This window comes from Ruegeria sp. BB9 (assembly GCF_056539345.1).
In genome coordinates this window covers 1-53,554 of sequence record NZ_JBQFUU010000006.1, presented here as the reverse complement: position 1 = coordinate 53,554, position 53,554 = coordinate 1, and the positions used below count along the sequence as shown (strand labels likewise).

Sequence of the window (53,554 nt, the reverse complement as noted above, 5' to 3'; positions counted from 1 at the left end):
GCCTGCCGGACGATCTATTGCGGCAGTTTTTCCAAGACCCTGTCGCCCGGATTGCGGGTGGGTTGGGTCGTGGCGGCGCGGCCCGTCATCGCGCAGCTTGTGCTGATGAAACAGGCCGCTGACCTGCATTCGGCCACCATCAACCAGATGGCCGTGCACCAAGTGGCCCAAACCTGTTTCGACAGCCACATCCTGAAAGTGCGCGCAACCTACGGTGCGCGCCGCGACGCGATGCTGGCGGCGCTGGATCGGCACATGCCCGAAGGCGTGCAATGGACCCGGCCCGAGGGTGGCATGTTCATCTGGCTGACCCTGCCGCCCGGCTCGGATGGCGCGCAGCTGCTGGCCCGCGCGCTTGAGACGGTCAAGGTCGCCTTTGTGCCCGGCCAGGCCTTTCACCCCGATGGCAGCGGCGCCAACACGATCCGGCTGAGTTTCTCCAACTCGGACGAGGCCACGATTGCCGAGGGCATTGAACGGCTGGGCACGCTCCTGCGCGGCTGAGCGCGGGAAAGCTTTCGTTAACCATTTTGCCGCAAAGCTGCGGCATGATCCGGTTCCTCGCCTTGCTGTTGCTGGCCGGTTGCTCGGCCGGCACGCCCCATTTCCGCGACGTGCCAGCGACCCGCGTGGCCGTGAACGGCAGCGTGTTCGACGTGCGCCTGCGCGGTGACCTGGCCGAGGCGGTCCGCATCAACAGCCAATATGCCCCGCGGCTGGGGCCGGTCCGAGATCGGGCCGCCTTGGCCATGGCTCAGGTCGCGGGCTGTCCGGTCGCCGATGTGCTGGGCGACGCGGCGGTGACCGTGGGCATCCTCGCCTGCGACCGCAGGGCGTCGGACCGGCTGTTGCTGGCTGCGGTCACGCCGACCAACTATGAATGCATCGACTTCGGAACCTATGAAAGCGGGGCGGACACCGGATACCAGGTGTTCGAGTGTTCGCCTTATTGACTCCGCGCAATTCCGCCCAAATCAGCAAGATATTGTGGATAACTCGGCCCAATATCCCATATCCTGCGCAACTTCGTTGACTCGCGGGCATTCCCTTGTCCAGACTTTCAGGGAACGGGAATCATGGAAATCGGCCTTTGCGCTTCACCAAACTCAAACTCACCGGCTTCAAAAGCTTCGTCGATCCGACCGATCTGATCATCGCAGACGGGTTGACCGGTGTTGTGGGGCCCAACGGCTGCGGCAAGTCCAACCTGCTCGAGGCGCTGCGCTGGGTGATGGGCGAGAACCGTCCCAAATCGATGCGCGGCGGCGCGATGGAGGACGTGATCTTTGCCGGTGCTGCCACCCGTCCAGCGCGCAACTTCGCCGAGGTCGTCCTGACCATGGACAACTCGGAACGTCTGGCCCCGGCCGGGTTCAATGACAGCGACCAGATCGAGATCGTGCGCCGCATCACCCGCGACGTGGGCAGCGCCTACAAGGCCAACGGCAAGGACGTGCGTGCCCGCGACGTGCAGATGCTGTTCGCCGACGCCTCGACTGGCGCACATTCACCCGCGCTGGTGGGGCAGAACCGGATCGCCGAGCTGATCAACGCCAAACCCCGCGCCCGCCGCCGCATTCTGGAAGAGGCCGCCGGCATCTCGGGTCTGTACCAGCGCCGGCATGAGGCCGAACTGAAGCTCAAGGGCACCGAGGCCAACCTGACCCGCGTCGATGACGTGCTGGAACAGTTGGGCACGCAGTTGGCGCAGCTGGCGCGCCAGGCCCGTCAGGCCGCGCGGTATCGCGAAATCGGCGAGCAATTGCGCCAGGCCGAGGGCATGTTGCTGTATCGCCGCTGGAAAGAGGCCGACATGGCCCGCCAGCAGGCCGAAGAGCGTCTGCGCGACCGCACCACCGAAGCCGCGCGCGCCGAGGCCGAGGCCCGCGCCGCAAGCGCGAAACGCGCCGAGATCGAAGAAACCCTGCCGCCGCTACGCGAAGAAGAGGCCATCGCCGCCGCCGTCCTGCAGCGCCAGCAGGTGCAGCGCGATCAGCTGTCCGATCAGGAAACCCGCGCGCGCCAGACCATCGAAACCCTAACCGCCCGTATCCAGCAACTGGGCCGCGACATCGAGCGTGAAACCGGTTTGAACCGCGACGCCGGCGAGATGATCGAACGGCTGGAATGGGAGGCCCGCGAACTGGCCAAGGCCGCCGAGGGCCATGACGACAAGCTGGCCGAAGCCGCCGAAATCGCCCGCGAAGCCGCCGCGGTTCTGCAGGAGCGCGAGGATCTGCTGGCGCAGGAAACCGAGGACACCGCCCGCCTAGTCGCGCGTCACCAATCGGCGCAGCGCCTGGTCGAGGACAGCCGCAAGACGCTGGCACGCTCCGAGGCCGAAGAGGAAAAGGCCCGCGCGGCCGTTGCCGAGGCGCGCGCCGCGCTGACCCGCGCCGACGAAGCGTTCGAGGCCGCGCAAGCCGCCGAGGAAGAGGCGCGCGAGGCCGCCGAAGCCGCCGAAGAAGCGCTGGCCGCCGCCGACGAGCTGCGCGGTGAAACGCAGGCGCGCGAGGCCGAGGCCCGCGCCCAACGCTCCGAGGCTGAGGGCGAGTTGGGCGCGATCCGGGCCGAGACCACCGCGCTGGCCAAGCTGGTCGAGCGCGACACCGCCGAGGGCGGGCAGGTGCTGGACCTGCTGCGGGTCGAGCCGGGCTTTGAAAAGGCGCTGGGGGCCGCGCTGGCGGATGACCTCCGCGCCCCGCTGGTCGAGGGCGATGGCCCGTCGGGCTGGGTGCAGGTGCCGGGCTATGACGCCGATCAACCGTTGCCGGACGGGGCCGAGCCGCTGGCGCTGCACGTCTCGGGGCCGGACCGCCTCAGCCGTCGCATCGCGCAGATCGGCCTGATCGACGCGGATCAGGGTGCGCGGCTGCAACCCTTGCTGAAACCCGGCCAACGGTTGGTGTCGCGCTCGGGCGATCTGTGGCGCTGGGACGGGTTCCGCGCTTGGGCCGAGGATGCCCCCAGCGCCGCGGCGCTGCGGCTCGAGCAGCTCAACAAGCTTGAGGCGCTGAAACAGCAGCTGGCGCAGGTCGAGGCGCAGGCCGACGGCGCCCGCGCCGCGCATGAGGCTCTGTCGCGGCAACTGACCGAGGTGACCGAGGCCGACCGCCGCGCCCGCGAGGCCCGCCGCGCCGCCGACCAACGCATGGCCGAGGCCGCCCGCGCGCTCAGCCGGGCTGAGGCCGACCGCAACCTGGCGCAGGGCAAGCTGGAGAACCTGACGCTTGCGGTCGACCGTCACAAGCAGGATGCGATGGCGGCCCGCGCCCAGCTGCGCGAGGCTGAGGCCGCGGTGGCCGAGTTGGGCGATCTGGACACCGCCCGCGCCCGGGTCGAGGACATCAAGCAGACGGTCGAGGCCGCGCGGATCACCATGCTGACGCATCGCTCGACCCATGACGAGCTGCGCCGCGAGGGCGAGGCCCGCACCCGCCGCACGCAGGAGGTGGCCAAGGACCTGAGCGGCTGGAAACACCGTCTGGAAACCGCCGAGAAGCGCATCGCCGAGCTGGCCGAGCGCAAAGCCAGTTCCGAGGAAGAGCTGACCGAGGCGATGGCCGCGCCCGCCGAGATCGCCGAGGCGCGCGAAGAGCTGAACGAGATGATCGAGGCCGCCGAGGCCCGCCGCGCCGAGGCCGCCGACAAGCTAGCCCAGGCCGAAGCGCTGCAACGCGAGGCCGTGCTGGCCGAGCGCGGGGCCGAGCGCAAGGCCTCGGAGGCGCGCGAAGCCCGCGCCGCGGCCGAGGCGCGGTTCGAGGCGGCTAAGGAAAGTGTTGCCGCTGCTGCTGAGCGCATCGCCGAGGATCAGCAACTGACCCCGAACCAGCTGTTGAACCAGCTGGACGTGAACCCCGATGACATGCCCGCCGCCGATGCCCTGGAAGCTGAGGTGAACCGCCACAAGCGCCAGCGCGACGCGATGGGTGCGGTGAACCTGCGCGCCGAGGAGGACGCCAAGGAGGTTCAGGAGGAGTTCGACACGCTCAACAGCGAGAAATCCGATCTGGAAGAGGCGATCAAGGCGCTGCGCAGCGGCATCGCCAGCCTCAACCGTGAGGGCCGCGAGCGCCTGCTGACCGCTTTCGAACAGGTCAATGCGAACTTCGCCATGCTGTTCAAGCATCTGTTCGGCGGTGGCGAGGCCAACCTGGTGATGGTCGAGAGCGACGACCCGCTGGATGCGGGGCTCGAGATCATGTGCCAGCCGCCGGGCAAGAAGCTGTCGACCCTCAGTCTGTTGTCGGGCGGGGAGCAAACCCTGACTGCCACCGCGCTGATCTTCGGCGTGTTCCTGGCCAACCCCGCGCCGATCTGCGTGCTGGACGAGGTTGATGCGCCGCTGGACGATGCCAACGTGACCCGGTTCTGCGATCTGCTGGACGAGATGTGCCGCCAGACCGACACGCGGTTCCTGATCATCACCCACCACGCGGTGACCATGGCGCGGATGGACCGTCTGTTCGGCGTGACCATGCAGGAACAGGGCGTCAGCCAACTGGTCTCGGTCGATCTGAAGAAGGCCGAGCAGATGGTCGCCTGACCGCTCACTGCAACGTTATTCCGCGATCGGGCCGGGCCGGGCTAGGCTGGCTGCATGAAACACGTGTTGCTGATCGCCGCGGCCTGCGCCGCCTCGCCGCTCTGGGCTGCCGAATGGGCTGTACGCCCCGGTGATATCCCCCTGAGCCCCGCTGAACTGAACGCGCTGGCCGGGCGAACGCTGACTTTCTATGACGACGGGCAGTCGAAATACTCGGCCGGTGGGGCCTATTCCTATACTTATTCGACGGTCAATGGCGGCGGAACGGCCTTCGGAACCTACAGCATCGCCGCTGATGGCAGCATCTGTGTGCAGTACCGCAACGGGTTCGACCGCTGCGATCTGTACGTGCGCAACAATGGCCGGTTGATCCTGATCACCGAAAAAGGTGAACGTTACCCGGTGCGACCCGAGTGATCGGGGCCTCTCCTTCACCCGCCGTGCCCAACCAGGAATCGACCGATGACCCGACCCGCTCCGACCCTGCACATGCTTTGCGGCAAGATCGCCGCGGGAAAATCGACGCTTGCCGCCCAGCTCGTGAGGCAGCCCGGCACGGTTCTGATTTCCGAGGACGCCTGGCTGAAGCCGCTTTTTGCCGATCAGATGGTGACAGGTGCCGATTATCTGCGCTGTTCCACGCGTCTGCGCGCGGCGATGGGTCCGCATGTCACGACTCTGCTTGAGGCGGGCATGTCGGTTGTTCTGGATTTCCCGGCCAACACGGTCGAAACCCGTGCTTGGATGCGCGAAATTCTGGATCAGACCGATGCCGCGCATCAGATGCATGTGCTGACCACGCCCGACGCCGTTTGTCTGGCCCGACTGCAAGCACGAAACGCAGCGGGCGACCACGCCTTTGCCGCGACCGAAGAACAGTTCCGCCGGTTTTCCAGGCATTACGCCGAACCGACGCCTGAGGAGGGATTAACGCTGGTGTTCCACGACCCAACGGATTGAGCGGCTAGAGCCGGTTCAGCAAGTCAACCGTCGGCCATGCGTCCGCAGGCAGTCCCAGCCGGGCCTGTTCAGCCTGTACTGCAGCGCGCGTTCCGGCCCCCAAGATGCCGTCGATCTTGCCCACGTCGTGGCCGCGCGCCTGCAGTTTCGCCTGCAGCTGTTTCATCTGGGCACCGGTCAGGCCTGGATCGGGGTTGCCCGCAGAATAGACTTGTGCGCCTTCGAGACGCGTTCCGAAATAGGCAGCGGTCAGGACATAGACAAAGCTTTGGTTCCACTCGAAATAGACATCGAAATTCGGATAGGCCAGAAAGGCTGGCCCCTTGCGCCCCTGCGGCAGGATCAGCGAAGCCGGCAGGTTGGCCAATGTCCCGCTGCGCGCCTGCACGCCCATCGCCTGCCAGTCTGACACCGGGCGCGGTTTGCCCGGCCCGCTCAGCGACCAGTCCATCTGTGCGGGCACGGTGACCTCCTGCAGCCAGGGCTGACCGGGCTGCCAGCCCAGATGAGACAGCATCTTGCCACCCGACATCAGCGCATCGGGGGGCGAGGTTTTCAGCCGCACATGCCCGTCGCCATCACCGTCCACGCCGTTTTCCAGAATGTCGCGGGGCAGCATCTGCACCATGCCGATCTCGCCCGCCCATGCGCCCGTGGTGCGGTTCGGGTCGAAATCGCCGTTCCGGAACAGCTCGATCGCGGCGAAGATCTGCGGCCGGAACAGCTCGGGGCGGCGGCAATCATGGGCCAGCGTCACTAACGCATTGCGGGTGTTGAAATCGCCCTGGAACGCGCCGTAATCCGTCTCGAACGCCCAGAAGGCCAACAGGACCCCGCGCGACACGCCGTATTCGGCCTCGATCCGGTCGAACACGGCGTCGTATTTCTGTGCCATCGCCTGGCCGCGCCTGATCCGATCCTGCGAGATCAGGCGACGCGAGAATTCGATGAACGGTTTCTGGAATACGCCCTGCGCGCGGTCGGCCTTCAGCACCTTGGGGTCCTGCTGCACACCGTTGAAGAACGCATCGACCGTGGCCGTGTCGAACCCCTGCTGTGCCGCTTCGGTCTTCAGTCCGCGAACGAAGGCGTTGAAGCCGCCGCCGCATTGGGCAAGGGCCGGGGCGGCGAACAGGCAAGCGGCCACAAGGCCCGAGACAAAGCGCATGACGAAAACCATCCTCAGAAAACCGTGTTCAGAACAACCCACACCGTCAGCCCGGCCAACGCAAGCCCCCAAACCTGCCAAAGGATCCCGCATGCGCGGAAAACCTCCGTTGCGCCGATCGTGCGCCGGGCCTCGCCGTTGACCCAGGCCAGATCGCGCATCTGCCCATCATAGCTGCGCGGCCCGGCCAGTGCCACGTCCAGCGCGTGGGCCATGGCGGCCTCGGGCCAGCCGGCATTGGGCGAAATGTGGCGCTGCGCGTCCGCGAAGATGGCCCGCCATTGGCGCCACTGTCCCGACAGGGCCACGATCATCAGGCAAGTCAGCCGCGCCGGGATCAGGTTCAGCAGATCGTCCAGCCGGGCGGCGGCCCAGCCGAAGTCTCGGTACGTGTCATTGCGGTAGCCGATCATGCTGTCGGCGGTGTTCACCGCCTTGTAGACCAGCAGCCCCGGCAGGCCGCCCAGCAGGAACCAGAAAGCCGGGGCGATCACCCCGTCGCTGAGGTTCTCGGCGGCGCTCTCGATGGCCGAGCGCGCCACCTGTGCCTCGGTCATCTGCGAGGTGTCGCGCGACACGATCATCGCCACCGCCGCGCGTCCCTCGGGCAGGGACCGCCGCAGCGCGACGCCCACGGCGCGGACATGCGCCACCAGAGAGTTCTGTGCCAACAGGATCGCGCAGACCACGACCTCGACCGCCCAGCCAAGCCACGCAAGCGCGGCACCGACCACCCAGCCGCCCAGGACCAGCAGAATGGCGACGAGCACGCCCTTGGCCCGTCGATGCGTGCCGTGGTTCAGGCGGCGGTCCAGCCAGCCGATGGCGTTGCCCATCAGCACCGCCGGGTGGCGCAGACGCGACCACAGCCAGTCGGGCTCGCCCAATGCGGCGTCCAGCAGCATCGCCAGGGTCAGCGTCAGGGCGGTGCTCACAGCGCCGCCTCGAGGCGTGCCCAGCCATGCTCGGGCGGTAGGCCCAGCCGCAGGAACCGGTCGGAATAGGGGAAGATGCGGCTCCAGATATGGGCCTGTGCCAGCCGGTCCTGCCAGGCGGCGGCATCGTCCACGTCATACAGGCGGAACAGCGTGGTTCCGCCGACCAAATGCGCGCCCTTGCCGGTCATCAGCGTATCCAGCCGTTCCGTATCACGGGCCAGTCGGGCGCGTGTGGCCTCGGCCCAGGCCGTGTCATTCAGGGCCTGCGCGCCGATGCGCAAGGCCGGCCCGGACACCGCCCAGGGGCCGGTCAGATCGTTCAGTCGCGCGATCAGGTCGGGATGCCCGATGGCAAAGCCCAGCCGCAGACCTGCAAGTCCCCAGAACTTGCCAAAGCTTTTCAGAACGATCACGCCGGAGCGCTCGGACAGGCGGATCAATGATGCTTGGGGCGTCACGTCGCAAAAGCTTTCGTCGATCACGGTCAGCGGCGCATCGGCGTCCTCGGCCTGCCAGATCCGGCCGTCGGGATTGTTGGGATGCACGATCACCCGCGCCTGCGTCGGGCCGCCGGGCTGCACCGTCCAGCCCTGCGCGGCAAAGGCGGCGGCATGTTCGTTGTAGGTGGGCGTGGTGATCTGGACCGCACCAACGGGGGCCAGCGCCGGGATCCGCGCGATCAGGGCCGAAGCGCCCGGCGCGGGAAGAATCGCCGCGCCGTCCGGCACACCCCAGAACCGGCGGGCCGCATCGCTCAGCCGGGCAAAGGCCCCGTGGTCGGGCAGGGCGGTCCAGTCTTCGGACGTGAGGTCCGCCACCGGGTAGGGGTGCGGGTTGATCCCGGTCGACAGGTCGATCCATTCCGCTCGCGCGCCGCGGTGGCGGGCAATGGCGTCGTCCAACCCACCGCCGTGGTCACGCTTGCCGCGTGGGTTCAAGTCGTCAGTGCGGTCAGTCATGCCGGAATCGTCCAAAACGCCGAATTTACCCCGCTTCAAGCGGATTTACGCCGTTTTTACAAGCAAATCCGGTTCATAGAGGAGGGCTGGAGCGACCGTTAACCCTTTGTTAACGAAATAACGTGATCACAGCTTATGGGGGTCGGCACCACTCACCTTATCAAGTGCCGAGGTTGTTGCAAATGAAAGTTCTGATTGTTGAGAGTAACCCCGACCTGGGTCGGGTCTGGCAGCGGCACCTGGAACGGCAGGGGGCTGAGGTTTCTCTGGTCGAAAGCCAGGAGGCAGCGATCCTTGCACTTTACGGCACGCCCTTCGACATCATAATCCTGGACTTGGTTCTGGATTCAGGCAGCGCGTTGGCGGTCGCGGATTTCGCCAGCTATCGCCGCCCGGATGCCCGGGTGATCTTCGTCACCAACACAACGTTCTTTTCCGACGGATCGATCTTTGCGCACAGCCCCAACGCCTGCGCCTATGTCCAGAGCGGAACGCCGCCCGAGGATCTGGCGGCGATGGTCGAACACTACGCCGCGGGGCGTTGATCGCGTCCGTGCGGCTCCCAATAGTCCAGGGTGGGGTTGATCGGGATGATCCGGTGCGGATTGATGCTGTCGTGACTGTAGTGATAGTGCCGCACGATATGGTGCATGTTTACCGTGCCCGCCACGCCCGGCCATTGATACAGTTCGCGCGTGTAGGCCCACAGGTTGGGATAGTCGATCAGCCGCCTGCGGTTGCACTTGAAATGCAGGTGATAGACCGGGTCGAACCGGATCAGGGTCGTGAATAGGCGCCAGTCGGCCTCGGTCAGGCGATCCCCCATCAGGTATCGGTGCGTGGACAGCCGATCTTCCAGCCAATCCAGCGTGTCGAACAGGGGGTGCACGGCCGCGTCATAGGCCTCCTGCGAGGTGGCAAAGCCGGATTTGTAGACGCCGTTGTTCACGTTTGAGTAGACCCTCGCATTGACCTCTTCGATCGCGTCGCGCATCTCGGCGGGCCAGTAGTCGTCGGTGTTGCCAGTGATTTGGTCGAAGGCCGAATTGAACATGCGGATGATTTCCGAGCTTTCATTCGACACGATGGTCTCTTGCACCTTGTCCCACAGGATCGGCACCGTCACCCGGCCCGAGTAGTTCGGGTCGGCGCGTGTGTAGACCTGATAGGCATAGTCCAGCCCATACAAAGCATCGCCGGTGGCGCCGTGATCGTCGGTCTGGAAAGTCCATCCGCGGTCCAGCATGTCCGGATGAACCACCGATACGGTGATCAGGTCCTGAAGTTCCTTGAGTTGGCGGAAGATCAACGTCCGGTGCGCCCATGGACAGGCCAGGCTGACATACAGGTGATATCGCCCGGCTTCAGCCTTGAAACCATCCTTGCCCGAGGGACCCGCACTGCCATCGGTCGTTATCCAGTTTCGAAACTGGGCAGCCGAACGTTTGAACGCTCCGCCGGTGGATTTCGTGTCATACCAGGTGTCGTGCCAGGTGCCGTCGACCAACAGGCCCATCTTGGATCCTCCGTTTCCGTCTCCGGACAAAGCTTAGTGCGACAGCGCCGCAGTTCACATCGCCGAAGGCGCGCAGCATCTCTGCGCAGTCGCACAGTGCCACCCGGGATGTCTGTGCAACAAATCGCCCACAGATCCGCGTCAACGGTCGGGCTTCACTGGATTTTTACGAAGATACCCCCACAATAGATGGCATAGCTTGGGGGGAATTTTGATGAGTACTTATGTTTCCAAGGAAATTAGCGCCGAATTGGATGCGGCCCGAATCGCATCGCTCAAGAAGTCCAGCCGTCTGCGGGTGGAAATGGGCGACAATACCTACAGAATCCTCAAATTGTGGAAGGATGGTTTCGCCGTCGAGGCCGAGACAACACCGCGTCTACGTGGACTGGTCGATATTTTTGACGGCGCCAACCACCTGTATCAATGCCTGATCGTCGCTGACGAGGAAGACGGCGGCCAGATGCGATATGAGTTCAAGCGCAGCACCGTCGCGGCGGACAAGGCGCCACTGGATTTCTATCGCGCGCCGGATGCCCCAATCGCCCTTCTCGGCAAAGACGACTAGGGCAGACCGTTCGCGCGGCCTTATTGAAGGTCGGAAAAAGCAAGTTTCAAACGGGCGCACGCGTCCTCGACCCGCGCCCGCTGAGTGGCGAGATTGAACCGTTCGAAGGTCTCGCCTCCCGTTCCAAACCCCGGACCGGATGACGTTGCGATCCGCGCATCATCGCGCAGACGGCGCACGAATTCGGCGTGGTCCATTCCGGTGCCCGAGAAATCGACCCAGGCCAAGTAGGTCGCCTGCAGGGGCATCGACCACAGGCCGGGGATCTCGGAAATCGCGGCATCGAACAGCGCGCGATTGCCGTTCAGGTGGTCGATCTGGGCATCCACCCATTCGGCGCCCTCGGGTGAGTAGGCTGCGGTGATCATCGCCACGCCCAATGCGCTGGGGTCGTAGTCCAGCGTGTTCAGCCGGTGGCGCATTTGCGCCCGCAGCTTGTCGTCGGGAATGATCATGTTGCCCGTGCGCTGGCCGGCGATGTTGAAGGTCTTGGACGGTGCGGTCAGCGTCACCGTCCAGGGCCGTGCATCCGGCGCGGCAACGTCCATCGGCACGAATGTATGCCCGGGATAGACCAGATCGTGATGCACTTCGTCCGAGATCAGGATCAACCCATTGCGTTCGGCAAAAGCCGCCACCGCGCGCAGCTCGTCCGGTGTCCAGACCCGCCCGGACGGGTTCTGTGGTGAGCACCACAGCAACAGCTTTTCCGACCCGTCCAGCCGCGACTGAGCGTCATCCAGGTCGATCTCATAGGTGTCGCCGGCCCGCACAAGCGGGCATTCCACCACCCGGCGGCCGGTCTTGTTCACCTTGTGCGCAAACTCGTGATAGACCGGCGTGAAGATCACAACCCCGTCACCCGGTTCGCTCCACACATCGAGGCTCAGCGCGATGGCGTTGCCCAGACCCTGTGTGGTCAGAACCCAATCGGTGTCGATCGCCCAGTCGTGGCGGTTCTGCATCCACCACTGCACCGCCTGCAGATAGGCCGGGTGCTGCCAGGAATAGCCGAACACCCCGTGATCCGCCGCGCGGCGCACCGCCTCAATCACGCAGGGCGCGGTGGCATAGTCGGAATCGGCGGTCCACATGGCGAGCCCGTCCTCGGGCGAGACACCATAGAGTTTCTCCATCTTGTCCCATTTCGAGCTGAAGGTGCCCCGGCGGTCGATCAGGTCGTTGAAAGTCATGTCTGCTCCATTCGTTGGCCCGAAAGCTATCGGGAAATTCGCCCGGCGCAAGGGGGGCGTTGCGGCCACGCGCGCGATGACCTAAATCAGCCCCATGAAACGCAACATCCTGATCCATCCTGATCCCCGCCTGAAAAAGGTCTGTGCGCCCGTGGACGACCTGTCAGACGAGCTGCGCACGCTGGCCGACGACATGCTGGAAACCATGTATGACGCGCCGGGCATCGGGCTGGCCGCGCCCCAGATCGGCGTGCTGGAACGGCTGATCGTGCTGGATTGCGTCAAAGAGGAAGGCGCCACCCCCCGCCCGTTGGTGATGTTCAACCCCGAGATCATCTCGGCCTCGGACGAAACCAGCGTCTACGAGGAAGGCTGCCTGTCGATCCCCGATCAGTTCGCCGAGGTCACCCGCCCGGCCGAGGTCGAGGTCGTCTGGATGGACCAGAACGGCAAGGCGCAGCGCGAAACCTTCGACGGGCTCTGGGCCACTTGTGTGCAGCACGAGATCGACCACCTGAACGGCAAGCTGTTCATCGACTATCTCAAGCCGCTGAAACGCCAGATGATCACGCGCAAGATGGTCAAGCTCAAGCGCGAGCTTGCCCGCGCATGACCGTCCGTCCCTGCCTGCCATGGCCCGACAAGCGCCTGCGCACCAAGGCCGAGCCGGTGACCGAGATCACCGATGAGATCCGCGCCATCTGGGACGACATGATCGACACGATGGAGGCGATGCCCGGCGTCGGCCTGGCCGCGCCCCAGATCGGAGTGATGCTGCGGCTGGCGGTCGTGGACGGCTCGGCTGAGCGCGGCCGCGCGGTGCGCCTGGCCAACCCCGAAATCCTGCACAGCTCGATCGAGCTGCGCGAGCATGACGAGGCCAGCCCGAACCTGCCGGGCGTGTCGGCCAAGATCAAACGTCCGCGTGCGGTGACGGTCAGATTCCTCAATGAAAAAGGCGAGATCGACCGACGCGATTTCGTCGGCATCGAAGCCACCAGCGTACAGCACCAGATCGACCATCTGAACGGCCGGATGTATTTTGACCGTCTCAGCAAGGTCAAACGCGACATGCTGCTGCGCAAGGCGAAAAAGGCGGGGTAGGGCGGCATGCGCGTCATCTTCATGGGAACGCCTGAGTTTTCGGTGCCGGTGCTGGACGCGCTGGTGCAGGCCGGGCATGAGATCGCCGCCGTCTATTGCCAGCCGCCGCGTCCTGCCGGTCGCGGCAAGAAGGACCGGCCCACGCCGGTGCAAGCCCGCGCCGAGGAGCTGGGCCTGCCGGTGCGCCATCCCACCTCGCTGAAATCGCCCGAGGAACAGGCCGCCTTTGCTGCGCTGAAGGCCGATGTGGCCGTGGTCGTGGCCTATGGGCTGATCCTGCCGCAGCCGATCCTGGACGCGCCCCGGCATGGCTGCCTGAACATCCACGCCAGCCTGCTGCCGCGCTGGCGCGGGGCCGCGCCGATCCACCGGGCGATCATGGCGGGCGATGCCGAGACCGGCGTCTGTATCATGCAGATGGAGGCCGGTCTGGACACTGGCCCCGTCCTGCTGCGTCAGGCCACCCCGATCGGAGCCGAGGAAACCACCGCCCAGCTTCATGACCGCCTGTCGGCGATGGGCGCCGATCTGATCGTGCAGGCTCTGGACCGCCTGCCGGACCTGTCCCCCGAACCGCAGCCCGAGGTCGGCGTGACCTATGCCGCCAAGATCGACAAGGCCGAGGCCCGCGTGGACTGGTCGCGCCCCGCCGTCGAGGTCGATCGCCAGATCCGCGGCCTGTCGCCATTTCCCGGCGCCTGGAGTCAGATCGAGGGCGAGCGCGTCAAGCTGCTCGCCTCGCGCCTGTCGGACGGGCAGGGCGTGCCGGGCGAGGTGCTGGACGACGCGCTGCGCGTGGCCTGCGGCACCGGCGCGGTCGAGCTGCTGCGCTTGCAACGGGCGGGCAAGGCGGCGCAGGATAGGGAAACCTTCCTGCGGGGCTGGCCGATCCCGGCCGGAACCCGCCTCGGCTCGGAGACGTCCTGATGTTCATGGTGATGATGGGTACCGTCGTGATTGCCGGCATCGTCGGCTATCTGTCCGAGGTGACGGGATTTACCCACAACGGGTATCTGCAATCCATCATCATCTGCGTGGGCGGGGCGTTCCTGTTCTATTTCATCCGCATCATGTTCGGCATCAGCTTTGGACCGCCTGGGCTGGATGCGGTGATCTCGTCGGTGGGGGCCTTGATCATCGTGCCCACGCACTGGAGGAAATGAGATGCCCGTCCTTGCCCTGATCGTCATCGGCGCCGCAGCCGGATTTCTGGCCACCCGCCTGATGCGGATCGAGGCGGACATCCCCACCACCCTGCTGATCGGCATCGCCGGGGCCGTCGTGGGCGGGCTGATCATGCGCGCCTTGCTGACGGTCATGGGCTGGATGCCCGGATTCGTCGGCGCGGTGCTGGGCGCGCTGCTGCTGATCTGGATCTGGAAGACCTATTTCCGGCGTTGATGCGGCAGGTCGAAGCCGCGCTAGACAGTGCTTTGGCAATCAACTAGGCATCGGCAATGAAAAACTATTTCTTGCCACAAGCTTATAACAACGCATGGGCCAACCACCGAATTCTGGAGGCTTGCGCGCAATTGCCCCCCGAGGAACTGGCGAAGCACCGTACTGGTTTCTTCCCGTCCATCATCGAGACTCTCAATCACATTTATACGGTTGATCTTTTCTACGTCACCGCTCTGGAAGGCCGGCCAATGGGATTGGACGCCTTCGACCCGGAAACTCCCTATCCCGACTTGCCCGAGCTTTCGGCGCACCAACGCGCCATCGACCAACGTTTCGTGGATGTTTGCCGCGATGAGAAGGTTTTGGATGAAACTGCGCGCGTCAGGATTCCACGTGGGGACGTAGTGCAAGTCGAGCGGTACGACCGCACGATCCTGCACTTGCTGCAGCACCAGATTCACCATCGGGGACAAGTGCATTCGATGCTTTCGGACACGATGATCGCTCCGCCGCAACTGGATGAATTCTTCATGGAGTGGGAGGCTGACAGATCGCTGCGGGCCGAAGATTTCACATCTCTGAACCTGACCGAGGAAGAGGTCTGGCGCGGCCTCTAGCTCCGCGGCGGGCGTGCCTTGTAGACCGGCAACTGCCAGCCGAACAGCAGCGATCCGGCCCTCAGCGCCCAGCAGGACAGCGCGCACAGGCCCAGCGCCAGAAGCGTCTCCAGCCCCAGACGGGTGGCCACCACGGCCACCAGCGCACCGGTGAAAGCGCACGAGACATAAAGCTCGCCCTGTTTGAGCACCAGCGGCACCTCGTTGCAGACCACGTCGCGCATCAGCCCGCCAAGGCAGCCGGTGGTCACACCCATCAACACCACGATCACGCCCGACTGACCCAGCGCCAGCGCCGCGCCCGTTCCCGCGGCCACGGCGATCGACAGCGCGAAACTGTCCAGCCAGACCAACCAGTTGTAGCGGCTTTCGACTAGATGCGCGGTGAAGAACACGACCACCGCCGCCGCCACTGCGATCAGGATATAGTCAGGTTGGCCCACCCAGAAGACGGGGTGCCGATCCAGCAGCAGATCACGTACCGTGCCACCGCCCACCGCCGTCAGGCAGGCGATGAAGGCAAACCCCACAAGATCCAGCTGTGCCCGGCTGGCCACCAGCGCCCCGGTCAGCGCAAAGACCAGAACCGAGGCATAGTCCAGCAGGGCCAGACCGCTCATGTACGGGCCTTTTTCGGCTTGAACGGGGCCATGCCCGCGCGTGCCAGTTCGTCGGCGCGTTCGTTTTCGGGGTGGCCGGCATGGCCCTTGACCCATTCCCAGGTCACGTCATGGCGCTGTTGGGCTTCGTCCAGCCGTTGCCACAGGTCCACGTTCTTGACGGGCTTCTTGCTTGCGGTCTTCCAGCCGTTGCGCTTCCACCCGTGAATCCAGCCGGTCACCCCGTTTTTCACGTAGGCGCTATCGGTCACAATGGTAATTTTCGAGGGCCGCTCCAGTGTCTCGAGCGCGCTGATCGCGGCCAGCAGCTCCATCCGGTTGTTGGTGGTCTCGGCCTCGCCGCCGTTCAGTTCGCGCTCTTTCAGGACGGTTTCTCCATCCATCGCCCGCAGCAGCACGCCCCAGCCTCCGGGGCCGGGATTGCCGGAACAGGCACCATCGGTATAGGCAAACAGATCAGGCATGGGCCAGCACCAGAATGAAACCGTCATAAGAACCGGCCAGCCCCTTTCCCATACCGGTGGTGACACGGTCTATGACGAACCCGGCCTCGATCAACGCGGTCTCGATCTCGGGGCGCGTGAAATAGGTGTAATAGCGGTCCAGTTCGTCGCGATGCTCTCCGGTGCCCAGTTTGAGGCCCAGAAAGAACACGCCGCCCGGCTTCAGGGCCTGGTGGATGGCGGCCAGGTGTCGAGGGAATTCGGCGCGCGGGGCGTGCAGCAGGGAAAAGCTGGCATAGACCCCATCGTATTCGGCCGTTTCGGTCACGTCGTCGAACGTGCCCAGATGCGCGTCCACGCCATTTGCGCGGGCGTGTTCGACAAAGGCCGGTGTGGCGTCCAGCGCCCGAACCCGCAGCCCCTGGCGCAGAAAGAAACCGCTGTCCGAACCCGGACCCGACCCCAGATCCAGCACCAGCCCGTCGCCGACCGCCTGCGCGAATGCTGCGCGCGCCTCGATCTGTTCGGGCGGCAGCGGCACTTTCAGATAGTCGTCCACACGGGTTGTGTAGGCGTCGATGGTTCGTTTGTCGCTCACAGGAATACTCCAACGGCCAGGCAGGCCAGTACGACGGCGCTCAGCAGCAGCCGCAGTTTCATCCACCAGCGCGGGGTCAGGCCCCAGGACCAGAACAGCGCGTCCAGCACCAGCAGCCCGGCGAAGCCGATCATCAGGTTGGTGCCCGCGTCGACCGGCCCGCCGCCGGTGGTGAAGAACGCCCACAGCGCCGGCAGGACCGACAGCCCATAGCACAGCGCCGCCCGACTGCCCGATGTCTTTGTGGCAAAACCCCATAGAACGCCGGACATAAAGCTGAGGATCACCGCACCATAGAACAGCTGCACATAGGGCCCCACGAACCGGGGACCCAGCGCGCGGCTGCCCCAGTCGTTCAGGTCTCCGCTCAGGTAGGTCAGCGCGCCCCAGACAAAGGGGATCAGACCGGCCAGGCCCAGAACCAATGGTGCGCGGGGGATGCCGCTCATGCGGGCACGCGCAGAATGCGGGGCACCTTGAACTCGACATTCTCGGTGGCGGTCTCGACGGTTTCGACGGTCACGTCATAGCGGTCGCGGAAGGCGTCGATCACCTCGTTCACCAGGACCTCGGGCGCCGAAGCCCCGGCGGTGAGGGCGATGCTGGAAATCCCGTCGAGCGCGCGCCAGTCGATGTCGGAGGCCCGCTGCACCAGCTGGGCATAGGTGCAGCCCGCCTTGGACGCCACCTCGACCAGGCGGCGCGAATTCGAGGAGTTGGGCGCGCCCACCACCAGCAGCGCATCTGACTTGGGTGCGACGGTTTTCACCGCCTCCTGGCGGTTGGTGGTGGCATAGCAGATGTCTTCCTTGTGCGGGCCGACGATGGCCGGGAACCGGTCCTGCAGCGCAGCCACGATGTCGCGCGTGTCGTCCACCGACAGCGTGGTCTGGGTGACGAAGGCCAGTTTTTCAGGGTCGCGGACCTGCACCGCGGCCACATCGTCAACCGTCTCCACCAGCAGAACTTCGCCCTCGGGCAGCTGGCCCATGGTGCCGACGGTTTCAGGGTGGCCCTTGTGCCCGATCATGATCATCTGCAACCCGGCCTCGGCGTGGCGCTGGGCCTCGATATGGACCTTGGACACCAGCGGGCAGGTGGCGTCGACATAGATCATCTCGCGCGCGGCTGCGGCGGCGGGCACCGATTTGGGCACGCCGTGGGCGGAAAAGATCACCGGCCGGTCATCGGGGCATTCGTCCAGCTCTTCGACAAAGACGGCACCCTTGGCGCGCAGCCCGTCCACGACGAACTTGTTGTGCACGATCTCGTGCCGGACATAGACCGGGGCGCCCCATTTCTGCAGGGCCATTTCCACGATCTTGATCGCGCGGTCCACGCCGGCGCAAAACCCGCGCGGGGCGGCCAGATACAGGGTCAGGGGGGGCTTAGTCATGCGTCTGTCTCCTTGAAAGGGACAGGTAAGGCTTTTCCACCTGTTGGTCCAGTCAGGACAGCCTTGTCATCATGCTGACATGAAGTCCTGTTAGCCAATACCCGTTTGAGCACGGGTTCTTGATTAAAGAAGCGCGGCCAGGACAAAAAGTCCTGACCGCGCGATTGCTCCACATGTGTGAGTGGTGGATGGCGGAGTTCTTATTTTCCTGCGACGGCTACCGTACGCGGTTCATCGGACACGTCCCGCGGAGGGCGTCCGATCACGTCGCGCAGGTCGTCAAGCTCGATGAAATTGTCGGCCTGACGACGCAGCTCGTCCGAAATCATCGGCGGCTGGCTGCGGATGGTCGAGACGACCGAAACGCGCACGCCCTGACGTTGCAGGCTGGCAATCAGCGGGCGGAAATCCCCATCACCCGAAAACAGCACGATATGATCCACGCGCGGCGCAAGCTCCATGGCATCGACAGTCAGTTCGATGTCCATGTTCCCCTTGACCTTACGGCGCCCCATGCTGTCGGTGTATTCCTTGGCCGGCTTGGTCACCATGGTGAAGCCGTTGTAGTGCAGCCAATCGACAAGCGGACGGATCGGTGAGTATTCGTCGTTTTCTAGCAGCGCTGTGTAGTAGAAGGCTCTGAGAAGCTTGCCTCGACGCATGAATTCCTGGCGAAGCAACTTGTAATCGATGTCAAACCCCAGTGCTTTTGCGGCGGCGTACAGATTCGAGCCGTCGATGAACAGCGCAAGCCGTTCGTCCTTGTAAAACATTAATTTGTCCTTCCGGTATCGCTCAACGCGCGGAGGTGTCTGTGAGTGAAAAAAATAAATTCGCGCATTGATGCCTTTAAAATAGGCTATTTGACCTGTATCGCAAGTATTCTCTGAACGGAATACGGGGATAAAAGTGGTCAAATCCATGTCAAAAGTGGTCGTGGCGTTGGGGGCAAATCTCACCTTGAGAGGAAACGGGCCCAAGGTGACACTCGCGCAGGCTCTCGAGGTCATGGAGGCCAAGGGGCTGGTGATTCGGGCCAAAAGCCGGCTGTTTTCGACCCCCTGCTTCCCTGCGGGCGCCGGCCCGGACTACGTGAACGCAGCCGCTGTGATCGAGACGGAACTGGATCCGCGCGGTGTTCTGGACCTGCTGCACGAGGTCGAGGCCGAGTTCGGCCGCGCCAGGGTTCAGCGTTGGGGTATGCGCACACTTGATCTTGATCTTGTCTGCTGGGACGACCGCGTTCTGCCGGACCTGGACGGATACCGCCGCTGGTTGGATTTGCCGATGGACCAGCAGGTGCGATCCGCGCCCGAACAACTGATAGTGCCGCACCCGCGCCTGCAGGACCGGGCATTCGTGCTGGTTCCGATGGCTGATGTCGCGCCCGATTGGCGCCATCCGGTGCTGGATTTGACCGTCCGGGAAATGATCGGACAGCTGCCTGCGGACGAGGTTGCCGCCGTAACCCCTCTCTGAGCCGCCAATGCTGGGCATTTCCCGCTTGTCAAGGCAGAGAATCGCGCTTAGATAAACCCCTTCCTGACACGGATTCATTTGTGGAGAGCGCCTCATGGCCCGCGTGACGGTCGAAGACTGCGTAGACAAGGTACCGAACCGGTTCGAACTGGTGATGCTTGCCGCCCATCGTGCGCGCGAGATTTCCACTGGCGGATCGATCACCGTTGACCGCGACAACGACAAGAACCCCGTCGTGTCTCTGCGCGAGATTGCAGAAGAAACCCAGACGGCGGACGAGCTGCGTGAACGTCTGATCGAGGCCAACCAGACCCAGATCGAGGTCGACGAGCCCGAAGAAGATCAGATGGCGCTGTTGATGGGTGCAGAGTCGGACAAGCCGGCAGATGACGACATGTCCGAAGAGAAACTCCTGCGTGCCCTGATGGAGGCCCAGGGGCAGGGGTAAGCCCTGCAAGCGAAGGTGCGGACCGGATGATTTCTGTTGACGACCTGATTGCGCTGGTCCGCAACTACAACCCCAAGACAAATGCAGATCGCATCGCCCGGGCCTATGAGTTCGGACTGCAGATGCATGAAGGGCAGTTCCGGCATTCGGGCGAGCCCTATTTTTCGCATCCCGTCGCAGTCGCCGCCATTCTGACCGAGCAGCGTCTGGACGATGCCACGATCATCACCGCACTGCTGCACGACACGATCGAGGACACCAAGGCCAGCTACTCGAAGATCGCCGAGCTGTTCGGCGACGAGGTGGCGATGCTTGTGGACGGCGTCACCAAGCTGACCAACCTGCAGCTCTCCAGTCGCGAAACCAAGCAGGCGGAAAACTTCCGCAAACTGTTCATGGCCATGTCCAAGGACTTGCGGGTGATCCTGGTCAAGCTGGCCGACCGGCTGCACAACATGCGCACGATCAAGGCGATGCGCCCCGAAAAGCAGGTGCAGAAAGCGCGCGAAACGATGGACATCTACGCGCCGCTGGCCGGCCGGATGGGCATGCAGTGGATGCGCGAAGAGCTTGAGGACCTGGCGTTCCGCGTCCTCAATCCCGAAGGCCGCCAGTCGATCATCCGCCGCTTCATCACGCTGCAGCGCGAAACCGGTGACGTGATTCACCGGATCACCGGCGACATGCGGCACGAGCTTGAGAAAGCGGGGATCGAGGCCGAAGTCTTTGGTCGCGCCAAGAAACCCTATTCGATCTGGCGCAAGATGCAGGAAAAGGATCAGGGCTTCTCTCGCTTGTCCGACATCTATGGCTTCCGCATCATCACCCAGACCGAAGAAGACTGCTATCGCACCCTTGGGGCCATCCACCAGCGCTGGCGCGCGGTGCCGGGACGGTTCAAGGACTATATCAGCCAGCCGAAATCGAACGGCTACCGGTCGATCCATACGACGGTCTCGGGCCGTGACGGCAAGCGGGTCGAGGTGCAGATCCGTACCCGTCAGATGCATGACGTCGCCGAGACCGGTGTTGCCGCGCACTGGTCCTATCGTGACGGTGTGCGGACGGAAAACCCCTTTGCGGTCGATCCGGCGAAGTGGATCGCCAACCTGACCGAGCAGTTCGATACCGAGGAAGACCACGAAGATTTCCTCGAGGCGGTCAAGCTCGAGATGTATTCGGACCAGGTCTTCTGCTTCACCCCCAAAGGCGATGTGGTGAAACTGCCGCGTGGTGCGACCCCGATCGATTTCGCCTACGCGATCCATACGCGCATCGGCCATGCCTGTGTCGGGGCCAAGGTGGACGGTATTCGCGTGCCGCTGTGGACGCGGCTCAAGAATGGCCAATCGGTCGACATCATCACCGCCGACGGCCAGACACCGCAGGTTACGTGGCTCGAGATTGCGGTGACTGGCAAGGCCCGCACCGCCATCCGCCGCGCCCTGCGCGAGGTTGACCGTGAACGGTTCATCAAACTGGGGCGCGAACTGGTCCGCGCGGGGTTCGAGCATGTCGGCCGCAAGGCGACCGACAAGGCATTGGAAACCGCCGCCAAACACCTGCGCATCAAGAACAGCGATGAGTTGCTGGCCCGCGTCGGCAGTGCCGAACTGACCGCCCATGATGTGGTGGCCGCGGTCTATCCCGACCTGACCCGCGACGAGGGCGAAGCAATCCCCTTGCGTCGCGCCGTGATCGGGCTTGAGCCGGGGCAGGGGTTTGAACGCGCGCCGTGCTGCCAGCCTTTGCCGGGCGAACGCATCGTGGGTATCACGTCTCGGGGCAAGGGCGTGGTGGTGCATTCCATCGATTGCGATCGCCTTGCCGAATTCGAGGATCAGCCGCAACGGTGGGTGAATCTTCACTGGCATACCGGCACGCATCCGGCCGCTTACGGCGCCACGTTGGAACTGACCATCGGTAATGACGCCGGCGTGCTGGGACGTATTTGCACATTGATCGGCGAGAAAAAGGCCAATATCTCGAACCTGGAATTCGTGGACCGGAAGCCCGATTTCTATCGTCTGCTGATCAGTATCGAGGTGCGGGATCTTGAACAGCTGCATTCGCTGATGCTGATGCTCGAGGCGGAAAGTGACGTGGCTGCGGTCGAACGGTACCGGGACATGACAAGCGCTGCGGTCGCAGCTGGCTGAGAAGGGGTGATCAGGAGTGGTTTTCAAGCGCCGTGATCGCCGCTCGGTACTCCAGGTCCTGTCCGAGTTGGTGTATCCTCGCGGCGGTTGGACCCGCGCCTTCCACTATGTCAAACACCGTGTCCGTCGTCTCCCGGATTCGCCCGAGCGCATTGCCCGTGGGGTCGGGGCCGGGGTGTTCGCGTCCTTCACTCCTTTCTACGGCCTTCATTTTCTGGTTGCCGCGGTCTTGGCCCGGCTGCTGAACGGCAACATCCTTGCCGCGTTGAGCGGCACGTTCTTCGGCAACCCGCTGACCTACGTTCCGATCGGCGTGGTCTGCCTGCAAACTGGGCATTTCCTGCTGGGCACCGAATACGAAGAGGGTGACACCAAGGGACTGATGGGCAAATTTGCCAGCGCGATGGGGGACCTCAAGGATAACTTCCTGGCGATGTTTTCCGATCGGGTCGCTGATTGGCACGGGCTGTCCCAATTTTATGACCACGTGTTCTTTCCCTACATGATTGGCGGCATCATTCCCGGCATCGTGGCCGGCGTGATCTGCACCTATATCAGCCTGCCGGTGATCCGAACCTATCAGATGCGGCGCCGCGCAAAGATCAAGGCGAAGTTCGAAGAAATCAAACGCTTGGCCGAAGCAAGCTCTGCCGTTCCCCGACCAAACCCGATAGGCTCGGGCGACGCGAGAAAAAAGGATTCGAAGGATGTCTGACACCCCTCTGCGCCTGGGCGTGAATATCGACCATGTCGCCACCGTGCGCAACGCCCGTGGCGGCGCCTATCCCGACCCGCTTCGCGCCGCAAAGCTTGCCGAAGAGGCCGGGGCCGACGGCATCACCGCGCACCTGCGCGAAGACAGGCGGCATATCTCGGATGCCGATATCGACGGGCTGATGGAGGTTCTGTCGGTTCCGCTGAACTTTGAAATGGCGGCTACGGATGAGATGCAGAAGATCGCTCTGTGCCACAAGCCGCACGCGGTCTGCATCGTCCCCGAAAAGCGCGAGGAACGTACCACCGAAGGTGGCCTGGAAGTCGCGCGCGAGGAAAACCGTCTGGCGCATTTCATCGCGCCCCTTCGTGACGTCGGTTGCCGGGTGTCGATCTTCATCGCCGCAGACCCCAAGCAGATCGAGGCCGCCCACCGCATCGGCGCCGAAGTGATCGAGCTGCACACTGGTGCCTATTGCGACGCCCATGCCGAGGGTCGGGTGGACGACGCGCAACGCGAACTGGAGGCGCTGCGCAAGATGTCGGCCTTTGCCCATTCGCTGGGCCTCGAAGTGCATGCCGGCCATGGCCTGTCCTATGACACGGTCCAGCCCGTTGCCGCCTTCCCCGAAGTGCGCGAGTTGAACATTGGTCATTTCCTGATCGGCGAGTCCATCTTCCGGGGTCTCACCCCAGCGATTCAGGAAATGCGCCGCCTGATGGATGAGGCGCGCCAATGATCCGCTGCCTTGAAGCCTCCTTCTTCTGGATCTCCCGATGCGCTTGAACATTCCCAGGTTTCTTGTCGTCTTCGTAATCACATCGATTGCGGTCCCGGCTGTTTTGTTTGGCGTTTCGGCGGTGTTCGGAATCGACTTGTCCAGCAGTTTCCTGCCGTTCATCCCCTTTTTGGCCGCTGCGACATTCGAAGGACACCGACAGGTTCAGACGCACAAGACCATGCCGGGCAGCGGCGACATGTGGAGCGCCGCACTATGGATGGGCATCGTCGGCATGTTGACCAACCTTGTCATGGCTGGGCTGTTCTTTCTTGTCGTTCCGGGCATGTCCGAGGGATTGGCCGGTATCCCGGTGAACTTTTTGGTGATCGGTTTCACGATCACCTTTGTCGTGGCGTTTCTCATTTCGCGGCTATTCCTGTGGGTGGGCGCCCGGTCGGCGTTCAAGGCTCTTGAACGGGCAAAGAAAGAGTCGAACTCATGATACTCGGCATCGGTACGGATCTTGCGAATATCGAGCGCATTCAGGGCACGCTCGATCGGTTCGGTGACCGGTTCCGCAACCGTGTCTTCACCGAGACCGAGCAGCGCAAGGCCGAGCGCCGGCGGGATACGGCCGGAACCTACGCCAAGCGCTGGGCCGCGAAAGAGGCGTGCTCCAAGGCGCTGGGCACGGGGCTGCGCATGGGCATCGCTTGGAAGGACATGGCTGTCACCAATCTGCGCACCGGTCAGCCCGTCATGCATGTGACCGGCTGGGCCGCGGAACGGTTGAAGGAAATGACGCCCGAAGGACACGAGGCGATCATCCACGTCACCTTGACCGACGATCATCCATGGGCGCAGGCCTTCGTGGTGATCGAAGCGCGCCCGCTTGGTGATCCCGACGCAGCGGCCTTGACACCCCCGCGACCGCGCCGCATGTAACCCCCCGAGCCGAGCAAGGACTGGAGAGCAGTATGGCCGAGCAAGCCAAATCCGGAAACGCCATCTGGGAGACGATCAAGACAATCGTCTATGCCCTGCTGATCGCGGGCGTTTTCCGCACTCTGTTCTTTCAGCCGTTCTGGATTCCGTCGGGGTCGATGAAACCCACGCTGCTGATCGGTGATTTCCTGTTCGTCAACAAGATGGCCTACGGCTATTCCTACGCGTCCTGCCCCAGCCTGATCATCCCCAGCGTCGGGCTCGATGTCGATGCCGAGGACATCTGCGGCTGGATGGGGGGCGACAATACCCGACTGCTGGGCGGCGAGCCTGAGCGTGGCGACGTCATCGTGTTCCGCCATCCGGTTTCGGGGCGCGACTACATCAAGCGCCTGATCGGCCTGCCCGGAGACAAAATTCAGATCAAGGATGGCGTGGTCTACATCAACGGCACCGAAGCCAAGCAGACCCCGGATGGCACTTTTACCGAAATCGCCGAGCCTCAAGGGCCTCAGCGCCTTCGGCCGCGCTGTGAAAATGGCCCGGTCGGCGTCGGCGGTACCTGTGAAAAGACCCGGATGATCGAAACGCTGCCGGGCGGCGTGTCGCATGAAATCCTGAATATCGGCAATCAGAGTACCGACAACACGGGTGTCTACACCGTGCCGGAAGGGCACTACTTCTTCATGGGCGACAACCGTGACAATTCCAGTGACAGCCGCGTGCCACAGGTCGCAGGCGGCGTCGGCTACGTTCCTTATGAAAACCTGATCGGTCGAGCCGACCGCATCATGTTCTCGTCCGCCGGGCGTTCGATGCTGTTCTTCTGGACCTGGCGCGGTGACCGGTTCTTCAAGGCGGTCAATTGAAGCTTTCGGCCGACATGAAGGCGTTCGAAAAACGTCTTGGACACAGGTTCTCCAACCCTGAACTACTGGTTCGGGCACTGACCCATGGTTCGGTCTCGTCTTCGACACGTCCAGACAACCAGCGGCTCGAGTTTCTGGGTGACCGTGTGCTGGGTCTTGTGATGGCCACCGCATTGCTCGAAGCGGACCAGAAGGCCACTGAAGGCCAACTGGCCCCCCGTTTCAACGCATTGGTGCGCAAGGAAACCTGTGCCGACGTTGCCCGCCAGATCGATATCGGCGCGGTTCTGAAGCTGGGTAGGTCAGAGATGCTGTCGGGCGGGCGCCGCAAGCAGGCGCTGTTGGGCGACGCGATGGAGGCAGTTATCGCCGCGGTCTATCGCGATGCCGGTTTTGAGGCCGCGCAGAAAGTGATCCTGTCGCTGTGGGGTGACCGGATCCACACGGTCGAAGCGGATGCGCGCGATGCCAAGACATCGCTTCAGGAATGGGCGCAGGCGCGCGGGCAGAAACCGCCCGCCTATGTCGAGATTTCACGAAGCGGTCCGGATCACGCCCCCGTTTTCACTATCGCGGCCCGGCTGCAGGACGGATCCGAGGCCCAAGCAACCGCCGGCTCCAAACGTCAGGCGGAACAGGCGGCCGCGCAAGCTCTGCTGGATCGTCTGACAAGCTGATCTCTTCGATCGCGGCGTTGCCTGCTCTTCATCTGTCCGGGAATGTCCGCAATGGCTGGCCACCTATCACGAACCGCGTCAGCAACCGCTAGACCTTGCGACTCAAACGACCCGCAGGAACCCGGTCAGCCCGGTCTTCTGATGTTCGATCACATGGCAGTGAAAGGCCCAGTCGCCCGGATTGTCTGCGACCAGCCCGATTTCAACGACCTCGTCCTTCAACAACAGCATGGTGTCGGTCACCAGCGGCGGCAACTCTCGCAGGTTTGATCGCAACGGCACAAAGACCAGCCCGTGCAGATGGATCGGATGCAGGTTCGGAGATTCATTGCGCAGCCTCAAGACATAGCTTTTGCCCAGTTCCAGCGTCGCCAATGGCGCGACATCCGAGGAAGCATCTCCGGACCAGGGAACCCGGTTGATGGACCAGAAATTGTATCCAAGAGACCCGCAGAACCCATTGTCCGGCAGTTCACCTTCTGGCGTCCATCCGAAGACGAATTCGTGCACCTGAGCTTTGCCGAGATCGGGCAGGGCGACCGGGTTCTTCGGCAAAGGCTTCAGTTCTCTCAGGTCTCGACTCGCGGATTGCCCGACCGATCGCAGGCTGGCCATCGTCCTCAAGGGCTGACCGAGCAGTTTGGCCACAAGATCGACCTGTGCCCCTTCGCCGTCTGGCATCGCAACGGCAAAATCCACACGCTGACCGGGGCCCAACAGCAGGGGATCGTCGGCACTCGGCATCGGTAGTTCGGCGGTGACCGGGTGACCGTCCCACGCGATGACCTGCGCGTTTCCGTCCGTCAGGTGCAACTTGTAGATCCGGGTCGTATCCGAATTGAGCAGTCGCAGCCGCACGAGGCTGCCGGCGGCGTGGTCATAGACTGGATGCTGGTGCCAGTTCGCGGTCTGCACATTGCCGAAAGTTCCGGCTCTGGCCGCGCCCCGCTGGGTGTAGGCTGGCAGAAATGCCCCCGTCTCGTCCAGGCGAAAGTCCCGCAGGTTGATCACTTGCTCGCTGTCGAACCCGACGTCTTCAGGCTCGGCGATAACCATCACTCCGGTCAGGCCGTGCGCCATCTGCTCCATCGTCATGCAGTGCGGGTGATACCAGTAGGTTCCGGCGTCTGGGGGCGTGAACTCGTAGGTGAAGCTTTCGTTCTGTCCCAGGGGCATCTGGGTCAGATAAGGCACACCATCCATATCATTGCGGATGCGCATCCCGTGCCAGTGCATCGAGGTATAGTCGGACAGAGTGTTTTTGACCGTCAGTCTCATCGCTTCACCCTGACGTCCAAAAAGGACGGGCGGAGGAGCGTCGGGGCTCAGGCTGACCATTCCTTGCGTAGGCTGGTCCCGAAACATGTAGCTGGCGCTTTGAACCACCAGTTCCTGATCGGAGCTATTGGACGCGAATGCAAGTCCACCCAAGCCTGCGGCCCCCATTGCGGCGCCGCCCGATAAAAGAAACTCCCGTCGTCTCATGCCTGATCCTCAAGATGCGGGTCTGCGGCCTGGCTGGGATCGGCTTGGCCTGTGCGCCTGTCCTGCCATTCCCGTACCGGCCCGGCAATGCGACAAATGCCTCTGGCCCGCTGTGCCTTTCTGCGATAGGGATGCGCACTTGAAAACAGGATCACCACACAATGACGACACGCGCCGGATTCATCGCCCTGATCGGAGAGCCCAACGCAGGCAAATCCACCCTTCTGAACCGCATGGTCGGGGCCAAGGTCTCGATCGTGACGCACAAGGTGCAGACAACGCGTGCCCGGATCCGCGGCGTCGCGATGGAGGGTGATGCGCAACTGGTCTTCGTCGATACGCCGGGTCTGTTCAAACCCCGCCGCCGGCTTGACCGCGCGATGGTCGCGGCGGCCTGGGGCGGGGCGGCCGATGCCGACATCATCGTACTGATGGTCGAGGCGCATCGCGGTATCACCGAAGGCGTCGAGCGCATCCTGGATGGCCTGTCCGAGATCGCGCAGGGCCGCAAGGTGGCGCTGGCGATCAACAAGATCGACCGTGTCGAGGCCCCCGCGCTGCTGTCTCTGACCCGCGACCTGAATGACCGCTTCCCCTTTGCCGAAACCTTCATGATCTCGGCCGAAAAGGGCCACGGCGTCGAAGACTTGCGTGCCTGGCTGGCACAGCATCTACCCGAAGGCCCCTGGCTTTATCCCGAAGACCAGATCGCCGATCTGCCGCTGCGCATGATCGCGGCCGAGATCACGCGCGAAAAGCTGACCCTGCGCCTGCATCAGGAACTGCCCTATCAGCTGACGGTCGAGACCGAGAACTGGGAGGAGCGCAAGGATGGTTCGGCCAAGATCGACCAGGTCATCTATGTCATGCGCGACGGCCACAAGGGCATCGTGCTGGGCAAGCGCGGCGAGACAATCAAGGCCGTCAGCCAGGCCGCTCGGGCCGAGTTGGAGGAATTCCTTGATCGCAAGGTCCACCTTTTCCTGCAGGTGAAGGTCCGGCCCAACTGGCTGGAAGAGGCCGAGCGCTACTCGGAAATGGGGCTGGACTTCAAAGACGGCAACGCATGACCCGCCTGACTGCCGAGTTCTGGGTCCACGCCTACCTAGCCCGGCTGCGCCTGCACGAGATCCCCGCCTTTGTCGTATCCCATGGCGACGACACTGCCGGCGCGGTTCTGGTCAAGCTCAACACGCTCGACGGCAATGCCACCGCCTTTCAGCGCAGCTTCGACCTGCTCAGCGGCGCACGCAAATGGATCGAGCTCGCCACAGGTCCCGAAGCCGAGGTGGACGAGGCCATCGCCCGTCAGCGCAGCTTTGACTCCGATCTCTGGGTGATCGAGGTCGAAGACCGGCAAGGCCGGCATCTGTTGAACGAGGAAGGGCTGGACTGAGACCTGGACCTTTCAGGTCTGCCGATACAGCGCATTACGTCCGAATTTTCCGCGCAATTCATAGCCGTTTTGCTCCAGTTTGCCCGCAATATCGACCGACCAGAACCGTTCGTGCTGGAGTTCGAAAAAAATCGCCTTGGGTTTCTGGGTGGCCGAGGCTTCGGTGATCAGCGGGGCAAGCACCCGGTCTTCCTGGCCCTCGACATCCACCTTGACCAGATCGATCGGCGTATCCGGGTCGGATGGCAGAAACTCGGTCAGCGTCCGCACCTGAACCGATATACCGTTGGCGCCGCGCATCGGTTCGCCCAGTCTGGCCAACCCCAGGTTTCCCTGCGCTGGCACGAACAGCTCCATCTCGCCGCTATTGTCCGAAACCGCGCAATCATGGACCCGGATACAGTCAAATGCGTTCAGGCGGATGTTTTCTTCCAACCGCGCCCGCATGACAGGGTTGGGTTCGAATGCGTGGATCACCGATCCAGGCGCCGCGACGGCTGCCAGGCGAAGGGTGTGAGCCCCGGCATTGGCGCCAACGTCATAGGCAACGATCGGGCGGTCTTTGGGCAGGTCTTTCAGAATATGCCGCAAAGCACGTTCTTCTTGGGTGCGCCCCATGCGCCAGATCTGAAATTCCGTGTTGTTGTCGGCGGGATGAATACGCATCCGGCACCCGCGATAATCGACCTCGGTGGGTTTCAATTCGCGGCGGATGCGTTTCCTGATCTTGTTGGGGGTGTCCGGGTCATTGAAGATGTCGCGCAGAAGGTAATTCGGCCAGTCCATGGCATTGGATCCCGTTTTTGTTCCCCGTTCCGAGTGCTTTCTATCAGTCGGATCTGCATTGAAAAACACTTATTCCTATTTCCTGATCGGGCCGTTCCGCGTCTGTCAGGATGCTCCGGGCACCCACAAAGGCGACAGCGCCAGCCAGACGCCCGCGAACATGGCGATCCCGCCCAGGTTCACCCAGATGTGCCAGATCGCATAGCGGTAGGGCAGCGTCTTGCGGGCGTAGAACGCGGTTCCGATCACATAGCAACCCGACCCGGCCAGAATGCACCACAACGTCGCCACCGGTAGGCCCCGCAGATCGGGCAGGGCCAACAGCCCCAGCGCGCCCAACCCTAGGTAGGATGCCGTCGACCAGCGCGATTTCACTGTCTCGTTGGTGATCTTGTTCCAAACCGCCACCGCCGTCAGCGCCCAACACACTACCAGCAGGCCCAGGGTCCAAGGCGTTCCAGCCAGTACGAAGAATGGCGTGAAGGTGCCCGTAATGCTGGGATAGATCGCCGCGTGGTCGATGCGCCGCAGCAGTGTGCGCCGCTCGTGCAGCGGCAGAAAGTGATAGGCCCAGGACGCCAGGTTCGACGCTAGCGCACACAAGACGTAAACCACGACGGCGGCCACCAACGCGGCTTGCAGATGGGTTGCCGCCTTAGCTACCAGCAAGCCGCCCGCAATCAAGATCAACGCCAGGCCCACTGCATGCACCGTCATGTCCGCGCGGCGGAAGGCGGGAGAAATGCTGGGAAAGGTCGCGTCGGTCATGTCTGGTCTCGTGGCTGCCTGTTCTGGGTAATGCCGCCCTGGGTCCAGGTCCACAATTCCGGCACGTCAGCCGGCGTCTTCCGATTGAATTTGCTTCTTTCCGCGCCGCGCTCTACCGTCGCGGTCCGACGCGACCTCAAGGCAACCCAAGGGCCCCGCATGGACTGGCGCGACCATGGCATTCTTCTGACCGCCCGCCGCCACGGCGAAACCGCGGCCATCATTGAGGTGTTCACCGAAACCCATGGCCGCCATGCGGGCGTGGTGCGCGGGGGTGCCAGCCGCAAGATCGCTCCCATTCTGCAACCTGGCGCGCAGTTGGACGTGCTGTGGCGGGCGCGGCTGCAGGAACATATCGGCACCTTCCAGGTCGAGCCGTTGCGCTCGCGCGCGGCGGCGGCGTTTTCGGGGCGGCTGGCCCTGTCGGGGCTGAACGCGGTCGTGGCGCTGCTGTCCTTCTGCTTGCCCGAACGCGAACCGCACCCCGGCATCTATCGACAGACGGAACAGCTGATGGATCTGCTGGGCCAGGACGAGATCTGGCCGCTGGCTTACCTGCGCTGGGAACTGGCCCTGCTTGAAGAGCTGGGTTTTGGGCTGGACCTGACCCGCTGCGCCGTGACCGGCACGACCGAGGGGCTGGCCTATGTCTCGCCCAAGACCGGCCGGGCGGTCAGTGCCGAAGGGGCCGGGGATTGGGCCGACCGCCTGCTGCCTCTGCCGCCGGTGCTGCGCGGGCAGGGGGCCGCCCCGGATGACGAGATCGCCGCCGGGCTGCGCACGACCGGCTATTTCCTGGCGTATCGCGTGGCGCCATCGCTGGGTCACACGCCGCTGCCCGAGGCTCGTGCCCGTTTTGTCGATCAGTTCACTCGGCGGCTTTGAACACCATCTCGTGCCCGTCCTCGTTGCGCAGGATCAGCACGTCGCCCGACACCTCGGACTGCGTCATCGCCAGCAGCGCGGCGAAATAGAATCCTTCGGCCTCAAGCCCGGCGCAGGCGGCGCGGGTGGCGGTCAGGTCGGTGATTTCGAACCACGGATAGGGCGCGTTCAATGTGCCCGAGTAGCTGTTGCAGGGCGCGTTGCCTGCAATCTTGCCGTCTTCGGGAAAGCGCAGCAGGGCGCTGGCCTCATAGGGCTGGCCGTTTACTTCCTGCAGCACCCAGGTGCGGTCGGCCGCGCCATAGGCGGCAACGCTTTCGTCGCGGTCACATTGCAACAGGGCAAGGGCGGGCAGGATCAGGCTCAGACGCAGCATGAGGGCTTTCTATCGCGACTTTGGCGTCATTGCGCCAGCAGTTCGGCGCGCACCTCCATCCGAGGGCGCCAGTTGTAGCGCGTGTCCTCGCGCACCGGCGCCCAGAACAGATCACCCCCGTTGCGCCAGCCGTCCAGCACGATCGCGTCATAGGGCCCGTCACCCTTGGCACTGATCGCGGCGGAGTGGTGGATGATGCGGAACGGGGTCGGCGGCGAAGTGATCCAGTGCAGGTCCAGCGTGCGGAAGTTCTCTTGCCGCAGCCGCTTCAGGATGTCCTCGGCCCAATCATTGCACAGCCCGCGTTCGCGAAAACCGTTGATGACCTTGGCGTTGTGGATGATCGCCGGATCGGTGACCCGGTACTCGGCCCTCAGCTGCAGCGCATAGTCATGGGCGATCTGCGCCGCGCGGGCGGCTTCCTGCGGATCGACATCGGGGCCGAGGTTCTGAATGGCGCGGGTCAGACCGGCAACATCGCCCGAGGTCGTGCCGGACGGCGTGCTGCATCCCGCGATCAACAGGCCAAGAACAAGGATCAGAAAGCGCGCCATGGTTTCTCCGCAAGGCTTGTTCGGGCATCTGCATTGCGGCGGCGCAGCATGATGCGGTTCGCAGGCTACTTAGCCGAAACCGGTGCCTGAACCCAAGGCATATTTTGTTCTCCGCCGGAGCGTACGGTCCAGATCAGGGATGTACAATCCGGAAGATCGGGGCCCGAGAACCTGTTTGATTTGTACAAAAGAAAAGACCCGGCGCTGGGCCGGGTCAAGTTGGGGAAACCGCGACGGCCGGGCGCTTAGGCCAGCAGACGCCGCGCGATGACTTGCGCCTGAATCTCGGCAGCACCTTCAAAGATGTTCAGGATGCGGGCGTCGCACAGCACCCGGCTGATCTTGTATTCGAGGGCAAAGCCGTTGCCGCCGTGAATCTGCAACCCGTTGTCGGCCGCCGCCCAGGCGACGCGCGCGCCCAGCAGCTTGGCCATCCCGGCCTCGAGATCGCAGCGGTGGCCGTTGTCCTTTTCCCAGGCGCTGAAATAGGTCAGCTGACGGGCGATCATGATTTCGACCGCCATCATGGCCAGCTTGCCGGACACGCGCGGGAAGTTGATCAGGGCCTTGCCGAACTGCTTGCGCTCCTGCGCGTATTGCATGGCGATGTCCAGCGCGCTTTGGGCCACGCCGATGGCGCGGGCGGCGGTCTGGATACGCGCGGATTCGAAGGTTTCCATGAGCTGCTTGAAGCCCTTGCCTTCCTCGCCGCCCAGCAGGTTCTCGCCCTTGACGTGGAAGCCGTCGAAGGCCAGCTCGTATTCCTTCATGCCGCGATAGCCCAGCACCTCGATCTCGCCGCCGGTCATGCCGGGGGTCGGGAAGGGGTCGTCGTCGGTGCCGGGCGTTTTTTCAGCCAAGAACATCGACAAGCCCCGGTGATCGGTGGTTTCGGGATCGGTGCGCGCCAGCAGCGTCATCACATGGGTGCGCGCGGCATGGGTGATCCAGGTCTTGTTGCCGGTGATCTTGTAGTCACCGTTTTCGTCCTTGACCGCGCGGGTGCGCAAGCTGCCGAGGTCCGAGCCGGTGTTGGGTTCGGTGAACACGGCCGTCGGCAGGATCTCGGCGCTGGCGATCTTGGGCAGCCATTGGGCCTTTTGGTCGTCGGTGCCGCCCGCGATGATCAACTCGGCCGCGATCTCGGACCGGGTGCCAAGGCTGCCGACGCCGATATACCCGCGCGACAGTTCTTCGGAGACCACGCACATCGACGCCTTGGACAGGCCGAACCCGCCGTATTCCTCGGGGATGGTCAGGCCGAATACGCCCATCTCGGCCAGTTCCTCGATGATTTCCATCGGGATCAGCTCGTCCTTGAGGTGCCATTCATGGGCGTTTGGCTCGACACGATCCAGCGCATAGCGGCGGAACTGCTCGCGGATCATCTCAAGCTCTTCATCCAGGCCCGAGGCGCCGAACATGGTGGCCCCGGATTGGTCTTGCATCAGCTGAACCAGACGGCTGCGCGCGGCCTGGCTGTTGGCCTGTGCCATCAGAGTCTGTACCTCGGCGCATTGGAAGCCCGACAGCGCATCCCAGCCCAGCCCCAGATCCTGCAGGCGCACGACCTCGCCCTGGTTCATCGGGATGCCGCCGGCGACCTGGTGCAGATATTCGCCAAAGGCGATCTGGTGCAGCAACTGCTCCATCTCGCCGAACTTGCCCTGGGCGTCCAGCGCCTCGGCCCATTTCTGCATCTGCTGCAGCGACTGGTTGTAGGTCGCCAACCAGGCCAGCCCATGCGCGGCGGTCTGGTTCGCCTCGACCAAAGCGCCCGAGACGCGACCCTCGGCCGAGACCATCGCGCGCACGGCATCGCGCGCCCGGTCAAAGACGGACTGAACCGCCGGCAGCGCGGCCCCCGTCAGGGTCAGAAGATCAGGCAGAACCGGCTGAGAAGTCATGTTCGTCATATCTTGTCCGTCATGGGCCATGAATCACGTCCTTTGCTGGGTTATCTGGTCATATCATGCTGCAACTGCAGCGCAACAAAAATTCACAAAATGCGTCGAAAAGGTCCAAAAATTACGTAACGAATTTTGCGGTGCAGAGAAAATCTGCGGTGGTATGTAGGGGCAATGGATCTGTTTTCTTTGATGTCCCTGCCCGAACTCTACCTTGCGTTCGCGGTCGCCTTTCTGGCCGGAGCGGTGAAAGGCATGGTCGGTTTCGCCATGCCGATGGTCCTGATTTCGGGGCTCAGCATGATGCTGCCGCCTCAGCTTGCGCTGGCCGGGCTGATCCTGCCAACGGTTGTGACGAACGGGATCCAGGCCTTGAGAGAAGGACGCGCGGCAGCGATGTCTTCGATCCGGCAGTTCCGGGTCTTTCTTTCCGTCGGGCTGGTTTTTTTGTTGGCGAGCGCTCAGCTGATCAGCCTGGTTCCATCGCAGGCTTTCCTTCTGATGATCGGAATTCCCGTCACGTTCTTTGCCACGATCCAACTGCTGGGCGTGAAACTGAGCCTGTCTGAACAATCGCCGAAGATCGAGGCCGCAGTCGGTGCGGTTACCGGGTTCATTGGCGGCATATCAGGCGTTTGGGGACCTCCGACCGTTGCCTATCTGACTGCGCTGAATACCCCCAAATCCGAACAATTGCGCATTCAGGGCGTAATCTATGGCTTGGGAGCCTTGGCTCTGGTCGTGGCGCATATTGGATCAGGCGTGTTGCGGGCTGAAACCGTGCCGTTCTCGGCTGCGCTGACCCTTCCGGCTTTGGCCGGCATGTGGCTGGGATTGCAGATGCATGATCGGATTGATCAGGCCACGTTCCGCAAGGCGACTTTGTTGGTTCTGATGATCGCAGGTGCGAACTTGCTGCGCAGGGGGGTGTTCGGTTGAACGCTCAACCCTTACGTTCAAAATAGAGGAAGGCAAAAAACAGTCCGAACATCAGGAACAGCAGTCCCGAAAGATCGCCGATCAAAAAGGCAAAATACTCGGCCGTCGCGCTGCCAAAAGCCAGGTTGGTCAGGCCGGACACCAGGATTGACGTGATGACTCCGACCCCCATGATGCAGGCCCAGCAGGGCGCCCGATCAGCGGCGGGAAACAGATCCCATCCTAGCCATTTCAACAAATAGAATACGGCCGGCGCCGTCGTGACCGCAATCAAGATGGCCAGCAGGCGGCTGGTCAGAAAAACGTCCGAGCCACCGAGTGTCGCGAAAACCAGAAAGACACCGGGCAGCATGGCAAGTATCGCACGCCACCCCAAGAGCCACGCCGCAAGGACCCGCACGCCGTGCGGAAGAAATAACAGGCTGGCGCGGCTTGGGTACTCTGGAAAGAACACGTTCTGCATGGGCATCAGAACCCAAAAGGTCAGAAACGAGGCGCCGATATAGGCCAACGAAGCAAAAAACGTGTCAGAGGCCCACGATCGCATAATGCAATGCTTCTTTTAGGTCTGCTCAGCGGTCAACGCGGGGCGTTGACGACATACCGTCCCCGATTGGCGTTTCCGCTTTGAGACAAGTAGCCCTTCTGAACCAGCGACTTGAGGGCGCGGAAGAAGGTCGGGCGCGAAACGCTTTGCACCAAAGTGTGCTCGATCAGGCCATAGGTCCGGACTTCGCGCGTGTCTTTCGACAGCTCTTCGGCCGCGTAATAAATGTCACGCTCTACCGGAGAAAGCTCTTCGAGCCCCAACGTGCGTTCCATGCTCTGCATCAACTTGCGCAGTTCCGCCAGTTTCGAGATCTCGGTCATTTCCATTCCTGATTTTACCAGTGCCACGAATTGATATCCGCTTGGTCAAATGACCCATGATAGTCGCCTATCACGCGGCATATCTCATGTTGACACTCATCCCCTTGATAATACACTACCGCCTTGATTAGGCTGCTCATCTTGCGAGTGTGAGTGTCCGCGCGCGAGCTGCCCAAAGGTTTTTTCAGTCTTGGCCCGGTGCAATTTGCGCCGGGCTATTTCCTTGTAATGGGTCCTTGACTTACTGCATGATTTTTAGGCGGGCAACGAATTTGTTCATGCCAATGTCACATTGCAACTGCAGGAAGAACAAATAACTGCAAGGACCCGTTATTGTGCGCGCAGGGGCCCGCAACCGCGCCCCTGCATGTCGGTTCAGCCGATTGCGACGGCTTTGATGTCTTCGTCGATGAACGGCAAATACTGTTCAAAGTTCTCGGCGAACATCTGCACCAGCTTTTCGGCTTGCCGGTCGAATGCGGCCTGATCGTCCCATGTGCGGCGCGGATCCAGCAGAACTTCGGGCACACCAGGGACCGTCACCGGAACGTCGAAGCCGAAATTGGCGTCCTTGCGATACTCGGCATCGGCCAGCGACCCGTCCAATGCGGCCGTCAGCAGGGCACGCGTGGCTTTGATCGGCATCCGGCTGCCAACGCCGTATGCGCCGCCGGTCCAGCCGGTATTGACCAGCCAGCAGGTTGCGCCGTGCTGGGCGATCTTGTCGCGCAGCAGCTTGCCGTATTCCTCGGGGCGGCGCGGCATGAACGGGGCGCCGAAGCAGGTCGAGAAGGTGGGCTGCGGCTCGGTCACGCCGCGTTCGGTTCCGGCAACCTTCGAGGTGAAGCCCGACAGGAAATGGTACATCGCCTGCGCCGGGGTCAGCCGTGCGATCGGCGGCAGGACGCCAAAGGCATCACAGGTCAGCATGATGATGTTTTTCGGGTGCCCGCCCAGAGCCGTCTTGGAGGCGTTCGAAATGTATTCCAGCGGGTAGGCGCACCGCATGTTCGCGGTCAGGCTGTCATCGTTGAAATCCAGTTTCAGGGTTTCGGGATCGAAGACCATGTTCTCGATCACCGTGCCGAACTTCGACGTGGTCGCGTAGATCTCGGGTTCCGCTTCGGCGCTCAGATTGATTGTCTTGGCATAGCATCCGCCTTCGAAGTTGAAGGTCCCGCGATCCGACCAGCCGTGCTCGTCGTCGCCGATCAGAACACGTGCCGGATCAGCCGAAAGCGTGGTCTTGCCGGTGCCGGACAGGCCGAAGAAAACGGCGGTGTCGACGGGGTTGCCCACAGCATGGTTGGCCGAACAGTGCATCGGCATCACGCCTTTTTCGGGCAGCAGGTAGTTCAGAAGCGTAAACACGGACTTCTTGTTCTCGCCCGCGTATTCGGTGCCGCCGATGAGAATCAGTTTGCGGTCAAAGTTCAGCGCGATCACCGTTTCGCTGCGGCAATCGTGCTTTTTCGGGTCCGCCTGGAAGCTGGGGCAGTTGATGATGGTGTAATCTGCGATGAATTCGTCCAGGTCCTCGCGGTCCGGGCGACGCAGCAGGTGCCGGATGAACAGGTTGTGCCAGGCCAGTTCCGTAACCATGCGCACATTGATCGCATAGGCAGGATCAGCGCCGCCAACCAGATCCTGAACGAAGTAGTCCTTGCCTTTCATATGGGCCAGCATGTCGGCGTACAGCGCGTCAAAGCCAGCGGGGCTCATTTCCGCGTTGTTTTCCCACCAGATGCTGTCCGCCACGCTTTCGGTCCGGACGACGTGCTTGTCCTTGGGTGACCGGCCCGTGAACTTGCCGGTGGACACCAGAAACGCTCCGCCATTGCCCAGCGTGCCTTCATTCCGCTTGAGCGCCTTCTGAATCAGCGCCGGCTCCATCAAGTTGTAATAGACATTGCCCAGCCCCTCGATGCCTTGATCTTCGAGGCGGAACTGCGGGTTTACCCGTCCAAATGTCATTCGTGTCTTCTCCTGTGGCGGCGCTGCGGCGGTTGGGGCCGTCTGCGCTCATGAGGCGTAGTGCCGGTTAGTCCGGCGGATAAGGGCCTCATATCACGGCCGTTTAGGGCATGAACAGGACGGTTTGGCACAGTTAGCGCAACCAAGGCCGGGTTTAGCGCAACCAAGATTTTCCGGTCGGAAAACCCGGGCACTTTCGGAAGCGCAGGACGACCTTTTTGTCGCAGGATCGTGAACAATGTGGCGCGATTCGTACATCCGGATTGATTCGCGGCCTTAAAAAAGCCAAGAATGCCCTACAAAAAGCAAAAATACATCGTGAGTGAGCAGGTAAAGGGGCAGCCCTATGTCTAAGATTGCACTGGTGGATGACGATCGGAACATTCTGACGTCCGTATCCATGACGCTCGAGGCCGAAGGGTTCGAGGTCGAAACCTACAATGACGGGCAGGCAGCCCTTGATGCGTTCAACAAGAAACTGCCGGACATGGCGGTTCTGGACATCAAGATGCCCCGCATGGACGGCATGGATTTGCTGCAGCGGCTGCGGCAGAAAACCCAGATGCCGGTGATTTTCCTCACGTCCAAAGACGATGAGATCGACGAGGTTCTGGGCCTGCGGATGGGCGCGGATGACTACGTGAAAAAGCCATTCTCTCAACGCCTTCTGGTCGAGCGCATCCGTGCACTGCTGCGCCGTCAGGAAGCGACCGACGGGGATGCGTCGGCTGCAACCACCGGGGACGCAAAGGTGATGGAGCGCGGCGATCTGCGCATGGACCCCCTGCGTCACGCGGTCAGCTGGAAGGGGACCGATGTTTCGCTGACGGTCACGGAATTCCTGCTGCTGCAGGCCTTGGCGCAACGCCCCGGCTTCGTCAAAAGCCGCGATCAGCTGATGGATGTCGCATATGACGATCAGGTCTATGTCGACGACCGGACCATCGACAGCCACATCAAGCGTCTGCGCAAGAAGATGCGTGCGGCTGATCCCGAGTTTTCGGCTATCGAAACGCTGTACGGTATCGGGTACCGTTACAACGAGGAATAAGCCGGGCCGGCTTTCTGCAAAGGTGAATTTGTTTCGTGCGTGACACCGAGCAATCCAGCGAGTTGCGCGACGGTGACGTCGTTCTGGGCGATGATTGGGTCATCCCGCAAGACCCCGAGTCGGCCGAGCTGCGCGCGCGGCGATCGCGGCGTACTCTGTTCACGCTGCGCAACTCGCCGCTGGCGCGCAAGATCATCACGTTCAACCTGATTGCTTTGGTGATCCTGGTCGCGGGGCTATTGTACCTGGACGACACCCGAAAAGAGAGGGTCCAGCAAACGGCGCGGGACCTGATCGGAGACGCGCAACTGGTCAGCAACGTCTTCGAGGCCCAGCTGCGCCAGGTCGCCGGATCGCGGGACGCTTCTGACCTTAACGTCAAGGCGACCCTTGCAGGGCTGAGCATCCCCGAGGGCGGCGAAGTCTTCGTCTATGACAGCACCGGCACGTTGATCGGCTGGACTCGCGGTTCCTCGACCGTGGCGGAATTGCCGGGCCTGATTCAGGCCGAAGCGGATGTTCCGACTGGCAGCACATTGATCTCTGATGCCCTGACCGCCGTCTGGAATGGTCTGTATTCGGTTTTCACCACCGGATCTGAAACCGAGGCGCCGACGCTGGCACAGCGGGTTCAGGACATCATACCAAACGCGCTGGACGGCCACATGCAGGTTCACGCCGTGTCTGACGCGGCCGGAGACACCGTGATTGTGGCGGCGTCGCCGATCGTTCTGGATGGCGCCCCTGTGGGGGCTGTCGCAATGGCCGGCCCCGCCGGAGAAATCGACGCGCTGGCTCGGAAAGAGCAGGAGCGCATTCTGCAGATGTTTGTCGTTGCCCTGCTGGTCTCGGTGGGTCTCAGCCTTGTGTTGGCCTCGACCATCGCGAACCCGTTGGCGGATCTGGCCGCTGCGGCCGAAATGGGCAAAGACCGCGGCACTGGGGTTAATCCCGGTCGTATCCGCATCCCCGACCTGAGCGCCCGCCCGGACGAGATTGGTCGGCTTAGCCGCGCGCTGCGGGGAATGGTGACGGCGCTCTACAACCGGATAGACGCCAACGAACAGTTCGCGGCTGATGTCGCCCATGAGATCAAGAACCCCTTGGCCAGCCTGCAATCGGCCGTCGGTACGCTGCGAATGGTCAAGCGCGACGATCAACGTGAGAAACTGTTGGGCGTCATCGAGCACGATGTCCGCCGGTTGGACCGCCTTGTCAGCGACATCTCGAACGCGTCCCGCCTGGATGCTGAACTGGTCAAAGAGCAGGAGCAGCCCTTCGATCTTCTGAAGCTGATAGGCAATATCGGTCAGTACCTGGGCGAAGATGCCCGGTCGAAGGGGATCGACTACATTACGGATTTGCCGTCCAAGCCCATCGTCATAAACGGGCTCGAGGCCCGTCTGGCGCAGGTATTCGTTAACCTGATCACAAATGCCATCTCCTTCTGCGAGGAAAGCGACGCGATCCGCGTTTGGGTGCGCCAACGCGAAAACCGGGTTCTGGTTGTTGTCGAAGACACCGGCCCCGGTATTCCGGACCAGGCTCTGACCAAGGTTTTCAAGCGCTTCTACTCGCAGCGCCCGGCCGAGCATTTCGGCAACAACTCGGGCCTTGGACTGGCGATCTCGAAACAGATTGTCGAGGCCCACGGCGGCGTCATCTGGGCCGAGAACATCCGTCCGACCGAGGCGGACATCACGTCGGACCCGCAAGGTGCGCGGTTTGTCGTGGGTCTTCCCCTCTAGGCGATGTGCGCTTTGCGCCTTCCCGAGATGCCCAGCGATGATCCGGTCTGCGTGCACGCCACATGCGTAGCCGTTGCTGGCCGCGGCGCCCTGATTTCGGGGCCGTCCGGGGCCGGAAAATCGGCACTTGCATTGCAGATGATGGGTTTCGGCGCGGACCTGGTCGCCGATGATCGTGTGAATTTAACCCTGTCGGGCGACCGGGTGATGGCGGATGCGGTCCCTCAGATCCGTGGATTGGTCGAAGCCCGCGGCGTCGGCCTGCTGCGCGCCACGGCCTGCGGCCCCGTTCCGTTGGAATGGATCGTGGATCTGGATCAGGTGGAAGCCCAGCGACTGCCGGAGCCGCGACAGGTTCTTGTCCTGGGACATCCTGTTCCCTTGCTTCGAGCCGCAGGCGTCCCCAACTTGGCGTCAGCACTTGTTCAACTGATGAAAATGGGGCGCGTCGATCCGCAATGGCCAAGCACATGACAGCACAAACGCGCATCGTTCTGGTGACAGGTCCGTCGGGCGCGGGCCGGTCGACGGCGATTCATGTGCTCGAGGATCTGGGCTATGAGGCCATCGATAACTTGCCGATGGGCATGTTGCTGCGCTTGATGGAGGGCGCGGATCCTTCCCGGCCGATGGCGTTGGGGATCGATGCCCGCAATCGTGATTTCTCGACCATCGGTTTTATCGAATTGGTCGCCAAACTGGGTCGGATGAGCCAGGTGGACCTATCCACGCTTTATCTGGATTGCAGCGACGAAGTGCTGTTGCGCCGATTTTCGGAAACCCGGCGCCGTCATCCGGTCGCAACCGATGCCAGCCCCGAAACCGGTATCCGTCAGGAGAAGGAATTGTTGGAGCCGATCCGCGAGATCGCCGACACTCTGATCGATACCAGCGTGCTCAACGTGCACCAGCTGCGATCCGAGGTCGAACGCTGGTTCGCGCCGGAAGGGGGCCGGCATCTGGCCGTTTCAATCGAGTCCTTCTCCTACAAACGGGGGCTGCCGCTGGGTCTGGACATGGTGTTCGATTGCCGATTTCTGGCCAATCCCTATTGGCGTCCGGAACTGCGCGAGGCTGATGGTCGCAATCCGGACGTTGCGTCCTATGTTCAGGCTGACACAAACTATGCCGCCTTCTTCGAACGGGTGGTGGAACTGTTGCTGTCTCTGCTGCCCGCCTTCAAGGCCGAGGGCAAAACGCACCTGTCGGTCGCTTTTGGCTGTACCGGGGGTCAACACCGCTCGGTCGCGATGGCCGAAGCGGTCGCAAAAGCCCTTGCAGAGCAGGGGCAGCCGGTGGCAATTAGACACCGCGAGATGGAACGTCGATCGTTGAATGTGAGGCCGGATTGATCGGAATTGTAATCGTGGCGCATGGCGGATTGGCCCAGGAATACCTGGCGGCCATGCAGCACGTCGTGGGCAAGCAACCCGGCCTTGTGGCAGTGTCGATCGACGCCGATCATGATCGCGAGGAAAAGCAGGCCGAAATCTGCCGGGCCGCGGATGCTGTGGATGTCGGCGACGGAGTTGTTGTCGTGACCGATCTGTTCGGGGGCAGCCCCTCGAATCTCAGTCTACGCGCCTGTGCGCCGCAGGACCGCAGAATTCTTTACGGCGCCAACCTTCCGATGCTGATCAAACTGGCCAAAAGCCGCCAACTTCCGGTCGGGGACGCCGTCCGTAGGGCCATGGAGGCTGGACGAAAGTACATCAATGCGCAAAATGTGACATTGGACTGACATCGGATCGATTGAATATGGCCACCAAAAGCTTGAAAATAATCAACGAAAAGGGTTTGCACGCGCGCGCTTCAGCCAAACTGGTCGAGGTGGTCGAAGGGTTTGACGCCCGCGCCGAAGTGTCCAAAGACGGAATGTCCGCGTCGGGTGACAGCATTATGGGCCTTTTGATGTTGGCGGCTTCGCGTGGAACGACTATTGACGTCGAAACGTCCGGGCCGGATGCTGAGGCGCTGGCAGTCGCGCTGGAAGCATTGGTGAACGACAAGTTCGGCGAAGGTTTCTGACGCAGGGCACTGCTACGAAACAAGAACGGGAAGACCAGGAATTGGCGGAAACCACGCACGATACCAAGACCAACACGGTGGTGGCCGAGACCGCGGAAGCGGGCGAAATCTACGACCGCCGCACGCTGACCTACGCAAATTCGTTTGACGACGCCTGGACCTCGACGGCCATCAAGGCGATCGAATGGTGCACAGGCAAGCTGACCATTCTGCGCATGGTCAACAAGTTCGAAAAGCAGAATGAAAAGTATCGCGGCCAGAAATTCTGGGGTGGTGCCCTTGGTATCATGGGAATCGACCTGACCACGCCCGAACACCAGATTGCGCGCATTCCGAAAGAGGGGCCCGTTGTGGTGGTAGCCAATCACCCGCATGGGATGGTGGACGGCATGATCCTGGCCGAGTTGATCGGACGGGTGCGCCAGGACTACCGTATCCTGACCCGCTCGGTTCTGACCGGGCTGGATGAGGCCGCGACCTCGTTCATGATCCCGGTCCCGTTTCCACATGACCCCGAAGCCCAAAGCAAGATGCTCGAGATGCGGGGCAAAGCGATGGAGCACCTCAAGAACGGTGGTGTCGTCGCGCTGTTCCCATCCGGGGTGGTGATGTCTTCCGACACCTGGTTCGGCCCCGCTCAGGAACGCGAATGGAACGTGTTCACAGCTAAGATGATCCGGCGATCCGGTGCTAAGGTCCTGCCCATCTACTTCCCCGGCAGCAACTCGCGCTGGTACCAGATTGCCAACAAACTATCGGCAATTCTGCGTCAGGGACTTCTGCTGCATGAGATCGTCCGGTCCTGCAACAAACCGATCGGCCCGGTAATCGGAGAGCCGATTTCGGACGAGGACATGAAACTGCTCGAACGCGACCCGCGCGGATTCATGGCCTGGCTCAGAAAACACACGCTGGCCTTGGGGCAGTCACCACAAGCCTGATCCACCGTTCATTGGCGCGAAAATATCGCGGGCGAGCGGGTCGGTCCCTTGACGGCTTAGCGCGTCGGGACCGGAACCTCGCCACGGTAGTCATAAAACCCGCGATCGGTCTTGCGGCCCAGCCAGCCGGCCTCGACATATTTCGTCAGCAACGGGCAGGGGCGGTACTTTGTATCCGCCAACCCTTCATGGAGGACGTTCATGATGGCCAGGCAGGTGTCCAGCCCGATGAAATCGGCCAGTTCCAGCGGGCCCATGGGATGATTGGCGCCCAGCTTCATGGATTGGTCGATCGACTGAACGCTGCCGACCCCTTCATACAGAGTATAGACGGCCTCGTTGATCATCGGCATCAGGATGCGGTTCACGATGAAGGCCGGAAAATCCTCGGCGCTGGCGGCGGTTTTGCCCAACCGATCCACCACGGCCTTGCAGGTAGCAAAGGTTTCTTCGTCGGTGGCGATACCGCGAATCAACTCGACCAATTGCATGACAGGAACCGGGTTCATGAAGTGGAACCCCATGAACCGCTCCGGCCGATCCGTCCGGCTGGCAAGCCTTGTGATCGAAATGGACGAGGTGTTCGACGTCAGGATCGTGTGAGCCTGCAAATGCGGCTGCAGATCCTCGAAAATCGCATGCTTGATGGCCTCACGCTCGGTCGCGGCTTCGATCACGAGGTCCGTCTGGCCGATCTCCGGAAGGTTCAGCGTGGTCTTGATCCGCTGCAGTGCGGCCTGCATCTCGTCGTCACCGATCTTGCCGCGTGACACCTGACGAGCCAGGTTGCCCTTGATCGTTTCAATGGCAGCATCCAGCGCATCCTGGCTGATGTCGTTCAGCAGAACGTTATACTCTGCCAACGCCATCACATGGGCGATTCCGTTGCCCATCTGGCCCGCGCCGATTACTCCGACTGATTTCACGTCCATATTGAACTGCCTTCCGCATCAAGGTTCAGGGGGGACATTATCGGCAGTCCGGGTTGCGCGGCAAGGGGTTGGGACCGGTCCAATTCGCTTCAAATGCGCACATTAGAGTTTTCTAAACACCTAAGGCCGCAGAATGGCGATTGGGTGAAGAAAATGGGTGGCTGACATGAGTTATCATGAGTCGGGCGCGACTGGTGTCGAGGAATCCGTCTGCCGGTACGGGGCGTCAAAATTGTGGTTTCGCGGGCCAAAGCGAGCGTTGCAGGTACCATATGTGGCCTGCGTCGGCGGCACCGAGACATTCGGTCGGTTCGTCGATTCTCCGTTTCCCGCCGCGTTGGAGCAGCGGCTGGAAATGCAGTGTCTGAATCTGGGCAGTCTGTTCACGGGTGCCGAGGGGTTGGCGCGGGATCCGGAAATTCTGAGCCTGATGAATGGCGCCGAGGTTTGCGTTCTGCAACTGCCATCGGCGCTGAACCAGTCCAACCGGTTCTACCGTGTTCATCTCCGACGCAATGATCGGGTGCTCGAGGCGACCTCGGACCTTTCCGCCTTGTACCCCGAAGTTGACTTCGCCGACGTTCATTTTGTGCGGCACCTTATGTCCAGGTTGTCGGCCTTTTCGGATGCACGGTTCGAAATGGTGGCCGCCGAGTTGCGGCGGGCTTGGGCAGTGGCGCTTCGCACCCTGTTGGACAACGTCACCAGCCGGGTTCTGCTGCTGTGGCTGGACTGGGATCACAGCCCGGCAGTCGGGCTGGATGCGCGCGGGGTATCTGATCCGGTACCAATTACACAGGCCATGATTGATGGGGTGTCGGATGGAGGGGTGCCAACCGTGAAGATGACGGTGCGCCCTTCAGGTGCTTCGGATGATCTTGAGGACATGCTGTTCGGCACGATGCAGCAACCGATGGCGGAATATATGATCGGGCCAGCCACGCACCGGGCCATTGCCGAACGTTTGCTGCCTGCGATCCGAGACCTCGAATGAAAAAGGCCCGCCAATTTGGCGGGCCTTGAGTTCTCGAAAAGAAGGACCGTCAGCCCAGCTTTTCGGTAAGCTCCGGCACGGCCTGGAACAGGTCCGCGACCAGGCCATAGTCCGCGACCTGGAAGATCGGAGCTTCCTCGTCTTTGTTGATCGCGACGATGATCTTCGAATCCTTCATGCCGGCCAGGTGCTGGATCGCACCCGAAATGCCAACCGCGATGTACAGATCGGGTGCAACGACCTTGCCGGTCTGACCCACCTGCCAGTCGTTCGGGGCATAGCCCGAGTCGACTGCCGCACGCGACGCACCAACCGCGGCACCCAGCTTGTCGGCCAGGGCTTCGATCAGTTTGAAGTCTTCTTCAGAGCCAACACCACGGCCGCCCGAGACAACGACGCCGGCCGAGGTCAGTTCTGGACGGTCGCTTTCGGCGACCTTGTCCTCGACCCATTCCGACAGGCCGGGGTTTTCACCGACCGATACGGTCTCGACCGGGGCCGATCCGCCTTCGCCGGCCGCATCAAAGCTGGCCGTACGGAAGGTGATGACCTTCTTGGGATCGTTCGACTTGACGGTCTGGATCGCGTTGCCCGCGTAGATCGGGCGCTCGAAGGTCGAGCCGTCCACCACGCCCGAAGCGTCCGAGATCACCATAACGTCCAGCAGCGCGGCCACGCGCGGCATGACGTTCTTGGCGTCGGTGGTGGCGGGCGCCACGATATGCTCATAGCCGTCGGCCAGGCTGACGATCAGCGCGGCGGTCGATTCGGCCAGACGGTGACCCAGCGACGGGTCTTCAGCGACCAGAACCTTGGACACGCCGTCGATCTTGGCGGCGGCTTCGCCGGCAGCGGCGGCCGAGCCGCCCGCGGCCAGAACGGTCACGTCACCCAGCTGCTTGGCAGCGGTGACCGCCTTGGCGGTTGCGTCGATCGCCAGTTCGCCATTGTTGACTTCGGCAAGCAGAAGTACAGCCATTACACAGCCCCCGCTTCTTTGAGTTTCCCGACCAGCTCGTCGACCGAGCCCACGATGATGCCAGCGGCGCGTGCCGGCGGCTCTTCGGTCTTGACGACTTCGAGGCGCGGCGTGACGTCGACGCCGTAATCGGCGGCGGTTTTTTCATCCAGCGGCTTTTTCTTGGCCTTCATGATGTTCGGCAGCGACGCATAGCGCGGCTCGTTCAGGCGCAGGTCGACGGTGATGATGGCCGGCATCTTGACGCTGATGGTCTGCAGGCCGCCGTCAACTTCACGCGTGACCTTGGCAGTGTCGCCTTCGATGTCCAGCTCGGACGCGAAGGTGCCCTGGCTCCAGCCCAGCAGAGCCGACAGCATCTGGCCAGTGGCGTTCATGTCGTTGTCGATCGCCTGCTTGCCGCACAGAACCAGTCCAGGCTGCTCTTCCTCGACCACCTTGGCCAGGATCTTAGCGACGGCCAGCGGTTCGATGTCCTGGTGGACGTCATCAGCCGCGACCACTAGAATGGCGCGGTCAGCACCCATGGCCAGCGCGGTGCGCAGCGTTTCCTGCGCCTGCTTGACGCCGATCGAAACGGCCACGACCTCGTCGGCTTTGCCGGCTTCTTTCAGGCGGATCGCCTCTTCGACGGCAATCTCGTCGAACGGGTTCATCGACATTTTGACATTGGCGAGATCAACACCGCTGCCGTCCGCTTTGACACGAACTTTCACGTTGTAGTCGATCACGCGCTTGACAGGCACAAGTACCTTCATTTTTGCGTACGCTCCTTACAAAAACGGCAAGCCGCAATGCGACTCCACCAATGCTCTCGTCGGCCTAGATAGCGCCTTGCGGGGCGTCGGGACAGGGCAAAATCGTCACGTCATGTCGTGGGGACGTCGCGTTTCACGCTTTTTGACGTGAAGGAACGAAAGATTGTTACCCGGCCGATGGGCGGTTTTGCCGCGCCGGATGGTGCGAAAACGCGTTCAAGAAGCTCGGGTTTCAGCGGTTCGCGCCGGCCATTCGGGCCGGGGCTTCGCCCTTCCGGTCGCCACAACGTCCACTGGACGTTGTGCCGCTTTCAGCGGTTCGCGCCCGGAACCCACAAGACGTCATCGCGGCCGCCATTGTTGGCGCAACGGGCTGCCACGAAAAACCAGTCGCTGAGGCGGTTGAGGTATTTCACCGCGGCCTCGTTCACCGGTTCCATGTTGGTTAATTCGACGGCCAGGCGCTCGGCGCGCCGCGAGACCGTGCGGCAGACATGCAGATGCGCCGCCAGCTTTGATCCGCCCGGCAAGATGAAGCTGCGTAGTGGCTCAAGGTCGGCATTCATCGCGTCGATTTCCGACTCCAACCGGTCGATCTGGGCCGGGGCGATCCGCAAGGGCGGGTAATCAGCCTCGGCATCTTTTTCCATGTCGGGGCGGCACAGGTCAGCGCCCAGGTCGAACAGATCGTTCTGGATGCGTGCGAGCGCCGCATCGACCTCGCCCTCGGCCTCGGTGCGAGCCACGCCGACAAAGGCGTTCAGTTCGTCCACCGTGCCATAGGCCGCCACGCGGCCCGAGTACTTCGCAACCCGTTCGCCATTGCCCAACGCGGTTTTGCCGTCGTCGCCGGTGCGGGTATAAATCTTGTTCAGAACGACCATCTACTGCACTCCCTGTCCACGCAGATAGACGTAGAGCACGATCAGCACCACGGCAATGAACTGAAACAGGATGCGCAGCCGCATCATCTTGTTGCTTTTCTTGGCAGCCGCCATGCCGCCCTTGCCGAAATTGGATATGCCGATGGCCAGAACAACGACGACCGCCGCCATGGCCAAAAGAAGTACGCCCATTAGAAGGTCCATGAACTCACCGTCCGCATTTGTTGTATCCTTGCCGCTCCATCTAGCGGGGCGGCCCGCGAAAGCGAACGGGTAATTTCGTCTCAGATACCCGAAAGGATGCGGTCAATCGTACCCGTTGGCAGAATGCGGCGCAAATAACCCGCGATATAGGTCGGTGTGGTCACGTAGTATCGAGCCTTGGGCGACTTTGCCTCGAGCGCGCGGGCAAGTTTGTCGGTTACCGCAGACGCCGGCAGCTCGAACCGGTCGGGGCCCGAGTCTTCGTACAGACGTTTGAGCAGCGACTCCTCATACTTGTCGCGCAGGGCCGAGCTTTCCCAATCTATGAACCGTTCAAAAATCGGTATGGCCTTCTCGCGCAGTTTAGAGGTGATGGGACCGGGTTCAATCAGCACCACTTTGATGCCGGTGCCGCGCAGCTCCAGCCTCATCGTGTCGGTCAGGCCTTCGATAGCGTATTTCGTGGCGACGTAGGCGCCGCGCCAAGGAAAGGCAACCAAACCCAGTACCGACGAGTTCTGCACGATGCGGCCGTGGCCCTGTGCACGCATGACGGGTATCACCTGGCGGGTCAGTTCGTGCCAGCCAAAAACATTGGTCTCGAAGATATGGCGCAACCCGTCGGTGGGCACGTCTTCGATCGCGCCGGGCAGCCCATGGGCACCGTTGTTGAACAGCGCGTCCAACGTGCCGCCCGTTGCTTCGAGAACATTGTCCAATCCCGAAGTGATCGTTTCGGCATCGGTATAGTCGATTCTTGGGCTGTCAAAGCCTTGAGCCCTCAGCCTGTCGCAATCGCGCTGATGTCTGCAGGCGGCAAACACACGCCAGCCGCGCGCACGCATTCCGTGTGCCGCGTCCAGACCAATGCCGGATGAGCATCCGGTGATGAGGATGGATTTCTGCATGTCTGCCCCAAAGTCGTCCTCGGCAAAAACTATTGCGAGGATCGGCCTCCGGCAATGACGGCATCACGTCAATTTGTGCTTTTTCGGATCAACGAGGAGGAAATCCAGCCAACCTGTTGCTCGGGCAACACGCGCAGGCGCAGCCAACCGGTTCCGGACTCGCTCAGAACTTCGACCTGCTGACCCATCCGCGCTTTGCCGATGATCGGATAGATCGTGCCGGGGCCGTCGCGCATGTTCACGCGAGTGCCGGACACGATGCGAATGTCTTTCGGCGGCTCTGACGGTGCAGGGGCTGCTGCTTCCGGTTCGGACTCGGTGTCCAGAACCTGGACGGCCGCGTTTTCATCCAGCGACGCCAGCGAGAAGGTACCGCCGGTATTGTCGAAACTGGACAGATCAGAATTCAGACCGGCCGCGATCTGCGCCAGCAACGCCTCGGTATCGACGGCATCGGCGGCGGGGATCGGTTCCGGCTTAGGTTCGGACGGCTTGGCGGGGCGCAGGGCCACTTTCGTCACAAGCTCGGTTGCCGGGGAGGGGACCAGTGGCCTGGTCTCGGGTTTCTCAGCTGCCGCAACGACGGGTGGTGCCTCGGCGCGGGTTCCGCGCGGTTCGAATTCGGATCCACCGCTCATGACGTAGAAGAACCAGCCGAGCATGGCAAAAGTAACAAGCATAAGGCGCGTCATGGCGCATCCCCCGGTAATCATAACAACAAGAAAAAGGCAGCATTCAATTGTTGGGATCCTACCATAGTTCGGGTCCCGAGTCGAAAATCGGGGGAAATCGCCGGGTTGGCTCCCCCTGTTGCAAAAACCCCGACTTGTCCCCAGCAAAATATGCCTTGGTTGCTTTACCACGCGCGCCGGGCGTCGTATCACATCATCTATGAACGACACGATCGACGACCCCAACATGGAGGCCCCCGACGCCGGGGGCGAGGTGGCCGAACCGCTGCGCCGGGCAATTGGCGAGCGTTATCTAACCTATGCTCTCTCCACCATCATGCACCGCGCGCTGCCGGATGCGCGCGACGGGCTGAAGCCGGTTCACCGGCGAATCCTCTACGCTATGCGCGAGCTGCGACTCAGCTCCTCGGGCGGGTTCCGCAAGTCGGCCAAGATCTCGGGTGACGTTATGGGTAACTATCACCCGCACGGGGACGCCGCGATCTATGACGCGATGGCGCGTCTGGCGCAGGATTTCAACGTCCGCTACCCGCTGGTCGACGGGCAGGGGAATTTCGGCAATATCGACGGCGACAACCCGGCGGCCTCGCGCTACACCGAGGCCCGGATGACCATCGTTGCCGAGGCGTTGCTGGAGGGGCTGAACGAGGACGCCGTCGATTTCCGCGACAACTATGACGGCACGCTGACCGAACCGGTCGTCTTGCCGGCACAGTTCCCGAACCTTCTGGCCAATGGCGCCTCAGGCATTGCCGTGGGCATGGCGACGAACATCCCGCCCCACAACATCGCCGAGCTGTGCGACGCCTGTCTGCATCTGATCAAGACGCCCGACGCGCGTGACGACACGCTGCTGAACTATGTGCCGGGGCCCGATTTCCCAACGGGCGGCGTAATCGTAGAACCGGCCGAGAATATCGCGCAGGCCTATCGCACGGGGCGCGGATCGTTCCGGCTGCGTTGCAAATACGAGGTCGAGGATCTGGGCCGCGGCCAGTGGCAGATCGTGGTCACCGAGATCCCGTATCAGGTTCAGAAATCCAAGCTGATCGAAAAGATCGCCGAGCTGATCCAGACCAAGAAGATACCGATCCTGGGCGATGTGCGCGACGAATCCGCCGACGACATCCGCCTCATCCTCGAACCGCGCTCCAAGAACGTGGACCCCGAGGTGTTGATGAACATGCTGTATCGTAACTCGGATCTCGAGGTGCGGTTCAGCCTGAACATGAACGTGCTGATCGACGGGGTGACGCCCAAGGTCTGCTCGATGAAAGAGGTGCTGCGCGCCTTCCTCGATCACCGGCAAGAGGTGCTGCTGCGCCGCTCTCGTCACCGCATGGCCAAGATCGACCACCGGTTGGAGGTGTTGGAGGGCTTTATCGTTGCCTTCCTGAATCTCGACCGCGTGATTGATATCATCCGCTATGACGACGATCCCAAGGCCGCGCTGATGCGCGAGAATTGGGGCATCGACCATGTCCGCGCCACCAGCGAGGCCGACTATGTCTCGCCCAAGCCGGGCGAGGGCGAATTGTCCGAAGTTCAGGTCGACGCGATCCTGAACATGCGCCTGCGCAGCCTGCGTCGGCTCGAAGAGATGGAACTGGTCCGTGAGCGTGACGCGCTGATGGAAGAGCGCGCAGAACTCGAGGATCTGCTGGCGGATGAGGGTCTGCAATGGGCCAAGATCGCCGAGCAGCTGAAAGAGACCAAGAAGACCTTCGGCAAGGATTATGAGGGCGGCGCGCGTCGCACCCGGTTTGCCGAAGCAGGCGAGGTCGAGGACGTACCGCTTGAGGCGATGATCGACAAGGAGCCGATCACGGTCGTCTGCTCGCAGATGGGCTGGATCCGTGCCATGACCGGCCATATCGACCTGAACCGCGAGCTGAAGTTCAAGGACGGCGACGGGCCGCAGTTCATCTTCCATGCGGAAACCACCGACCGGCTGCTGGTCTTCGCATCGAACGGGCGGGTCTACACGGTCAGCGCCGCGAACCTTCCCGGTGGCCGGGGAATGGGTGAGCCGCTGCGCCTGATGGTCGATCTGCCCAACGAGGCGCAGATCGTCGATATCCTGATCCACAAGCCGGGGCGCAAATTGCTGGTTGCTTCGGATGCGGGCAACGGGTTCATGGTGCCCGAGGACGAGGTGCTGGCCCAGACCCGCAACGGCAAACAGGTGCTGAACGTCAAGGATGACGAGCGCGCGGTGATCTGCAAGCCGATCGAGGGCGATCACGTCGCTGTGGTATCACAGAACGGCAAGTTTCTGGTGTTCCCGGTCTCCGAACTGCCCGAGATGACGCGGGGCAAGGGCGTGCGTCTCCAGAAATACAACATGGCGCGCGGGCGCCAGGGCACGCTGGAGCTGGATGGCGGCCTATCCGACCTGACGACGTTCAACTGGGAGGACGGTTTGAAATGGTCAATGGGCGGCGACAAGACGCGGCATGAGGCAGATATGTCTCAATGGCTGGCAAAGCGCGCAAGCGTCGGAAAAAAACCGCCCTATGGGTTCCCGCGCGACTACAAGTTCTCGTGATCGTGCGCCGACCACGGTGGAAATCTGCCGATACGGCTTGGCACAAGCTGCATCGGTGCGCTAGATCAAAGAAAAACAGGCCTATCGAGACGAGACAATGCTGCGCATTCTGACCCTGATTACCGGACTGGCCCTGGTGGGCGCCTGCACGCAGACGCAACTCTATGAAGAACCGGAAGATCTGGGTGAATTCAAGCTGCGTGTGAACTATGCGTTTGCCGACAAGGCCGTCCAGGGGCCGGTGTCTCGTGACGCGACGCCCCAGGAATGGACCGAAGCGATCCAGAAGGCCGTCGATATCCGCCTTGGTCGCTATCAGGGCTCGCAGGAGTATGACATCGGGATCAGCCTCGAAGGCTATATGCTGGCGCCTCCTGGTATTCCGGTGATCTACAACCCCAAAAGCACAGCGATCGTTCTGGTCAACGTCTATGATGTCGGCAAGAAAGAGTTTCTGGCCAAGGGCAAGCAGTTCCAGGTCCTCGAAGATACCACCGGTGGCAGCGCTCTGAAGGGCTCGGGCAACGAACGCACCAAAGAAGAGCAGATGAGCGGTTTGGCACTGAAAGTGGCCGACCGCGTCGAGGAATGGCTGGCTGAAGAGCACAAGGACAACGGGTGGTTCGACCTGCGCCCCGGCCTGATCCAACCGATTGAATCCGGACAGGCGATACAAAACCCGGCATAGTTTTGAGGATTTCCCTCAGGATGTGCTTGATTTTCCGCTTTGAACCAAATATCTCGCGCGCGCAGATGTAACCACGGGACCAAGGGTCCCCCAAATCGCAAAAGGGCGCCTGAGGAATGGCAAAGGAAAAGTTTGAGCGTACAAAACCGCACGTCAACATTGGCACGATTGGCCACGTTGACCACGGCAAGACGACGCTGACCGCAGCAATCACCAAGT

General features: G+C 62.4%; 64 protein-coding genes (1 of these 64 cut by a window edge). 37 read left to right on the top strand and 27 right to left on the bottom strand.

What is annotated here, in order from left to right; all coding sequences use genetic code 11:
• The 5 genes from ACR0FC_RS17980 to ACR0FC_RS17960 all read left to right on the top strand — a co-directional run.
• Positions 1-504, top strand: the end of a protein-coding gene (locus ACR0FC_RS17980) for an aminotransferase-like domain-containing protein (RefSeq protein WP_170342709.1). The gene continues 690 nt to the left of window position 1, outside the view; only the last 504 of its 1,194 coding nucleotides appear in the window; its start codon lies beyond the left edge, outside the window; its stop codon occupies positions 502-504.
• Between the two features lie 44 nt (positions 505-548).
• Entirely contained in the window at positions 549-953 is a 405-nt protein-coding gene (locus ACR0FC_RS17975; RefSeq protein ID WP_170342707.1) for a hypothetical protein, read from the top strand.
• Positions 954-1,090: 137 nt separating this feature from the next.
• Entirely contained in the window at positions 1,091-4,546 is a 3,456-nt protein-coding gene (locus tag ACR0FC_RS17970; protein WP_170342705.1) for a chromosome segregation SMC family protein, read from the top strand.
• A 54-nt stretch (positions 4,547-4,600) separates the two neighbouring features.
• On the top strand, positions 4,601-4,963 hold the full coding sequence (locus ACR0FC_RS17965; RefSeq protein WP_170342703.1) for a hypothetical protein: 363 nt from the start codon (positions 4,601-4,603) through the stop codon (positions 4,961-4,963).
• Between the two features lie 45 nt (positions 4,964-5,008).
• Positions 5,009-5,506: a P-loop nucleotide/nucleoside kinase family protein gene (locus tag ACR0FC_RS17960; RefSeq protein WP_170342701.1), complete on the top strand. Its 498-nt coding sequence runs from the start codon at positions 5,009-5,011 to the stop codon at positions 5,504-5,506.
• 4 nt (positions 5,507-5,510) lie between these two features.
• Here ACR0FC_RS17960 and ACR0FC_RS17955 read toward each other — a convergent pair whose 3' ends face one another.
• Genes ACR0FC_RS17955 through cobD form a run of 3 tightly spaced genes read right to left on the bottom strand, consistent with a single transcriptional unit; the run spans position 5,511 to position 8,571 of the window.
• Positions 5,511-6,674, bottom strand: coding sequence for a lytic murein transglycosylase (locus tag ACR0FC_RS17955; RefSeq protein WP_170342699.1), 1,164 nt, complete (start codon positions 6,672-6,674; stop codon positions 5,511-5,513).
• Between the two features lie 14 nt (positions 6,675-6,688).
• On the bottom strand, positions 6,689-7,609 hold the full coding sequence (cbiB, locus tag ACR0FC_RS17950; RefSeq protein WP_170342697.1) for an adenosylcobinamide-phosphate synthase CbiB: 921 nt from the start codon (positions 7,607-7,609) through the stop codon (positions 6,689-6,691).
• Entirely contained in the window at positions 7,606-8,571 is a 966-nt protein-coding gene (gene cobD, locus ACR0FC_RS17945; RefSeq protein ID WP_170342695.1) for a threonine-phosphate decarboxylase CobD, read from the bottom strand. The genes cbiB and cobD overlap by 4 nt, the downstream gene beginning before the upstream one ends.
• A 182-nt stretch (positions 8,572-8,753) precedes the next feature.
• On the opposite strand from cobD, the gene ACR0FC_RS17940 reads away from it, so the two are divergent.
• The gene (locus ACR0FC_RS17940; RefSeq protein WP_170342693.1) at positions 8,754-9,116 is read left to right on the top strand and encodes a response regulator transcription factor; all 363 of its coding nucleotides are present in this window, start codon (positions 8,754-8,756) and stop codon (positions 9,114-9,116) included.
• Here the strand turns inward: ACR0FC_RS17940 and ACR0FC_RS17935 are convergent.
• Positions 9,098-10,087, bottom strand: coding sequence for a glutathione S-transferase family protein (locus ACR0FC_RS17935; protein WP_170342691.1), 990 nt, complete (start codon positions 10,085-10,087; stop codon positions 9,098-9,100). The genes ACR0FC_RS17940 and ACR0FC_RS17935 overlap by 19 nt on opposite strands.
• Positions 10,088-10,301: 214 nt before the next feature.
• Here ACR0FC_RS17935 and ACR0FC_RS17930 point away from each other — a divergent pair, with 214 nt between their 5' ends.
• Positions 10,302-10,655, top strand: coding sequence for a hypothetical protein (locus ACR0FC_RS17930; RefSeq protein ID WP_093965240.1), 354 nt, complete (start codon positions 10,302-10,304; stop codon positions 10,653-10,655).
• Between the two features lie 20 nt (positions 10,656-10,675).
• Here the strand turns inward: ACR0FC_RS17930 and ACR0FC_RS17925 are convergent, their stop codons facing one another.
• Positions 10,676-11,848: a MalY/PatB family protein gene (locus tag ACR0FC_RS17925; protein ID WP_170342690.1), complete on the bottom strand. Its 1,173-nt coding sequence runs from the start codon at positions 11,846-11,848 to the stop codon at positions 10,676-10,678.
• Positions 11,849-11,942: 94 nt separating this feature from the next.
• On the opposite strand from ACR0FC_RS17925, the gene def (ACR0FC_RS17920) reads away from it, so the two are divergent.
• Genes def (ACR0FC_RS17920) through ACR0FC_RS17895 form a run of 6 tightly spaced genes read left to right on the top strand, consistent with a single transcriptional unit; the run spans position 11,943 to position 14,970 of the window.
• Complete coding sequence (def, locus tag ACR0FC_RS17920; protein ID WP_170342688.1) at positions 11,943-12,461, top strand: peptide deformylase; 519 nt, start codon at positions 11,943-11,945, stop codon at positions 12,459-12,461.
• Positions 12,458-12,952 carry a peptide deformylase gene (gene def / locus ACR0FC_RS17915; protein ID WP_005981313.1) on the top strand — a complete coding sequence of 165 codons (495 nt, stop codon included), beginning with the start codon at positions 12,458-12,460 and terminating at the stop codon, positions 12,950-12,952. The genes def (ACR0FC_RS17920) and def (ACR0FC_RS17915) overlap by 4 nt, the downstream gene beginning before the upstream one ends.
• A 6-nt stretch (positions 12,953-12,958) precedes the next feature.
• Positions 12,959-13,879, top strand: a complete 921-nt coding sequence (gene fmt, locus ACR0FC_RS17910; protein ID WP_170342687.1) for a methionyl-tRNA formyltransferase — start codon at positions 12,959-12,961, stop codon at positions 13,877-13,879.
• Positions 13,879-14,115 (top strand): hypothetical protein, encoded by a 237-nt coding sequence (locus tag ACR0FC_RS17905; RefSeq protein WP_005981317.1) that lies wholly within the window; start codon positions 13,879-13,881, stop codon positions 14,113-14,115. The genes fmt and ACR0FC_RS17905 overlap by 1 nt, the downstream gene beginning before the upstream one ends.
• A 1-nt stretch (position 14,116) precedes the next feature.
• Positions 14,117-14,353, top strand: a complete 237-nt coding sequence (locus ACR0FC_RS17900; RefSeq protein WP_149776373.1) for a GlsB/YeaQ/YmgE family stress response membrane protein — start codon at positions 14,117-14,119, stop codon at positions 14,351-14,353.
• Between the two features lie 56 nt (positions 14,354-14,409).
• Positions 14,410-14,970, top strand: coding sequence for a DinB family protein (locus tag ACR0FC_RS17895; protein WP_170342685.1), 561 nt, complete (start codon positions 14,410-14,412; stop codon positions 14,968-14,970).
• On the opposite strand, the gene ACR0FC_RS17890 is transcribed toward ACR0FC_RS17895, so the two are convergent.
• From ACR0FC_RS17890 to ACR0FC_RS17865, 6 genes are all read right to left on the bottom strand, one after another.
• Entirely contained in the window at positions 14,967-15,590 is a 624-nt protein-coding gene (locus ACR0FC_RS17890) for a trimeric intracellular cation channel family protein (protein WP_093965252.1), read from the bottom strand. The two genes, ACR0FC_RS17895 and ACR0FC_RS17890, sit on opposite strands and share 4 nt — an antisense overlap.
• Positions 15,587-16,054 carry a ribonuclease HI gene (gene rnhA / locus ACR0FC_RS17885; RefSeq protein ID WP_170342684.1) on the bottom strand — a complete coding sequence of 156 codons (468 nt, stop codon included), beginning with the start codon at positions 16,052-16,054 and terminating at the stop codon, positions 15,587-15,589. Before rnhA ends, ACR0FC_RS17890 begins: the two co-directional genes overlap by 4 nt.
• Positions 16,047-16,631, bottom strand: coding sequence for a class I SAM-dependent methyltransferase (locus tag ACR0FC_RS17880; RefSeq protein WP_170342682.1), 585 nt, complete (start codon positions 16,629-16,631; stop codon positions 16,047-16,049). Before ACR0FC_RS17880 ends, rnhA begins: the two co-directional genes overlap by 8 nt.
• A complete protein-coding gene (locus tag ACR0FC_RS17875; protein ID WP_170342680.1) occupies positions 16,628-17,080 on the bottom strand; it encodes a DUF3429 domain-containing protein in 453 nt (150 codons plus the stop codon). The genes ACR0FC_RS17880 and ACR0FC_RS17875 overlap by 4 nt, the downstream gene beginning before the upstream one ends.
• Entirely contained in the window at positions 17,077-18,027 is a 951-nt protein-coding gene (ispH, locus tag ACR0FC_RS17870; protein ID WP_170342679.1) for a 4-hydroxy-3-methylbut-2-enyl diphosphate reductase, read from the bottom strand. The genes ACR0FC_RS17875 and ispH overlap by 4 nt, the downstream gene beginning before the upstream one ends.
• A gap of 200 nt (positions 18,028-18,227) precedes the next feature.
• The gene (locus ACR0FC_RS17865; protein ID WP_093965260.1) at positions 18,228-18,800 is read right to left on the bottom strand and encodes a LabA-like NYN domain-containing protein; all 573 of its coding nucleotides are present in this window, start codon (positions 18,798-18,800) and stop codon (positions 18,228-18,230) included.
• A gap of 136 nt (positions 18,801-18,936) precedes the next feature.
• Between ACR0FC_RS17865 and folK the strand changes: the two genes are divergently transcribed.
• The 9 genes from folK (at position 18,937) to rnc (ending at position 26,040) form a co-directional block, all read left to right on the top strand.
• The gene (gene folK, locus ACR0FC_RS17860) at positions 18,937-19,506 is read left to right on the top strand and encodes a 2-amino-4-hydroxy-6-hydroxymethyldihydropteridine diphosphokinase (protein WP_409233607.1); all 570 of its coding nucleotides are present in this window, start codon (positions 18,937-18,939) and stop codon (positions 19,504-19,506) included.
• A 94-nt stretch (positions 19,507-19,600) separates the two neighbouring features.
• Positions 19,601-19,954, top strand: coding sequence for a DNA-directed RNA polymerase subunit omega (rpoZ, locus tag ACR0FC_RS17855; protein WP_093965263.1), 354 nt, complete (start codon positions 19,601-19,603; stop codon positions 19,952-19,954).
• 26 nt (positions 19,955-19,980) lie between these two features.
• The gene (locus tag ACR0FC_RS17850; protein ID WP_170342675.1) at positions 19,981-22,113 is read left to right on the top strand and encodes a RelA/SpoT family protein; all 2,133 of its coding nucleotides are present in this window, start codon (positions 19,981-19,983) and stop codon (positions 22,111-22,113) included.
• A 16-nt stretch (positions 22,114-22,129) separates the two neighbouring features.
• On the top strand, positions 22,130-22,828 hold the full coding sequence (locus ACR0FC_RS17845) for a DUF2062 domain-containing protein (protein WP_170342673.1): 699 nt from the start codon (positions 22,130-22,132) through the stop codon (positions 22,826-22,828).
• The gene (locus ACR0FC_RS17840) at positions 22,821-23,567 is read left to right on the top strand and encodes a pyridoxine 5'-phosphate synthase (protein ID WP_170342672.1); all 747 of its coding nucleotides are present in this window, start codon (positions 22,821-22,823) and stop codon (positions 23,565-23,567) included. The genes ACR0FC_RS17845 and ACR0FC_RS17840 overlap by 8 nt, the downstream gene beginning before the upstream one ends.
• A gap of 37 nt (positions 23,568-23,604) precedes the next feature.
• On the top strand, positions 23,605-24,051 hold the full coding sequence (locus tag ACR0FC_RS17835; protein WP_170342659.1) for an ABZJ_00895 family protein: 447 nt from the start codon (positions 23,605-23,607) through the stop codon (positions 24,049-24,051).
• The gene (acpS, locus tag ACR0FC_RS17830; RefSeq protein ID WP_093965271.1) at positions 24,048-24,494 is read left to right on the top strand and encodes a holo-ACP synthase; all 447 of its coding nucleotides are present in this window, start codon (positions 24,048-24,050) and stop codon (positions 24,492-24,494) included. Before ACR0FC_RS17835 ends, acpS begins: the two co-directional genes overlap by 4 nt.
• Positions 24,495-24,526: 32 nt before the next feature.
• Positions 24,527-25,363 (top strand): signal peptidase I, encoded by an 837-nt coding sequence (lepB, locus tag ACR0FC_RS17825; protein ID WP_170342658.1) that lies wholly within the window; start codon positions 24,527-24,529, stop codon positions 25,361-25,363.
• A complete protein-coding gene (gene rnc / locus ACR0FC_RS17820; RefSeq protein ID WP_170342656.1) occupies positions 25,360-26,040 on the top strand; it encodes a ribonuclease III in 681 nt (226 codons plus the stop codon). The genes lepB and rnc overlap by 4 nt, the downstream gene beginning before the upstream one ends.
• Positions 26,041-26,142: 102 nt before the next feature.
• Here the strand turns inward: rnc and ACR0FC_RS17815 are convergent, their stop codons facing one another.
• Complete coding sequence (locus ACR0FC_RS17815) at positions 26,143-27,525, bottom strand: multicopper oxidase family protein (protein ID WP_170342654.1); 1,383 nt, start codon at positions 27,523-27,525, stop codon at positions 26,143-26,145.
• A gap of 161 nt (positions 27,526-27,686) precedes the next feature.
• On the opposite strand from ACR0FC_RS17815, the gene era reads away from it, so the two are divergent.
• Positions 27,687-28,595, top strand: a complete 909-nt coding sequence (gene era, locus ACR0FC_RS17810) for a GTPase Era (protein WP_170342652.1) — start codon at positions 27,687-27,689, stop codon at positions 28,593-28,595.
• Entirely contained in the window at positions 28,592-28,921 is a 330-nt protein-coding gene (locus ACR0FC_RS17805; RefSeq protein ID WP_170342650.1) for a DUF1491 family protein, read from the top strand. Before era ends, ACR0FC_RS17805 begins: the two co-directional genes overlap by 4 nt.
• A gap of 12 nt (positions 28,922-28,933) precedes the next feature.
• Here ACR0FC_RS17805 and ACR0FC_RS17800 read toward each other — a convergent pair whose 3' ends face one another.
• Together ACR0FC_RS17800 and trhA are read right to left on the bottom strand one after the other, a co-directional pair.
• A complete protein-coding gene (locus tag ACR0FC_RS17800; RefSeq protein WP_170342648.1) occupies positions 28,934-29,707 on the bottom strand; it encodes an FkbM family methyltransferase in 774 nt (257 codons plus the stop codon).
• Between the two features lie 105 nt (positions 29,708-29,812).
• Positions 29,813-30,475, bottom strand: coding sequence for a PAQR family membrane homeostasis protein TrhA (gene trhA / locus ACR0FC_RS17795; RefSeq protein ID WP_170342646.1), 663 nt, complete (start codon positions 30,473-30,475; stop codon positions 29,813-29,815).
• Positions 30,476-30,634: 159 nt separating this feature from the next.
• Here trhA and recO point away from each other — a divergent pair, with 159 nt between their 5' ends.
• Positions 30,635-31,360, top strand: a complete 726-nt coding sequence (gene recO, locus ACR0FC_RS17790) for a DNA repair protein RecO (protein WP_170342645.1) — start codon at positions 30,635-30,637, stop codon at positions 31,358-31,360.
• Here the strand turns inward: recO and ACR0FC_RS17785 are convergent.
• From ACR0FC_RS17785 to ACR0FC_RS17775, 3 genes are all read right to left on the bottom strand, one after another.
• Entirely contained in the window at positions 31,344-31,736 is a 393-nt protein-coding gene (locus ACR0FC_RS17785) for an META domain-containing protein (RefSeq protein WP_170342644.1), read from the bottom strand. The genes recO and ACR0FC_RS17785 overlap by 17 nt on opposite strands.
• Positions 31,737-31,762: 26 nt before the next feature.
• Complete coding sequence (locus ACR0FC_RS17780) at positions 31,763-32,290, bottom strand: hypothetical protein (RefSeq protein WP_170342642.1); 528 nt, start codon at positions 32,288-32,290, stop codon at positions 31,763-31,765.
• A gap of 245 nt (positions 32,291-32,535) precedes the next feature.
• The gene (locus ACR0FC_RS17775; protein ID WP_170342641.1) at positions 32,536-34,227 is read right to left on the bottom strand and encodes an acyl-CoA dehydrogenase family protein; all 1,692 of its coding nucleotides are present in this window, start codon (positions 34,225-34,227) and stop codon (positions 32,536-32,538) included.
• A gap of 144 nt (positions 34,228-34,371) precedes the next feature.
• On the opposite strand from ACR0FC_RS17775, the gene ACR0FC_RS17770 reads away from it, so the two are divergent.
• A complete protein-coding gene (locus ACR0FC_RS17770; RefSeq protein WP_170342640.1) occupies positions 34,372-35,136 on the top strand; it encodes a sulfite exporter TauE/SafE family protein in 765 nt (254 codons plus the stop codon).
• A 4-nt stretch (positions 35,137-35,140) separates the two neighbouring features.
• Here ACR0FC_RS17770 and ACR0FC_RS17765 read toward each other — a convergent pair whose 3' ends face one another.
• The 3 genes from ACR0FC_RS17765 to ACR0FC_RS17755 all read right to left on the bottom strand — a co-directional run bounded on the left by ACR0FC_RS17765 (position 35,141) and on the right by ACR0FC_RS17755 (position 37,980).
• Positions 35,141-35,683 carry a hypothetical protein gene (locus tag ACR0FC_RS17765; protein ID WP_254437850.1) on the bottom strand — a complete coding sequence of 181 codons (543 nt, stop codon included), beginning with the start codon at positions 35,681-35,683 and terminating at the stop codon, positions 35,141-35,143.
• Between the two features lie 32 nt (positions 35,684-35,715).
• A complete protein-coding gene (locus tag ACR0FC_RS17760) occupies positions 35,716-36,033 on the bottom strand; it encodes a hypothetical protein (RefSeq protein ID WP_254920234.1) in 318 nt (105 codons plus the stop codon).
• 348 nt (positions 36,034-36,381) lie between these two features.
• A complete protein-coding gene (locus ACR0FC_RS17755) occupies positions 36,382-37,980 on the bottom strand; it encodes a phosphoenolpyruvate carboxykinase (RefSeq protein WP_170342638.1) in 1,599 nt (532 codons plus the stop codon).
• Between the two features lie 346 nt (positions 37,981-38,326).
• Here ACR0FC_RS17755 and ACR0FC_RS17750 point away from each other — a divergent pair, with 346 nt between their 5' ends.
• The 7 genes from ACR0FC_RS17750 to ACR0FC_RS17720 are packed head-to-tail and all read left to right on the top strand — an operon-like array spanning position 38,327 to position 43,748.
• Positions 38,327-39,031, top strand: a complete 705-nt coding sequence (locus ACR0FC_RS17750) for a response regulator transcription factor (protein WP_170342637.1) — start codon at positions 38,327-38,329, stop codon at positions 39,029-39,031.
• Between the two features lie 35 nt (positions 39,032-39,066).
• On the top strand, positions 39,067-40,779 hold the full coding sequence (locus tag ACR0FC_RS17745) for an ATP-binding protein (protein WP_170342636.1): 1,713 nt from the start codon (positions 39,067-39,069) through the stop codon (positions 40,777-40,779).
• A gap of 3 nt (positions 40,780-40,782) precedes the next feature.
• Positions 40,783-41,253 carry an HPr kinase/phosphorylase gene (locus ACR0FC_RS17740; protein WP_254432993.1) on the top strand — a complete coding sequence of 157 codons (471 nt, stop codon included), beginning with the start codon at positions 40,783-40,785 and terminating at the stop codon, positions 41,251-41,253.
• On the top strand, positions 41,250-42,131 hold the full coding sequence (rapZ, locus tag ACR0FC_RS17735) for an RNase adapter RapZ (RefSeq protein ID WP_170342634.1): 882 nt from the start codon (positions 41,250-41,252) through the stop codon (positions 42,129-42,131). The genes ACR0FC_RS17740 and rapZ overlap by 4 nt, the downstream gene beginning before the upstream one ends.
• Positions 42,128-42,520 carry a PTS sugar transporter subunit IIA gene (locus tag ACR0FC_RS17730; protein ID WP_093965293.1) on the top strand — a complete coding sequence of 131 codons (393 nt, stop codon included), beginning with the start codon at positions 42,128-42,130 and terminating at the stop codon, positions 42,518-42,520. Before rapZ ends, ACR0FC_RS17730 begins: the two co-directional genes overlap by 4 nt.
• 17 nt (positions 42,521-42,537) lie before the next feature.
• On the top strand, positions 42,538-42,807 hold the full coding sequence (locus ACR0FC_RS17725) for an HPr family phosphocarrier protein (RefSeq protein ID WP_093965295.1): 270 nt from the start codon (positions 42,538-42,540) through the stop codon (positions 42,805-42,807).
• Positions 42,808-42,848: 41 nt separating this feature from the next.
• Positions 42,849-43,748, top strand: a complete 900-nt coding sequence (locus ACR0FC_RS17720) for a lysophospholipid acyltransferase family protein (RefSeq protein ID WP_170342633.1) — start codon at positions 42,849-42,851, stop codon at positions 43,746-43,748.
• Between the two features lie 56 nt (positions 43,749-43,804).
• Here the strand turns inward: ACR0FC_RS17720 and ACR0FC_RS17715 are convergent, their stop codons facing one another.
• Entirely contained in the window at positions 43,805-44,680 is an 876-nt protein-coding gene (locus tag ACR0FC_RS17715) for a 3-hydroxybutyryl-CoA dehydrogenase (protein ID WP_170342631.1), read from the bottom strand.
• Between the two features lie 166 nt (positions 44,681-44,846).
• On the opposite strand from ACR0FC_RS17715, the gene ACR0FC_RS17710 reads away from it, so the two are divergent.
• Positions 44,847-45,674 (top strand): DUF6473 family protein, encoded by an 828-nt coding sequence (locus ACR0FC_RS17710; RefSeq protein ID WP_217358674.1) that lies wholly within the window; start codon positions 44,847-44,849, stop codon positions 45,672-45,674.
• Positions 45,675-45,723: 49 nt separating this feature from the next.
• Here the strand turns inward: ACR0FC_RS17710 and ACR0FC_RS17705 are convergent, their stop codons facing one another.
• The 6 genes from ACR0FC_RS17705 to ACR0FC_RS17680 all read right to left on the bottom strand — a co-directional run bounded on the left by ACR0FC_RS17705 (position 45,724) and on the right by ACR0FC_RS17680 (position 50,099).
• Positions 45,724-46,653 (bottom strand): electron transfer flavoprotein subunit alpha/FixB family protein, encoded by a 930-nt coding sequence (locus ACR0FC_RS17705; RefSeq protein WP_170342627.1) that lies wholly within the window; start codon positions 46,651-46,653, stop codon positions 45,724-45,726.
• The gene (locus tag ACR0FC_RS17700; RefSeq protein WP_170342626.1) at positions 46,653-47,411 is read right to left on the bottom strand and encodes an electron transfer flavoprotein subunit beta/FixA family protein; all 759 of its coding nucleotides are present in this window, start codon (positions 47,409-47,411) and stop codon (positions 46,653-46,655) included. Before ACR0FC_RS17700 ends, ACR0FC_RS17705 begins: the two co-directional genes overlap by 1 nt.
• Positions 47,412-47,722: 311 nt before the next feature.
• Positions 47,723-48,295 carry a cob(I)yrinic acid a,c-diamide adenosyltransferase gene (locus tag ACR0FC_RS17695; protein ID WP_170342624.1) on the bottom strand — a complete coding sequence of 191 codons (573 nt, stop codon included), beginning with the start codon at positions 48,293-48,295 and terminating at the stop codon, positions 47,723-47,725.
• Positions 48,296-48,499: a twin transmembrane helix small protein gene (locus ACR0FC_RS17690; RefSeq protein WP_093965306.1), complete on the bottom strand. Its 204-nt coding sequence runs from the start codon at positions 48,497-48,499 to the stop codon at positions 48,296-48,298.
• Between the two features lie 80 nt (positions 48,500-48,579).
• Entirely contained in the window at positions 48,580-49,407 is an 828-nt protein-coding gene (locus tag ACR0FC_RS17685) for an SDR family NAD(P)-dependent oxidoreductase (RefSeq protein ID WP_170342623.1), read from the bottom strand.
• A 68-nt stretch (positions 49,408-49,475) separates the two neighbouring features.
• Positions 49,476-50,099 (bottom strand): SH3 domain-containing protein, encoded by a 624-nt coding sequence (locus ACR0FC_RS17680; RefSeq protein WP_254437849.1) that lies wholly within the window; start codon positions 50,097-50,099, stop codon positions 49,476-49,478.
• Positions 50,100-50,298: 199 nt separating this feature from the next.
• Here ACR0FC_RS17680 and ACR0FC_RS17675 point away from each other — a divergent pair, with 199 nt between their 5' ends.
• The 3 genes from ACR0FC_RS17675 to ACR0FC_RS17665 form a co-directional block, all read left to right on the top strand.
• Positions 50,299-52,647: a DNA topoisomerase IV subunit A gene (locus tag ACR0FC_RS17675; protein WP_170342622.1), complete on the top strand. Its 2,349-nt coding sequence runs from the start codon at positions 50,299-50,301 to the stop codon at positions 52,645-52,647.
• Positions 52,648-52,744: 97 nt separating this feature from the next.
• Positions 52,745-53,335, top strand: coding sequence for a hypothetical protein (locus ACR0FC_RS17670; RefSeq protein WP_170342620.1), 591 nt, complete (start codon positions 52,745-52,747; stop codon positions 53,333-53,335).
• A 116-nt stretch (positions 53,336-53,451) separates the two neighbouring features.
• Positions 53,452-53,554: GTP-binding protein (locus ACR0FC_RS17665; RefSeq protein WP_377181647.1), on the top strand; the 103-nt coding region annotated here is incomplete at its 3' end.

What these genes read in the sequence shown, in the direction of transcription:
- ACR0FC_RS17775 (WP_170342641.1), bottom strand. Translation starts at nt 34,227, where the DNA reads ATGGCCCATGACGGACAAGATATGACGAACATGACTTCTCAGCCGGTT.
- ACR0FC_RS17925 (WP_170342690.1), bottom strand. Translation starts at nt 11,848, where the DNA reads ATGACTTTCAACGACCTGATCGACCGCCGGGGCACCTTCAGCTCGAAA.
- ACR0FC_RS17890 (WP_093965252.1), bottom strand. Translation starts at nt 15,590, where the DNA reads ATGAGCGGTCTGGCCCTGCTGGACTATGCCTCGGTTCTGGTCTTTGCG.
- ispH (WP_170342679.1), bottom strand. Translation starts at nt 18,027, where the DNA reads ATGACTAAGCCCCCCCTGACCCTGTATCTGGCCGCCCCGCGCGGGTTT.
- rnhA (WP_170342684.1), bottom strand. Translation starts at nt 16,054, where the DNA reads ATGCCTGATCTGTTTGCCTATACCGATGGTGCCTGTTCCGGCAATCCC.
- rpoZ (WP_093965263.1), top strand. Translation starts at nt 19,601, where the DNA reads ATGGCCCGCGTGACGGTCGAAGACTGCGTAGACAAGGTACCGAACCGG.
- ACR0FC_RS17895 (WP_170342685.1), top strand. Translation starts at nt 14,410, where the DNA reads ATGAAAAACTATTTCTTGCCACAAGCTTATAACAACGCATGGGCCAAC.
- ACR0FC_RS17700 (WP_170342626.1), bottom strand. Translation starts at nt 47,411, where the DNA reads ATGAAGGTACTTGTGCCTGTCAAGCGCGTGATCGACTACAACGTGAAA.
- ACR0FC_RS17705 (WP_170342627.1), bottom strand. Translation starts at nt 46,653, where the DNA reads ATGGCTGTACTTCTGCTTGCCGAAGTCAACAATGGCGAACTGGCGATC.
- ACR0FC_RS17965 (WP_170342703.1), top strand. Translation starts at nt 4,601, where the DNA reads ATGAAACACGTGTTGCTGATCGCCGCGGCCTGCGCCGCCTCGCCGCTC.
- ACR0FC_RS17930 (WP_093965240.1), top strand. Translation starts at nt 10,302, where the DNA reads ATGAGTACTTATGTTTCCAAGGAAATTAGCGCCGAATTGGATGCGGCC.
- ACR0FC_RS17955 (WP_170342699.1), bottom strand. Translation starts at nt 6,674, where the DNA reads ATGCGCTTTGTCTCGGGCCTTGTGGCCGCTTGCCTGTTCGCCGCCCCG.
- ACR0FC_RS17875 (WP_170342680.1), bottom strand. Translation starts at nt 17,080, where the DNA reads ATGAGCGGCATCCCCCGCGCACCATTGGTTCTGGGCCTGGCCGGTCTG.
- ACR0FC_RS17770 (WP_170342640.1), top strand. Translation starts at nt 34,372, where the DNA reads ATGGATCTGTTTTCTTTGATGTCCCTGCCCGAACTCTACCTTGCGTTC.
- ACR0FC_RS17670 (WP_170342620.1), top strand. Translation starts at nt 52,745, where the DNA reads ATGCTGCGCATTCTGACCCTGATTACCGGACTGGCCCTGGTGGGCGCC.
- era (WP_170342652.1), top strand. Translation starts at nt 27,687, where the DNA reads ATGACGACACGCGCCGGATTCATCGCCCTGATCGGAGAGCCCAACGCA.
- ACR0FC_RS17740 (WP_254432993.1), top strand. Translation starts at nt 40,783, where the DNA reads ATGTGCGCTTTGCGCCTTCCCGAGATGCCCAGCGATGATCCGGTCTGC.
- ACR0FC_RS17900 (WP_149776373.1), top strand. Translation starts at nt 14,117, where the DNA reads ATGCCCGTCCTTGCCCTGATCGTCATCGGCGCCGCAGCCGGATTTCTG.
- ACR0FC_RS17785 (WP_170342644.1), bottom strand. Translation starts at nt 31,736, where the DNA reads ATGCTGCGTCTGAGCCTGATCCTGCCCGCCCTTGCCCTGTTGCAATGT.
- ACR0FC_RS17835 (WP_170342659.1), top strand. Translation starts at nt 23,605, where the DNA reads ATGCGCTTGAACATTCCCAGGTTTCTTGTCGTCTTCGTAATCACATCG.
- ACR0FC_RS17975 (WP_170342707.1), top strand. Translation starts at nt 549, where the DNA reads ATGATCCGGTTCCTCGCCTTGCTGTTGCTGGCCGGTTGCTCGGCCGGC.
- ACR0FC_RS17865 (WP_093965260.1), bottom strand. Translation starts at nt 18,800, where the DNA reads ATGTTTTACAAGGACGAACGGCTTGCGCTGTTCATCGACGGCTCGAAT.
- ACR0FC_RS17815 (WP_170342654.1), bottom strand. Translation starts at nt 27,525, where the DNA reads ATGAGACGACGGGAGTTTCTTTTATCGGGCGGCGCCGCAATGGGGGCC.
- ACR0FC_RS17805 (WP_170342650.1), top strand. Translation starts at nt 28,592, where the DNA reads ATGACCCGCCTGACTGCCGAGTTCTGGGTCCACGCCTACCTAGCCCGG.
- def (WP_170342688.1), top strand. Translation starts at nt 11,943, where the DNA reads ATGAAACGCAACATCCTGATCCATCCTGATCCCCGCCTGAAAAAGGTC.
- ACR0FC_RS17690 (WP_093965306.1), bottom strand. Translation starts at nt 48,499, where the DNA reads ATGGACCTTCTAATGGGCGTACTTCTTTTGGCCATGGCGGCGGTCGTC.
- ACR0FC_RS17715 (WP_170342631.1), bottom strand. Translation starts at nt 44,680, where the DNA reads ATGGACGTGAAATCAGTCGGAGTAATCGGCGCGGGCCAGATGGGCAAC.
- ACR0FC_RS17750 (WP_170342637.1), top strand. Translation starts at nt 38,327, where the DNA reads ATGTCTAAGATTGCACTGGTGGATGACGATCGGAACATTCTGACGTCC.
- ACR0FC_RS17685 (WP_170342623.1), bottom strand. Translation starts at nt 49,407, where the DNA reads ATGCAGAAATCCATCCTCATCACCGGATGCTCATCCGGCATTGGTCTG.
- lepB (WP_170342658.1), top strand. Translation starts at nt 24,527, where the DNA reads ATGGCCGAGCAAGCCAAATCCGGAAACGCCATCTGGGAGACGATCAAG.
- ACR0FC_RS17840 (WP_170342672.1), top strand. Translation starts at nt 22,821, where the DNA reads ATGTCTGACACCCCTCTGCGCCTGGGCGTGAATATCGACCATGTCGCC.
- ACR0FC_RS17905 (WP_005981317.1), top strand. Translation starts at nt 13,879, where the DNA reads ATGTTCATGGTGATGATGGGTACCGTCGTGATTGCCGGCATCGTCGGC.
- ACR0FC_RS17850 (WP_170342675.1), top strand. Translation starts at nt 19,981, where the DNA reads ATGATTTCTGTTGACGACCTGATTGCGCTGGTCCGCAACTACAACCCC.
- ACR0FC_RS17675 (WP_170342622.1), top strand. Translation starts at nt 50,299, where the DNA reads ATGAACGACACGATCGACGACCCCAACATGGAGGCCCCCGACGCCGGG.
- ACR0FC_RS17680 (WP_254437849.1), bottom strand. Translation starts at nt 50,099, where the DNA reads ATGACGCGCCTTATGCTTGTTACTTTTGCCATGCTCGGCTGGTTCTTC.
- cobD (WP_170342695.1), bottom strand. Translation starts at nt 8,571, where the DNA reads ATGACTGACCGCACTGACGACTTGAACCCACGCGGCAAGCGTGACCAC.
- acpS (WP_093965271.1), top strand. Translation starts at nt 24,048, where the DNA reads ATGATACTCGGCATCGGTACGGATCTTGCGAATATCGAGCGCATTCAG.
- recO (WP_170342645.1), top strand. Translation starts at nt 30,635, where the DNA reads ATGGACTGGCGCGACCATGGCATTCTTCTGACCGCCCGCCGCCACGGC.
- ACR0FC_RS17725 (WP_093965295.1), top strand. Translation starts at nt 42,538, where the DNA reads ATGGCCACCAAAAGCTTGAAAATAATCAACGAAAAGGGTTTGCACGCG.
- rapZ (WP_170342634.1), top strand. Translation starts at nt 41,250, where the DNA reads ATGACAGCACAAACGCGCATCGTTCTGGTGACAGGTCCGTCGGGCGCG.
- ACR0FC_RS17960 (WP_170342701.1), top strand. Translation starts at nt 5,009, where the DNA reads ATGACCCGACCCGCTCCGACCCTGCACATGCTTTGCGGCAAGATCGCC.
- ACR0FC_RS17940 (WP_170342693.1), top strand. Translation starts at nt 8,754, where the DNA reads ATGAAAGTTCTGATTGTTGAGAGTAACCCCGACCTGGGTCGGGTCTGG.
- trhA (WP_170342646.1), bottom strand. Translation starts at nt 30,475, where the DNA reads ATGACCGACGCGACCTTTCCCAGCATTTCTCCCGCCTTCCGCCGCGCG.
- ACR0FC_RS17765 (WP_254437850.1), bottom strand. Translation starts at nt 35,683, where the DNA reads ATGCGATCGTGGGCCTCTGACACGTTTTTTGCTTCGTTGGCCTATATC.
- fmt (WP_170342687.1), top strand. Translation starts at nt 12,959, where the DNA reads ATGCGCGTCATCTTCATGGGAACGCCTGAGTTTTCGGTGCCGGTGCTG.
- ACR0FC_RS17755 (WP_170342638.1), bottom strand. Translation starts at nt 37,980, where the DNA reads ATGACATTTGGACGGGTAAACCCGCAGTTCCGCCTCGAAGATCAAGGC.
- ACR0FC_RS17710 (WP_217358674.1), top strand. Translation starts at nt 44,847, where the DNA reads ATGAGTTATCATGAGTCGGGCGCGACTGGTGTCGAGGAATCCGTCTGC.
- ACR0FC_RS17935 (WP_170342691.1), bottom strand. Translation starts at nt 10,087, where the DNA reads ATGGGCCTGTTGGTCGACGGCACCTGGCACGACACCTGGTATGACACG.
- ACR0FC_RS17800 (WP_170342648.1), bottom strand. Translation starts at nt 29,707, where the DNA reads ATGGACTGGCCGAATTACCTTCTGCGCGACATCTTCAATGACCCGGAC.
- def (WP_005981313.1), top strand. Translation starts at nt 12,458, where the DNA reads ATGACCGTCCGTCCCTGCCTGCCATGGCCCGACAAGCGCCTGCGCACC.
- ACR0FC_RS17780 (WP_170342642.1), bottom strand. Translation starts at nt 32,290, where the DNA reads ATGGCGCGCTTTCTGATCCTTGTTCTTGGCCTGTTGATCGCGGGATGC.
- ACR0FC_RS17695 (WP_170342624.1), bottom strand. Translation starts at nt 48,295, where the DNA reads ATGGTCGTTCTGAACAAGATTTATACCCGCACCGGCGACGACGGCAAA.